We start from the raw sequence: 48,534 nt of genomic DNA, 5'->3' as shown, positions 1-48,534 counted from the left end.
TGCCGCCGCCGCCCGGCGTCGGAACCGGGGTCGGGGTCGGGGTCGGCGTCGGAGTGGGCGCAGGTGCGGGCGTCGGCGCCACACTCGCATCGTGAATTGCCTGATCCAGGGCGACCTGTGCCGCAAGCATAGCCGCAATCGAGGAGGAAGGTGCCGTCGCATTCGACACTGCCGCCGCATTGTTCAAGGCCGCCTGCAAGGCTGCCGCGAGCGTCGGGTCGGAGACATTCGGGAGTGCCGCCGTGCCCGTCGCGCGACTCGCATCGAGTGCCGCGCGCGCCGCCGTCCAGGCCGGATCCACCTCATAGTACGCGTAAACTGTCAAATCCGTGTTGACCGCATCCGTCGCCGGATCAAAGGCCGTATAACTGCCCGCCGTCTTCGAGAGACCTACGAAGCGGTACTTGCCGTTGTCGAGGTTCTGCGTGAAGTCGAGCGGCAGCGCCGTATAGGCTGTATTCGCCGCGGGCGCCGAACCCTTCCGGAGCAACACGGTCACATTGTTGCTCGCCGTTCTGCCGTCGATGATGCGGAACTTCACCGCCTTATGATAGGTCAGGACGAGCTTGTCGCCGATTTCCGCCGGGAGCTCGTAAATCGCCCCCGGGTTGGTCGCAAAGTCCGCCGGAAGCTGCGAGCTCAAATCCACTGCCGTCAGGGCACCGCTCGCATCTTTTCGGACGGCATAGAGCGCGTAGTCGGTCTTACCGATTGCCGCCGTGTTCAGGGCTGTCGTAATTGTAAAGTCCGCAATCCGCGCCACCGCATCTTCCGGTACCGGGCGGTTTAAGACCGCGCCGTCGGCCGTTCTGGTCAGGCTGCGGAACAGTTTCACGTCGAGCATCCAGCCGAAGCGGAACGAAGCCTCGCCGCTGTTTCCGTCGGCCTGCGAAACCGCCTGTCTGACATCCGCACTCGGCGCACCCTTCTGGAGCTTGATGGTGTAAGTCGCGTTGCTGTTGGTCGCCCAGACATTGTCCTCCGGAAGCTGCGGGCTGTTGAGTGCATCCTGCTTTGTCCGGCGGATGTTCTCCGCGACGCCGAAACCGTTGTCGCTCGACGAAACCTGCAGTTCCACCTGATTCGCGCCGATTACACTCTGATAAATCGGCTCGAAGACCGCGTTGCCGCTCACCGTGACACTCTGACTGCGCAGCGCCGGATTAAAGCCGAGCACACTGCCGCCAAGGAGCTGCCAGCGCACAAAAGCCGCACCGGTGCTGTCGGTCGCATCGGCCGAGAGCATCACAATGTCGCCGCTCTTGGCATCGTCGATTTCTTTCTCATCCGAGACCTGGAGCGTTGCGCTGTCTCTCGTGTGCAGGAGCAGGCGGCCGCTGTTTGCCGGGTCGTTATGGACCTTAACCGTGAAGGTGTCGTTTGCGACCGCAGCGCTCTGTGTCGCCGCCGGAACGGTCGTGCCGTATCCCGCCGCCGCATTTGCCACCGGGTTCTGTGCGCTGCCGTTCGGCTGTGCGACAACCGTATAACTTCTCGTCGGGTCAAGCCCCGTGAAGACCACGCCGCCGGCGCCCGGACTCACAAAGCCCGGTGCGACCGCATTGCCCGCATCGTCAACGAGCGCATACTGGCTGTTTGCATCCGCCGGGTTGACTGTGATCGAAGCTGTGTTGTTCGAGGGATCCGGCACTGCCGTGAGGTTCGGCTGTGTTGCCGGAATCACCGCGAGCGCCTCCGGTCCCTTCTTATTGGCCGGAACCGCGGAAATATTGGTTCCGGCCGCCGGGTTCTGGTCGGATGCGAGCTCATAGATATGATAGGGCTGCCCCGGACGGAGGCCTGTAAAGCTGCCTGTCGAGAGCGCAAGTCCCGTCATTGTCGCGACCACATTGCCGTTCAGATCCGTGACCGTATAGACGCGCGAGATATTCGGCGTGTTGACTCGAAGCTGTCCCGTGCCGTCCGCGCCGCTGACACTTGCGTCCACATTCGGCACCGCAAAAACCGTGTCGCTGAGCGCTGCGATCAGGACAAAGTGCGCGGTATAGCTCGCATTGCCCTGCACCGTCAGACTGCCGAAGTTCTGATCCGTCGACACGAGATTCCCGGCGTTGTCATACCAGCCCTCGAACTGATATCCGGTGTTCGCCGTGACCGTCGGTGCCAGGCTGCTGAGCGCCGTATTCTTTAACACCGATTGCACCGCCGTGCCGCTGATGCTGCCGTTCGCCCCGCTGAAGAAGCGCACCGTGCCCCAGTCGGCCGGGTTCTTTTTGAACACATAGATGTACTTATTCGGCCCCGCAGCCGTAACCGAAAGCGAGTCTGTTCCGCTCAGCTTCGGTCCGTCCGGCGCAGTCCCGCTGGCGTTTGCCTTGTACCAGCCGTCGCCGAGATAGCCGGTGGCCGGTGTCGCCGAAATCCCGTGCAGCGTGAGCAGTTCGTCGAGCGTGTAGGTCTTCGGCATCGTCATCTGCTGTACGAGTACGCCGCTGAGCGAGCCGCCGGTGCCGCCGCCCTCCGTCTTCGCGGTGTAATAGACCTTCGCAAAGGCGCTCGGATTCGGCTGATAGCGCACCACAATGGTCGCCGGATCGGTCGTCGACTCGTACTGGAAACTGCCGCTCGTCGTTGCGGTCGGCTGTGTGAGGTTATGCGGCTGCTGGGTCAGTGCCGCGGAATCCAGCGCGATTGCGCTGACCACCGTGTAGTTCGGCACATAGGGGATGCTGACGGTCGTCAGACTGCCCGGTGCCGTCGGCTTCTCGATAATCGGCCGCGGCACATTGTTGTCCACGAAACCGCTTGCGTCTTCGTCACGCGAACTCTTCAGGACAATGCTGACCATGTTCGTGTAGTCCGGATTCAGTTTGTAAATGTACTTGACCTTGACGTCCTGGTTCGGCATCCACTTGAAGCTGACCGGCGTCGGCGACGTCGCGTTATCCGCCGGCATCTGCAGATCGAAGAGGCTCTCCTCGAGACCCCGCTGTCTCACAAAGGTCTCTGCCGTGCCACCGGCCACGACGGTCTTCGAGAGCGTCTTCTTTTCCTTGCCGCTCATGATTTCCGCCTTGTAGAACACATACTTCGGATGATGCGCCGCTGTATTGTCCTTCGGATTATTTGCATCCGGAAGCAGCGCCGCCGTGAAGCGCGTCGTGCCGTTTTGCACGCCCGCGCCGTCACTCTCCGCGGCATAGAGTTTTGCCGAGCCGAGTATGCCGCCCGCGCCGTCCGGCACCGTCAAGCTGTTCTCAACACTCGAGGAATCCAGATAGACATAGCTCGTCGAGAACTTGAACTTCTGGTTTGTGTCCGGCTCGTAGTCAAACTGCATCGAGACGTTCTGGTTCGGCATGTTGCTGTTCAGAAGCAGCGGACTCGTAATTGTCGGCGGCACCGGGAAGCGCTCGTCTCCGGAAATTGCCGCGCCGTCCGGCCCGAGGCCGGAGGCGCCGGTGACCGCGAAGTCCGCGGCTGCGGTCTTTGTTGCATCCGTGGAGCCTGTGCTCTTCACCGTGACCCCGGTGATTTTATAACCCGGCAGATCCACACTGCCCTTGCTCACAGCGCTCTCAACCACAATGTCGTCATCGCTCCGGTCAAAGGTCCAGGGCGCAAATTCACTTGCCGCATCCGCTTTTCTGCCGTGTGTCGTGAAGAGCTTGTAGTTCGCGCTGCCCATCCAGTTTGCCCGATAGATTGTCTTTTTATTGTACGGGATTACCGGATCCATGCCGCGCGTCAGCTTGACCTCTTCCTCCGACGCAAGGGTCTGGCTCTGCGGAATCAGCTTCGTCCAGCCGGCAAAACTATAGCCTGTCCAGCTCGGCGCTGCCGTTGTCCCCTGCCCCCAGGGCAATGCGGGCTTTCCGCCCGGCAGAGAAGTAGGCCAATCACCGAATGCCGCGATGCCCGTATTGAACGGCGCAATCTCGTTCAACGGCTTTCCGACCTGCCCGCGAATGACATAAAAGCGATTTGTCTGGCTGACGCCGTGCCAGCCGGCGAGGGGAGAAGCCGTGACATGCGGTCCGTTACCAGTATCAAAGATGACCTCCGCATCTCCCGCGGTATAACTTCCCGACGGTCCGGAGTAGCCGTGTTCTCCGGCGTTTTCATACACCGAGTAGTCCGTCGCGCCTGCCGCCTGTGCCGTCAGCAGCTGGGTCGAGAACAGACTCAGCGCGAGGAGCGCGGTCAATGCCCTCTTTCTCAGTTTGTGTCGTTTCATTCTGTTCTCCTATCTATCGGGGCACCGAAGCGGTGCCCCGATATATTCAACGCTGCCATGCGCCGTTTGCATCGACGCGATAGCCGTCCGGCGTGGTCTCATTGACATACATGGAGCCGTGCGGGCGAACCGTGTTCCCCGCCTTGTAGAACCACTTCTCGTTGACCGCATCGTACTCGTAGGTGTACGCGGTCGTCTCCGGGGTGAAGTAGTACCACTTGCCGTTGATCTCCTGCCAGCCTGTCAGCATCACGCCTGTCGTCGAATCCAGATAATACCAGTGTTTGTCCACTTCGTCAAAATGCCAGCCATACTGCATCTTGCCGAGCCAGCCGTCGTGCTCGGTGTTGCAGTAGTACCAGTCACCCTTCTCATCCTTGAACCAGCCGAAATCCATGATGCCGTGGGAGTTGAAGTGATACCAGCCGTTCTTCGTCCGGTCGCCGTTTGCGTAGTCCAGCTTTGCCCAGCGTCCCACCAGACGGATGCCGCCGTTCAGCGTAAAGATCCACTCCGCGTGCTCCGGGTTCACAAGCTGCCAGTTCCCGTTCGTGCCGACGGTATAGCTCGGCTCATAGTCCGCAACAAAGGCCTCCCGACCGATCAGGTTCGGACCGCCCGCCGTGCTGAGGCTGCCGCCGCTCACGGTTCTGCCGCGACCGGCACCGCCGCCGTTTCCGTTGCCGCGGCCGCCGCCACCGCCGGTGCCGCCGGAGAGGCGATTGTTCTGAATCGCACCGTAGTTCGCGTACCGCGGATTCAACTTTGCCTCAAAGATTGCAATCGTGTGCTCGAGCTCCGCAATCTTTGCCGCAATCTCGGCCGCCGTAGGTCTCGGGTTGGTCCGCTCCGCAAACGCGATCACTTCGTTTAAGCCGGTGAACTGTCCCGGCACACCGCGCAGCAAATCCGCTGTCTCGCGGCGCTTCAGGAAGAAGTCGTCCGCAAGACGCTGTGCCCGCCGAATCACATCGTCGAGATCCGTTCTCGCCTGATCGAGCACGGCCTTATTGTTCTCCCAGTAGCCGTAGATGATGGTGCGCTTCCGGATCGGCGCGGACGGATCGAAGACATCGACGGGCTTCCGCCGGTCTGCCCGACGACTCCAGCCCTTCCAGTCGTATTCGACGCCGGTCGCCGTGTCCACCTGGTGCACATCCGCTCCGCTCGGCGTGTCATTTTCCACCGTGTTATAGAAAGTCGTATAGTCGGCATCCTCCGGGGCCTCGCCGCGCCGCACAAGGAAGCTGTAGTGCGGCCAGGGAGCCAGCGCATTCCGCTCGTTCATGAAGGTCAGCTTGAAGGCCTTCGAGTAGACGAGGTAATACTTCACGCCTTCGGTTGCCGTGAATTGAAACAGACCGCCGCTCGCATAGGGATCCGCCGGATTCAGCGGCATCGGCACGAAGCTGCCGGTCGAAGCGTCGTAGTAGACCAGCTGGTAGTCGAGATTGTTCACATCCTCGCGCGAGAGCTGCACATAGGTCGGGAACGTTCTCGGGGTCGCATTGGACGGCGTATTCACGAGACGGCCGTTCACATAGCGCTCCACATTGGTCTGCACTTCAAAGGCCGCGGTAAAGGCTGCCGGGTGATTTGCCGCGTCGATATTCGCCGTGTCGTTCTTCAGCGCATTCGAGGTCGAAGCCGGGACCTTGCGCTTGTTGTAGACAATCTTGTAGCGCACATCCGCGTGGTTCACCTGCATGAGCACCTGATCATCCGGGGTCGTCAGCGCGCTCTCAAGTCCCGGAAGCGCATTCGGATCCAGCGCCATCTCGCCCGGGTTGCCGCCGCGCACTTCGTCCTCGACCGGCGCATTGCCGTTCAGATTGCGCTCATAGTAGGCGGTCATCACGAGGTTCGTGTCCGGCATCGTGAAGTTCAGCGTCGCATTGCTAAGCTGACTGTTGATGCCCGGAATCTGTCCGGTCGTGACGCGCCAGGTCTTAAACGGCTCGCCTGCGCTGTTGACCCCCGGTGCGGTGAGCACGACTGCCTCGCCCGCGTGCGCCTCATCAAAGTAAGCCGCGCCGATTGCGGCGCCGTTCACACTGTCAATCCGGCTCTCGCCGTCCGTCGTCGTGATGCTGAACTTCGGAATTTCGATTTCACCGGCCGGTGCCATGAGAAGCTGTGTGCCATCCGGCAGTCTGCTCAGTACCGTAATATCGTTTCTGCCGTGCGGTCTCGCGACCACCGTATAGGTTTCGTTCGCGCGGAGACCCGAGAAATGAATCGCGCCCGGCGTTCCGGCCTGCCAGCCGTCCGCCTGCGTCTCCGGCGTCGTCACGACATTGCCGCTCGCATCAATCAACGCATAGTCGGCATCGCGGTCTGCCGGATCGATGGTGAGCACCACGCTGCCCTCGGTCTCATCGGTCGGGTCGTAGGTCACCTGATAATTAGTCTCGACAACCGGAATCAGAACTTCGGTCGGATCGCCGATTCTGGAATTCGGCGCTGCCGGGTTTGCGGCAATCACATTGGTGATGTCGTCGCCCGGATTGACCGCGACATCACCGGTCGCCTCGTAGACTTTGTAGCGCGTGCCCGGTGTCTTGTTGTCAAAGTATGTTCTGCCGGTCGTGCCATTCTGCACATCGACCACATGGCCGTCGAGATCGGTCAGAATGTACTTGTAGCCCGGCTTTGTGTCATACGCCGTGACTCTGCCCTTGCCTTGGCTGTCAATGCTGCCCGCAGCGTCCAGACTGCGCGCCGGGAGACCGAAGACCAGCGGATCCGGCACATATTTCGCGCGGTAAATGCCGCCGTTTTCGAGCGTATCGGTAAGCGCCATCTTGTGTCCCGCGAGATCGTACCAGCCGTCAAAGACATAGTTCACAATGCCGTGGAACGCGAGCGAAGCGGTCGGAAGCGCATCACCCCAGATCTTATCCTTCTTTAAGTGCGCGGTCAGCAGCGCACCCGGATTCTGGATGGTATTGCTGTCGTAAGGCGCAAACAGGATGTCGATCCAGTAAGCCGGATCTTCCTCGTAGCAGGCTGTGAGCGTCGTGTCGGCCGGGAACTGCTCGTTGTCCGCGACCAGATGCTCGCCGCTGTCCAGAACGCCGTTGCCGTTGTCGTTGACAATGAAGCCCTTGAAGCGGTAGTACGGCGCATCCGCCGCCGTGACCGTCGGCACCAGACGCTTGGTTTTGACTTCCGCAAAGCTATAGCCCTCCGCGGCGCTCGCGCCCTGCTTCGTGACATCGACTTCGTAGCTGCCGCTTGCGCTGCCCGCGTGCACATCCGGGGATACCTTGGCCGGATCTGCGCCGAGCGTGCCGCCGTTACCCGGGAGGTAGGTGAGCTTGACCCACTTCGACGGATCTCTGTGGTAGGTGAGCAGGAGATCCAGCTCGCCGGACGGCATCGTATAGTTGTAGCTGTAAGGCGCCATCGCATACTGGAAGCTGCCCGTGACACCCGTTGTCGGCGTCACCGCGCCGGCCGGCTCGTTGCTACCGTAGTAGTAACCGTAAATTTCCGGCAGTTCCTCGCTGTCGGCACCTGCAATCGGCTTGGTCTCAATCTTCTGCGGACGGAGCACCTGCAATGCCGTGTCCAGACTGCCTGCGTCTCTGTAGTCCACGACCAGCGGAACACCCGTGCCGTTCGGCATGCAGTAAATCCGAATCTTGACATTCTGGTTCGGCATAATCGCCGTGAACTGGTTGCCGTTCAGATCCGCATCGCGAATCGCGTTCACGAGGTTATCCGGCGTGGTCGGTGTGCTCGCGACATTGCCGTCGATGACCTCGAAGTCCGCGACATCATAGCCGAGCGGCGGCGTCACCGTATAGGCGATGGCCGTCTCGGGGAAGTAACGCACCGGCGCATCGGTCTTTAAGAGAGCGCCCGGCGCTGCCGCCGTGCCGCTGTAATACTCGACCGCAAAATCTGACTTGTCGGACTCCGCAGTGCCGAGCACATAGTGGAGATCCACCGTCGTATCCTGCCCCGGCATGTGATAAATCTTAAACTGCCGCGGCGTTCCCGTGAGTTCCCACGCCGCCTCGGGCGAAGTGCCGCTCGTGCTGAGCTGCGGGGTAATCACGCTGAGCGTTTGACTCGGATCCGGCTGGTAGCCGTGAATGTGCTTGATACCGACCGCCGTCGTGCTGCCGATCGGCGTCGTGACCGGCGAAAGCGTCTGGAAGTTGATGCTGCCGTCCGCATTCGAGTACATCGCATTCAGATCGAAGGTGATGCTTGTATCGTACTCCCACTGCGCATAGTAGGTCTTTTCGCCGCTCTCAAAGGTGAACACCGCCTGGCCGGTCGTCGGGTTTACCGTCAGCACATTGCTCGGATTCGTTCCCGCCTGATCCAGCGTCCACTTGGTAATCTTATAGCCGTAGCGCGACACCACCGGTGTGGTACCCGTAGTGCTGCCGCTGCCGCTCAGCGTGATCGGCGAAGGCGTGCCGCCGTTGCCGTCAAACTTGACTTTACCGATGTTCTTTTTGTAGCGGTAGTAAATCTTTAAGCCGTCCTCCGGTACCTCGGCGTCGGTAACGGCACCCGTCGTCGCATCCGTCTGCGCTGCGGTGATTTTATTCGACGGATCGGTGACAATCGAGTCAAACAGCCACTCTGTGCCGTTCGCCGTAAACTTGGGTCTCTGATCCGTGCCGCCCGTCTGATAGTGGCCCGGCACGGTCGAAGCCGCATAACTGAAGGTAGCACCTATGGTCAGATCCTCCGGGTTGGTGCCGCCGAAGGCCGGCGCATGGGCAATCGGATTGCCGTCCAAATCGACTACGACGCGCTCCACCTTCTGTGCTCTCGCCTCAAGACCCACGCCGATAATCTGCCCGGAAGCATCTTTTTTGAGCCATTTCAGAACGCCTACGGAGGGCTCATCCTTCGTGAAGCAGGTCGCATTGCCGGGCTGCCCGGTAATCTGAATCGTTTCGATCTGCTGGTTCGGATCCGGCAGCTTTTCGGTCGTAAAGCCGACCGTCGAGCCGCTCCGGAGCGGCGCCGTCGCATCGACATGGAGGCCGTCCTTCACATAGAGGTTCTTCGGCTCCTGAATGTTCGGCGCGCCGGCAACCGGTGACGGTTTTTCCATTGTGTTCCCGCTGATATTGACGGCGCCCGCGAGTTTTAAGCTGCCGCCCTGGAACGAGACCGCACCGCGCTTCTTCTGCTCCGCCGCGCCGCCACCGGGCGGTGTCACCGTCTCCAGATACCCCTTGTTTCCGGTAATCGTGACCGGCATACTGCTCTCAGCGTCGCTGGTTGCCGTTGTAGAGACTGTGCCGCCCTTAATATCCAGCGCGCCGTTTCCGGCGCCGGTGACCGTGAGCTTTGCGCCGAGGTTCAGCACACCCGCGGAAGCCGTATTCTTCAGCAGCGGCTCTGTTTCGCTGCCGTTACCCTGAAATGTCAGGTCGTCAATCGTGACCGGCCGCGCGCTCTGGTTGTTCTCAAAGAGCGCCGCGGTGCTGCCGCTCGGCGACTGAATGGTTTGCGTCCCCGCGCCGAAGCCGATGGAGGTCCCGCCGCTGGTGATATCCGCACTCGTGATGGTAAGGGTACCGGAACCTGCACCTGAGCCGATTACCATAGGGCCGCTATCCGTGACATTATAGTCCTCGATAAAAATGGTCGCATTTTTATTCTGAGAAAGCTGCAGTGCCCGCGCAAAGGTCTTGACCGGTGCATCGAAGTTTCCGTTGTTTGTGTCTGCACCGTGTGCGGAGGAAATATAGATTGCCGCCTCGGCATAGGTGTAGGCGACGCGCTTATGAAGCGTCTCACCGGGGTGCAAGCGGATTTTCCACGAGTAAGAGATGGAATAATCGGCATTGCTTAACTTCTTTCCGGTAATTTGGGCCATTGTCATTGATGTGCCCTCAACTCCGGTGGTCAACGATCTTTGAATTCTTGAATTAAAACCGCCAATCCACTTGGAGTCAGAGGCCGTCACGCCAAGGTTATCATCCTTCAGAATAACGTTTACCGTGGCATTTTCTCCATGCTTTCTCGCATAAAAGCCTCGGTCGGTCACCACCATGTCCTTTTGTAATGAATTGTTGACCTGAAAATCATAGGCCATCGAAACATAAAAGTCCTGCCCGGCAGCCGGAATATCCTCTCGGCCGTAGAAGTAGTAGTCCGCAATCATGTACTTGCCGTTCGCGGTAGTCTTGACCAGAGACTCCACGGTGCGATGATCGGAAGCCCCTCCGAAGCGCGTGGTTTCCACCGCGCCGTTTTTCGCGATTAGCGGGTTCATATTCTGGTTCTGCCCCGCCGGCAAAGCGTTCCCGGCGCTGAGCTCCGCCTGTCTCTGCCCGAGCTTTGCAATGTAAAACTGATTTCCGCCGGTTGTAACCAGTGAGGTCGGATTGTAGCCCCCCGACTGCTGTAATATCAGGAAGTTCGAATTCACATTCGCTGCCGGCATGACTAGATAAAGAGGTATGCCGTATTCTTGGTAGGTGATGGATTGTCTGGTATTGTCGCGATTAATACCAGACATATTATAGCGATAGGAAGTCACACCTCCTTCACCAAAGTCTCCGCTCACCTTCCAGCTCGATTCCATATTGTCCGTCGACTCGGTTGCCGGAAGTGTCTCCGGCTGCAACTCCGTCGCCGCCTGCGCGGTCAGCAATCCTCCGCCGCCCGGTGCGAGCAGTGTCAGCGCTGTGGTCAGCGAGAGCAGTCCGGCGAGAAACCGCCGCCCGAGCCCCTTTCGCCGCTTGCCTGTTGCTTTTTTCATTCTCTCACTCCTTTCTCAATCTGCCTCAAAGACAGAAAGCTCATCCGGCACCTTGTCCTTGGTCATCGGTGTGCGCATATCCTCGACCACACCGCCCGCGTAGTGGTTTTGCCGGTTGCTTCTGTCATAGTGATAAAAGGCGTCGTTCTTCCAGCGCGGCGCGTCCTCGTCGCCGCAGTATCCCACATACTGACCGTTCGCAACCAGCAGATAGCCGTCACCCGCGCGGAGCACACGTCTGCCGCCAACAATCCTGCCGTTCCGGTCGACCACATAGAAGCGGTACTGCGGTGCGTCAAGTGTCCCGATGTTCTGCGAGACCACGCCGTAACCCTGCTCTTCCGGTGCATCGAGGCGCAGGCCGTTGATATAAAACTTGTTGTCCTTCTTCTGGAGGCAGTTCCGGTTGCCGTAGGCCTTGCCGCTCGGCGCGAAGGCAAAGGTCCGCGGGCCGTCCGCAAGCTCAATCGTAATTTCCTTCCCCACCTGCATGGAACCGTCGTTTAACTCGTCCGGCGAGAAGAGGTACAGATCCGCCTTCTCAATGCCGTAGATATCGCCGTTGATAAAGTGCGCGGCGTCCCAGGCGTCCACATCGTACTGCGCGACAAATTCGTGCCGCCCGTCGAAGAGCACAAAACCCGTCTTCATGCGGCCGATGCCGTCAAACGCGTACTCTCTCTCGCCGACCTGCAGAATCTTGTTGCGGTACACGCGCCCCTTCGAGTCGGTTCTCCACCAAGAGCACTCGAGATCTCGGTTCTCGTTCGCATCCAGATTCTCGGACGGGTACATCCAGAGCCACCGGTTTTTCAGGGTCGGACCGCCGTCGTAGCCGTTATAGTAGCGCACGCGCACATCGCTCGTCGGATTGGAGCGCACCGCGTCCGAAACGGTCGCGACCTTATTCCACCAGTCGACCATAACGCCGTTCTCATCAAAGCCGTAGGTCTGACCGTCAATGTCCCGCCGGAACGGTGCCTCTCCCTCACGGCTCCGGTACTTCTTCGAGTCCGCTCCGAAGTAGAACCACATCTTCTCGTAGTCCTCATAGCTCCTGCCGCTCACTTCACTCGTGAGATGCGACCCCCAGTCGTAGTAGAGCCAGCGGTTTGTGTAGAGCGCGCCGTCCGCGTCCGCATAATAGCGCGCGTTCACAAACGGATTTTCGTCCTCGAGCACCGCGCCCTCGTCGCTGATCCAGCCGGTCAGCATTCTGCCGTTCTCGTCAAAGGCGTAGGCCTGCCCGTCGATTTCCTTCCGAAAGCCTTTACCTTTTGCGCGGAGTCCCTTGCCGTCTGCGCCGAAGTAGTGCCAGGCGCTGTCCCCGTAATTGTCGTCCGGATCCTTCTCGCTGTCAATGAAGATCCAGGCGTTTCGCACCATGCGGCCGTCCTGATCCACATAGAAGTCATCGCCGCCGAATGAAAAGATGCGGTTCTTTAATAAGAAGCCCCTCTCATCCAGATAGAACCAGTCGTCCTTCGACTTTTTGAAGGCGCTGGTCACCGGCTGATCTTCCCGATTCAAATACTGCCACTCATCCCCCTCTCTGTTCCAACCCTCAATGGCGTAGGCTGTCACAGTCGGAACAAGACAAGCGACAGCGGCTGCGAGCAGCACGGCCCACAGCCCCCTGTTTTGTTTTACGTCTCATTCGCTTGTAATCTCCTTCCAATCGCAAACACTTGATGCACCCTTGAAGCTTGTTGTGCTCTGCCTAACCTCCCCTTCCTTTCCGCCCGGCAGCCAGCATGAAATTCATAAAAATTTAATTAATTATAAGAATATTCGTCGCCGTTTGCAATATTATCGATATAGCAAGCGTAAATATAGTGAAATCTCACAAATCGCCGCACTTTTTCCCGCATATAAAAGCCTTTCTTTGTCGCTTATCACAAAACAAAGTTTCTGTCTCCGCCGTATCGCGACAGTTGTTTTGTATCGGACAAAGACAAAAACAGGCAGGGCGGTGAATGTTCTCTTCACCGCCCTGCCTGCTGAATACGATGCGTCTTCGCTTTCGTTTTCTTCCGTCGTGTGCCGCAACTTCAGCTGCCGGAACCGTTCAAAATCTCGATCGGATGCGCCTCATAGAGAAACAGCATCGCGTCGTAATAGGTCGCCGGTGCGCCTTGCAGCCGATAGCTGCGATCCGGCAAGAGTCGCATCAAAAAGGTATAGCCTTCGCCGAGCTGCATCATCCGCATGGGTGTCCGCACCAGCGCGGCAATCCGGCTCTCCTCATCCGAAAGCGCCGAAAAATAAAGGACATATTGCTGTCCCGCCGCAAAACGCGCCTGTGCCGCCAACGGGTCACAGGAGACAAAGGTCTGCGTGCTCCGCTTTGCTTCGCCCATGCACTTCATATTATCCCGCACCTTCCAGACATCGGTGCCGATTGCGTAATAATTATTTCCGATATCCTGCGAAAGAAGAACGCCCATAGAAGTGTAAATCGGGTTCTCCCGCTCAATGTGCCCGTCGTGTGCGGAAATCACAAGCTTCCCCGAGCCGATCTCCGCTTCGATTTTCCGAATGGCCTCTACATTTTCCGCCATATCCCGGTCTCTCAGCGTGTTGGACTCCTCGGTCGAAGTCCGGGATTCCATTGCCTGCCGGACGGTCGTGAGCTCCATTTGAAAATCCCGCGCATCCGCATCCCGCATATCCGCCGTACCGGCCTTCTCCTTCAGCCGGTTCAGAAACGCAACCGCCTGTCCCGCACTTTCCGGACTCAGGGAGTAGGGCGGCGTCAGAATATTTTCAAGCACCGCATCAAATTCCGCCTCCGTTGCAAGTCCGTGCGCGAGGCTGTACTGCTTTAAAAAGGCATAACCGGTCTCCGGGTTCTGCATATCAAAGCCGTAAAAGCGAACCTTTTTCTCTTCCAGCGCTGTCCGGTTCCAGTCCTGTATCCAGCCAAGCAGTTCCGCCATCTCTTTGGTGTGATAAATCGGGAACGAGAACTTTTGCACCAACTCTTCCGGCTTTCCCTCGCCGCTCTGCAAATAGCGGTTGATGTCGGCACACTCGCTGTAATCGGCCTCGAGCGCAAAGGCCGTATAGCCCTGCTTCTCGACCATCTCCCGCAAGACAGAGAGTTTCAGCTCCTGAAATTCACGGCTGCCGTGGACTGCCTCTCCGATGGCCAGGACGGAAACATTAGCCGGGATATGATCCGCGGATAGAGACTGCATTTCTGCTCTGAGTTCGGGAATTTCCCGGTGCGCCTGTACCTCCTCTATCTTCTGCTTTCCGAAACAGAAAAGTACGATCCCGAGCAGGAGCAGAATGAGCCCTAGGAGCAGTCGAACGCAGAGCTTCAGTATTTTTTTCAGTATATTCAGCATGATACCATTCCTCCTTAGAACGACAATTCCTTCTTCCGAAAGCCCGGCAGCGCAAGGAGCAGCGGAAGCAGCATATACATTCCGATTGCGAGCACAAACATGCCGACAAACGGCTTTCCGGTCAGTATGTCGGTCTGCACGCTGCGAAGCATCGAAGTGTAAAGAAAGGGCTGAAGGCGTCCCACATTGTTTTTGAGCGGTCCCGTCAGAAGGGTCATGGTGATCAAAATAAACATTGCGTTTGATGAGAGTAACGCAAAGGCAATCGCGCCCTGTAAACTGTTCTCTGTGAGAAAGCAGAGTGTCGCCGCAAGCTGCATAAACCCAAGCGTCCGGAGATATACCTGTGCGACGGTCAGGGCGACCGCCTCCGCCTCCGCGCCTGTGTAGAACAGGTGGCGTACACCCGGCAACAGAAAGCAGAGCGCCGCGGTCGGCACGAGCGTGAACAGCAGAAGCAGCGCGCATTCTCCGAATTTTGCGAGGACTATATTTGTCGCTCCTCTGCCGTCTCTTTTCGGTTCGCGCTGCGGTCTTATGCAGAATCCGCAACTACCGTCGGCTCTTCCGATTGCCTTTTGTTTGTTCGCAATAGTGAACTAACTACATAATACACCAACCCTCTATTGACTGCAAGCACATTTGTTGCCGCAGTGCTGCAGCGGTCTTCGCGGCACCCGGATGATACGGATTGCCTTCGGCAAGATTGCGGCGACACTGTACGAGCTGGGCACAAAAAAAGAGAGAATGCTCTCGCACTCTCTCTTGTTCCATCTCAGTTAAAATCCTGCTGTCGTTTCGTTTGCCCCCGTATGGGATAAGCTTACTGAACAGCCGTTACGTTGACTGCCTGCGGTCCTCTGTTGCCGTCAGCCACTTCGAACGTGACCTTCTGGCCGTCCTCGAGCGTCTTGTAGCCCTCGGAGTTGATACCGGAGAAGTGAACGAAAATCTCGCTCTTGTCCGCATCGTCCGTGATGAAACCATAACCCTTCGTCGCATTGAACCACTTAACTGTTCCGTTGTGCATTGTCGTGCCTCCATGAATAAAATAATCCGTAATCCCCCGGGGCAACAAAGTGCGTGTCAGATCGACCATGGATGGAACCTCATGGTCTTTGCTGTCGCGCGAATCCGTGTCCACTCAAATCACAATGTAACTATAGCAAGTATTACGGTGAGTGTCAATGCGTATTTCGGTTTTTTCTGTATTATTTTCACATTTTTATGAATGTCGTTTATTAAAAATTGTGCAAACTTACAGCGAGTATTCTGTCAAATCGCTGTCGCAAAGCAGCAGTTCCACGGCGAGCTGCTCGCCCATGCGACCGGATTTATAGGCTGTTTCCAAGGCCGCGGCGCGCCGTTCGGCGGCCGCAAGGCCGCTGAGCGAAAGTTGCCGCCCCATTTGCAAAAGTTTCCGTACCAGCCATTGGGGCTGCCCGGCAAGCTCCGCGATTTCTTTTTCCCGCTTTTCCTCGGCCGCAAAGGCCTTGACAAGGCGAAGCTGACGGTACTGACGGCTTAGCATCGCCAGAATGCGCCCGGGCTTTTCCTTGAGGGCAAGCAAGTCGCCGTAGAGCGAGAGCGCCCGGTCTGTCTTCCGCTCACAGCTCGCCGCAATCATATCAAAGATGCGATTTTCAACCGAGACCGAAATAATCGCCGCCAGGTCTTCCCGCGTGACCACGTCCCGCGCGCCGAGGTAGGCAATCAGCTTTTCAAGCTCGCCGCCGAGCATCTCCATGTCCCCGCCGACTGCCGCGAGCAGCTGCTCGAGCACACTCTCCTGAATTTTTTTGCCGCTCCGCAGCAGGTAGCGCGCTGCCCAGAGCTTCAAATCCTGCTCCGCCGGGTGCGCGCACTCCACAATCCCGCCGAGCTTTGCAACTGCCTTGTAGAGGCGCGTCCGCTTGTCGACACTCTCCTCCGAAAAGACCAGAAGAGTGCTTTCCGGCAGTGCGGGCAGGTAATCGGCAAGCTTGTCGGCGCTCTTTTGGAAGAGCCCGCTCTCCTCGACGAAAACAAGGCGACGCTCCGCAAAAAAAGGCAGCGTGTCCGCCGCCGCGATGATATTGTCCTCGTTCGCCGCCTCTTCTCGCAACAGCGTGACATTCATGCTGTCGCCCGCAAACAACGAAAAAAAGCGGGCCTTATAATTCCTGCGGAGATAGCTTTCCTCTCCGCAAAGAAGATAGGCCCGCGAGAGCACACCGCTTTTCAGTGCGCTCTCAAGTTCCGCTGTACTCACTTTTTCTTGTGGAAGGAACCGTAGTTGTGGCCGGGCTCCATCTTGACGCCGCGCGCCGCCGCGAGCTCACTGACCGTGACGAGCTGATAGCCTCTTCTGGTCAGCTCCGGAATAATGCGCTCTGCCGCCGCCGCACTCTGTGCATAGATGCTGTGCATGAGGACAATATCGCCGTCCTTCACCTGGCTCAGAACGACATTCACCGTATTGTCCGCGTTCTTGGTCTTCCAGTCCAGGGTATCAATGTCCCAGAGCGTCGCCGAATAGCCCATTGCCGCGAGCGTGGGACGCGCCTTGCCGCCGAGCGAACCGTAGGGCGGGCGCACCAGCGTTGCGCTCTGACCGGTTGCCTCGCGGATTGCGCGGTTGGTCTTCTGAATCGATTCCTGCACGGCCGGGCCGCTGAGTTTTGCGAGATTCTCGTGTGCCCAGCTGTGATTGCCGAGCTCCATGCCGTCCGCCGCCATGCGCTGCACGGTCTTCTGGTGACGCGCCACGAGATTGCCAACCATAAAGAAAGTCGCGCGGCCGCCGTTTGCCTCGAGCGCCGAGAGAATCTGTGCGTCGTACTTGCTCGGGCCGTCGTCAAAGCTCAGCGCCACCATCGGGCGGTTCGGATCCACCTTTCGCACTGACGCTGCCGCGACCTCTGCCGGGGTCTCCCCCTTCTTCACGACCGCAATCCGCACGCCGTCAATGTGCGTGCCGACGCCGACTTTACCGGCATCCTGTCCGTTCGTGACCCAGTCGAGCCACTGTCCGTTCACCTGTGCCTTCGTGTATACATCAAAAGAAGACGCGAGATCGCCGTTCAGCCAGACACGAACGCCTTCGAGCGGCGCCGTTCCGCCTTCCACGCCGGCCACGGCGCCGTTCTCCTTGGTGCCGGTCCAGCCGCTGCCGCTCACATTGACCTGATACTGAATGGTTCCCGTCATGCCTGCCGGCTGCTCTCTGAGCGCCGCACGGAACGCCGTCGGGTAGGTGCCCGTGCGGGTCAGCATGTGGTTGTCCCCGGCCCAGCCGGTCCAGCCTTGTCCCTTATATTCCATCTCGTAGGAAAGGACTACCTTGCCCTCTTCCGCGTGTACGGGCGCCGAGAGATCTCCGGAAAGGTTACTCATACCAAGCGTCATTGCGAGCGAAAGTGCAACCGCCGCGATACGCTGAAAAATCGTCTGTTTTTTCATCGTTTTCTTTACTGCCTCCTCGTTCATGATATTTCCCCCATTTGTTACCTGAGAAGCACAAAGACCGTGCGCCTTTTCTTTCCATAGCTTTTCCGCGCACGATAGCGTCTATTATAACATGTTTTGTACTTATGACTACCCTAAAAGTCCTAAACTTTCCTTTAAAACGCGCACTTGCCCGCATTCCCCGCAAATGTTAGAATGAAAAAAATATAGCTTGTTTGAAAGGAGTCTTATGGCCAACGAGGAGGCGAGAAACCCAAATCAGCCGACGCCGGAGGAAAAGAAGCCGGGCAATGTGTTTCTCTTCTATGTAATCCCCTTTCTTCTCCTGAATCTTCTGATCTTTTTCCTGGTGACCCTGCGTCCCAAGTTTAAGCTTCATATTGAGGAGTCCGTCGATTTCCGCTCGGCTGAAATCGAACTGGAGATGCACCCGCGCCTGCCGCTCGCTGCGTTTGATGTCAAGCTCGACGACACACCGCTGAACCTTGAAAATCTGGGCGGCGGTCACTATAAGACGAGTGTCGACAAGAACGGCACGCTGGAAGTCACAATCCGCTATATCAACGGCATGAGCCGCACCCAGTACGAGCACATCGGCTCGATCGATGATCAGCCCCCGCTGATTTCCGGCGAGGAGCTCGACGGCAACATGCTGACCGTGAGCTTTGACGACGCCCAGTCCGGTGTGGACTATGATTCGATTTACGGAATAGACGCAAACGAGGAGCGCGTGCTCCCGCGCAGCATTGACGATGCCGCCCACACAGCTGTCTTCCAGATTACGACCGACCGCCTCGAAATTCACGCGTCCGATAAACTCGGCCACGAAGCTGTCTGCAATTTCTCCGAGCTCGATGCGATGGGAAACGGCGGCGACAACAGCCATGAGTACCACACTTACGGCGCCGACGAAAAGAAGCAGGGCGGCACCGCTGTCGAGGATGAGACGCTAGAGAGCGAGCGGAAGCGGAACAGCGGCAAGGCAGAGCAGAGCGAGGGTCAGACAAGAGCGACGAAAGAGAGCACGAGCGCCGCAAGAACAAGCACAGCGGCTTCCACCAAGGCAAAAGAAAGCCAGACCGCCGCAAAGACAAGCACCGCCGCTCCCACCAAGGCAAAAGAAAGCCAGACCGCCGCGAAGACAAGCACCGCCGCTCCCACCAAGGCGAAAGAAAGCAGCGCCGCAAAGCAGACAAGCGCCGCCGACACCAAAGCAAAGGAAACTTCCGCCTCTGCGGGTACGAAAGCAAAGGAAAGCTCGACCGCCGCAAAGCAGACGAGCGCCGCGGGCACAAAGGCAAAGGAGAGTTCAACCGCCGCAAAGTCTGGCAATAAGGCAAATGCCGTCAACAACAGCGGCGCGCCCGCCCCGGGTGAGACCGTCTCCGGCGGAAAGAGCGGACCGGAAAAGTCCACCGAGCCGAAGAAAAGCACTTCTTCGATTCAGGTGGTCGAACCGCTGAATCCGTAACTGCAAAAAAGACAAGAAAAAGCCCCGAATCCGAAGGATTCGGGGCTTTTTGATTTACAATCCCGTGCCGCTCAGAACAGACCCTGCCAGAGATTGCCGAGCACTGTGAGCAACAGATTGTTCCGGTAGAGGAAACTGAGCCACCCTGTCGCCTCGATGCACTCCAGAATTCCGCTACCGAGCGGCGTATACTGAAAGAGATTCAAAAGGATAAAGCCGAACCAGAGGAAAAAGAAGCCCTCCGCGAGTCCCAGCACGGCTCCCGCAATCCGGTTGATTCCGTGAATAATCGGGAGTGCGGCAAAGAGATTCAGCACGCGCATCAGAAGGTGAAGCAACATGCGAAACAGTATAAACAGCAGGCTGAAACCGAAGTAGTTTAAAAGCGTTCGCCCGAGGAAATCCGCCGCATACTGCTGAAAACCGGTCGCGCCGAGTGCTTCCCAGGTTGTCGCCGTATTGTTGGTGCGAAGTCCCGCTTTCAGGCTGTCCGGAATGGGCAGATTTTCAATCACGCGGTCCTGCCCCGCCGTGTCATCGATCTGGCGGTCCGTCACGGTGTCAAGGCCTGTCTTCTCGGAAATGTAGCGCTCCGCGGCCGTCTGTAAGCCTGTGTTCTTTGCGAGAAAACTCGCCGTTACCGGCAGAGCCGTCCGCGCAAACAGCGTTGTCAGAATCAGGGCCAGGGCGCTCACCGCGAGGCGAAGAAAGCCTCGCCGGTGACCGTCCAGCATCATGCCGAGAAGAAACAGGGCGACGAGCAGGGCGAACCAGTTCCGATCAAGCCAGGTGCTGAGTTGCGCTGCCATCAGCCGAGGAAATCCTCTTCCTTCAGAATCAGGAGCCCGTCTTTGTTATAGCGCTTGGAGAAGAGCCCGCCGAGTCTTCTGCTGAGCGGCGGCTTCTCCGCGCGATCGGCCGCTTCTTCAATCAGAGTCTCCGCATTTTTCCGCGTGAGCTTTACATTGTCCGCCTGCAGAAGCTCAATCCGCTCGTAGAGGGCATTCATGCTCTTGCCCGTAATCACACAGTCGATATTGCGCGCGTAGACCGCCGCATAGTTCGCAAACGCATCCTTGGTCATCGGCTCGTTCTCATAGAGACGCTTCTTATCGGCCTCGAGTTTTGCGAGTTCCTCTGCATGCGTGCGCGCCTGCCGTGTTACCGCCTGCGCTGTCTCCGTGGCCTGCGCCACTTCCGCGGCCTTCGGTCTCTCTCTGTCCTCTGCCCAGGTCTGCGGTGCGGTGCGCGCCTGCACGGTCTCTTCCTTGACAGCACTCGCTGCCGGTGCGGCGGCGGCACTGACCGCCTGCGCTACATTGTTCTCCCGCGCCCTGATGAGCTTCTCCCGCTCCGCTTCCGCGGCCTTTTTCTCGGCCTCGGCCTTTTCTCTCTCCGCCGCTTCCTTAGCGGCCACTATCTCAAGTGTTTCCTCTTCCCTGCGGCGCGCCTCTTCTTCCTTGCGGCGCGCTTCCTTTGCCTCCAGAGCGCTCTTTGTCACTTCTTCCTGACGACGCGCCTCGGCCTCCCGGTACTTCGCCTCCGCCGCAAAGTATGCCTTCACATCCTCGCGCTTGTCCGCCGTGTGGAAGACCTTTTCCACTTCCGGGTGCGACGCGCGGAGTCTGGTGAGTTGCAACGGGTTGTCAATCAGAAGCACGGTGCGCATGCCGCCGTCCGCGGCAATCAGCTGAATCAGCTCGCTGAGGCTCACATCGCTCAAATCGCCCGCCTCTTCGATGATGAGGTCGCGGCCTGCCGTCTTCTCCGCGGAATTGCGGACGCCGTAGACATTGAGACGCTCTGCCTTCACCTTGGCTGCCGGACGCTTGAAGCCGGTCACAGCCTGCGCCTCCTTGAGGCGTTCCACCGCCCCCTGCAGTCCTTCTTCCGGAGTTCTTCCCTCAATCAGTGCGTTGAACGAGCCCGGCGTCCGGAGCAGTTTCGGCTGCTTCGGTCTATATTCTGCAACCGCTGCCTCTTCCGCAAGCGGCTCTTTCGCGGGGCTCACGGCGCGCTCTGTCGCCGGTGTCGCTGCTTTCTCTTCCGCCGCTGCTGCCGCCGTTTCCGCGGTCTGCTCGTCTGCCTTCTCTGCGACCTGTTCCGCAGGGGCAGCCGCAAGCTCCGCCGCCTTGACGGGCGCCTCTTTGACGGCAGTCGCGGTCTCCGCACTCTCGCTCGCCTTGACAGGCGTCTCTTCATCAACAGCCGCGGTCTCTTCGGTCTTCCCGGTGGGTTTCTGAATCAGCTCTGCCTCTTTATCCTGCTCGAGGCGGCGCAGTTCTGCCTCTTCCCGCGCAAGCTGTTCCCGTCTCTCCTGGCCGGGGAGTTTCGGCAGCACTTTGGTCTCATCGAGCTTCGCCTCGCGGGATCTCAGCTCCTCTTCAATCTCGTCGGCGCGCGCCGCCGCCCGCGCTCTGGCTGCCGCGCTCTCTTCCTCATAGCGGAGTCTGTCCACCATGAGCTGCTCGGTGCCCGGAAATTCGGAATCGGCCGCGCGCTGCTCGGTCGACACCACATACTCGCGCGAAGGGCGGGAACTCTCCTCGCGGTAGCGCTGTTCCACCGTACGCGGATCCGCAAGCGGTGCGCGCTCCGTCACTGCCGCATTCTCTAAGGTCGGCACACTTCCCGCTCCCGCAGCTACCGCTGTCTGCATGCTTTCCGTCGCGACCTGCATAGGCGCCGCGCTCTGCGGCTGTGAAACCGTTGCCGCGGCCCTGCGTCCGAGTTTCTCCTCCTCGAGACGGCGGAGATGCGCGTCGATTTCGGCATCAATATCGTTCTGCGCGGGCGCTTCCTGCGGCTGCACGGCCTCCGTCCACGAAGGCACACCGGTCGTCGCCGCCGTCGCCGTTTGGAAGGTCGGCACATTGCGATAGCGATCCTCCTGCCCTGGCGCATACTGCTCGGTCAGCGCCTGCGTGGGGACCGGGGCCGGATTCGGTGCCGCCGGGGTTTCCGGTACAATCTGTGCCGTCATGGGCTGCGGCGCTATCCCTGCCTCAGCGCCGCTGATATACTGCGGCATTGCGACCGCGGGCTGCGGCACCGCCGCTTCCCGAACTGCCGTATTGCCGTACGGCACACTCTCCGTGTACTGCGGCGCGGCAACCGGCGCTGCGGTGAACGGCGGTACGGTCTCCGGCGCCGCTGTGAACGGCGGTACGGTCTCCGGCGCTGTCATGACAGGCGGCACTGCCTCCTGCGGCTGCAGCGAAAACTCCGGAATCACCGGCACGGACTGCGAAAACGCCGGTGTCACCGGCGCTGTCTCCCGCACGGCATTCTGACGCGGCGAGCTTGCCGGCTGGTAGTAAATTTCTCCGGCAATGCTCTGCTGGTACTCGTTCAGCGGTTCGCCCTCGCCCTCCGCCTTTAAGCGCAGTGCTTTCTGCACCCACTCGCCGGAACCGAAGAGTATGGTAATGCGGTCGCAGAGATCCAGGCAGGCGTCCCGCATTCCCGCCTTATGGTAGAGCTCGGCGAGCTCGTACATCCACTCTTCGGAGATTTCCTCATTCACATACTCTTCGAGCGGCGGAATCAGCTGCTGCGGCTGTGCGCCCTTTGCCTTTAAGATCTGATAGCGAAGCAGCTTCTGACGGGAATCCTGCGGCGCGAGCTTCTGAAACTCCTCGAAGCACTCCTCCGCCTCGTCAATGCTCCCGACCTTCAGGGCGAGCTGCGTCAATTTAAAGAGCAGGCCCCGCCCCATCGGCGTTCTCTCGACCGCGAGGAGCAGAATATCCTTTGCCTCCCGATACTTCTCGTTCTTCTCGTAAATCTCGGAGACCTGCGTCAGAAGACTCACATTCGACACGCGCCTCCAGTCGATTTTATCGGCAATCTTCATTGCCGTCTGATAGTCACCAAGCCCCGCCTGCTTGCGCATCTGCTCCACTTTTACGTTCAGTTCGTGCTTGTCCATCCGCTTCCTTTCCGCCTCTTAGAGCTCCGTTCTTCCTTCCAGGGCACGCAGGAGCGTGACCTCATCGATATATTCCAGATCGCCGCCCACCGGAACCCCGCTCGCAATTCTGGAGACTTTGATGCCTGTCGGTTTCACGAGCTTCGCGATGTACATCGCGGTGGTCTCGCCCTCCAGACTCGGGTTGGTTGCAATGATGACCTCCTCCACATCGCTCTCCAGACGCCGCATCAGTTCTTTGAGCTTGATGTCCGAGGGACCTATGCCGAGCATCGGTGAAATGGCACCGTGCAACACATGGTAGACGCCTTCGTATTTTCCTGTTTTTTCATAGGCGGCGAGATCTCTCGTGTTCTCGACCACCATAATCTGCCGGTGATTGCGCTTTGCGCTCTTGCAAATCGGGCAGAGCTCCTCATCGGTCAGGGTAAAACATTCCTTGCAATAGCGCACGTTCTGCCGCGCGCTGCGAATGGCATCGGTCAGAGACGCGACGCGCTCCGTCGGCATATTGATGATATGAAACGCAAGGCGCTGCGCGGACTTTCTGCCGACACCCGGCAGCGCGGAGAGTTCTTCCATGAGTCTCGTGATTTGTTTGCCGTAATAGTCCATGAAAATCCGTTCTTTTATTTAGAAGGGCAGTCCGCCGGTCAGCTTGCCCATCATCTGCTGGTTCTCGGCCTCCGCCATGTGAAGTGCCTCATTGACCGCCGCCTTGATGAGGTCCTCAAGCATCTCGACATCGTCCGGATCCACGGCGTCCTTGTCCAGTGTAATCTTGCTGACCTCCCGGCCGCCGATCACCGTGACGCGCACCGCGCCGCCGCCGGCCGTCGCCTCAAACTCCTTGCTCTCGAAAGCCTTTGCCTGCTCCTCCATCTGCTTCTGCATCTTCTGGAGCTGTTTCATCATATTGTTTGCGTTGCCGGGCATACCGTTAAATCTTGCCATATTTTTTTCTCCTGTATTTTACTGCCTGCGGCGCACTCATTCTTCCCGCTCCAGCGGAAAATGAATTTGTTCCCGCAGTTCTTCCTCTGTCATGCGATAGTTCCGCGCCGCCGTCTGACCGGTCTTTCGCGCGAGCCCCAGTTGAAACTCCTTGCCGTAGCGCTCCCGCAGACAGTCCCGCAGAGCGTCAAGTCCCCCGTTGCCGAGGACACCTTCTGTCACCTCGTTGGGACAACAGACGGTCAGCTTGCCGCTCTCTTCCGCAATGAGCTCGCAACTGTGGAGTGCCGGGGCGTACATGCCGCCGAGACTCTCCGCGATGCTGCCGAGTTCACTCCGGACTTTCATGAAGTCCTCGTAGGCGGGACGCGACAGAGCAATTTCTTTGACTTCCGCGTATGCTGTATTTTCCTGCACAACTTCCGTCTCCGCGGGCGCGGGCGTTACAGCCGTCGCGACCGGGATACCGTTCTTTGCGACATCCTGCAGGCGCTTCTCAAGGCGCGCAATCCGCGAGAGCAGCGCATCGCCGTCGGTGTCCATCTCCGGTTCCGCGAGCCGTATCAGCGCGAGCTCCGTGAGCGTCCGCTTATCGGACGCATAGCGAAGCTGTTGGGACAGCTCCGCCTGCACGCGGATTGCCCGGAGCAACACGGCCTTATTCGCGAGTTCCGCATCCGCGCGGAGCAGTTGCAAGCGCTCGCCCGCGCTGTCCACAAGTCCTTCGGCGTGTTCCGCCGTCTTTAAGACCAGCAGGTTCCGGAGGTACCAGAGGAAGTCCGCATTGAACTGCCCGAGTTCCCGCCCCTCGAGAAAGGCACGGTTGAGAAGTGCCAGTGCCTCACCGGTCTTGCCGTAGAGCAGGGCGCGAAACAGTTTCGAGAAGACCTCGACATCCACCGCACCGAGTATGTTCAGCACGGCCTCATAGCGGATCTCTCCGTCCGGACAAAAGGCAACACACTCGTCGAGCAGACTCAGCGCATCGCGCATCGCGCCGTCCGCCTGCGCCGCTATGTAGCGCAGTGCGGCCTCTTCCGCCTGAATATGCTCGGCAGATGCGAGTTCCGTAAGCCGCGCCGCAATGGTATCCGTCGTGATGCGCCGGAAATCATAGCGCTGACAGCGGGACAACACCGTGACCGGAATTCTGCTCTGCTCCGTTGTCGCGAGAATAAAAATCACATAGGACGGCGGCTCTTCCAGCGTCTTTAAAAGTGCGTTGAACGCGCCGCTCGAGAGCATGTGCACCTCGTCGATGATAAAGACCCGGTACTTGCCGTCGGTCGGCGGATATTGCACCTGTTCCTTGATATCTCGGATGTTGTCGACACCGTTGTTCGACGCCGCGTCAATCTCCTGCACATTCATCGAGCTCTCCGAGAGAATCGCTCGACAGGATGCGCAGACCCCGCAGGGGTTTCCGTTGACCGGGTTCTCGCAGTTGACGGCGCGCGCCATAATCTTGGCGACACTTGTCTTTCCCGTGCCCCTGGTTCCGCAGAAGAGATAGGCGTGCCCCACACGCCCCGTCTCGATTTGATTCCGGAGTGCCGTGCAGACGGCATCCTGTCCCTTTACCTCGTCAAAGTTTTTCGGTCTCCACTTCCGGTAAAGTGCGACATAGGCCATCTCAGCGGTCTCCGAACGAAAGTCCGAGAAGTCTCGCCTCTTCGACAATCGAAGAGTTCGGATCCACGGTCTTTAACTTGCCCGCCGACTCCTCGAGCGGAATGCTCGTGATCTCATTGTTCCGGATGACCACCATCTCGCCGAAGCGGCCCTCGCTGATCAGCTTTGCCGCGCGTGCGCCGAGACGCGAAGAGAGCACGCGGTCATAGGGATTCGGCGCACCGCCGCGCTGGGTGTGGCCCGGCACGGTCACGCGGACTTCCTGTCCGGTGATGGCCTGAATCTCCGCGCCGATCTCGTAGGCAACCGAGGGATAGCGACGCGACGCGAGCTTGGTCTTTCTCTCCTTCTTGCTGAGCGCCGCCGTCTCCTTCGAGATTGCGCCCTCCGCGACGACAATAATCGAGAAGCGACTGCCTGCCCGCTGGCGTTTCTGCAGTGCTTCGATGATTGCCTTGATATCATAGGGAATTTCCGGAATCAGAATGATGTCCGCGCCGCCCGCAATGCCCGCATAGAGCGTGAGCCAGCCGACTTTATGTCCCATGACTTCGACAATAAAGACTCTGCCGTGGGAAGCCGCTGTCGTGTGAATGCAGTCAATCGCGTTAGAGGCGATTTCAACGGCGCTCTGGAAACCGAAGGTCTCATCCGTGCCGAAGAGATCGTTGTCGATGGTCTTCGGCAGAGAGACAATGTTCAGCCCCTCCTGCCGCAGCAGATTGGCCGTCTTCTGGCTGCCGTTGCCGCCGAGCACGCAGAGACAGTCGAGCCCCAGCTTACGATAAGTCGCTTTCATCAGTTCCACTTTGTTGTTGCCGTTTTCGTCCGGTTGTGTCATCTGCTTGAACGGCTGCCGGCTGGTGCCGAGCAAGGTGCCGCCCTGCGTGAGAATGCCGGAAAAATCATTCTTCAGGAGCAGGCGGTAGTCCTCATACATGAGGCCGCGATAACCGTCCCGAAAACCGACAATGTCCACGCTGTCATACAGATTGTAGAGCGCTTTCGCGATGCCGCGCATCGTCGCATTCAGCGCCTGGCAGTCGCCGCCGCTGGTCAGCATACCGACGCGGATTCGCCCGCCCTTCTTCTCTGCCTTTGCCTTCTCCAACTTCTCTTTTTCTAACTTTTCTCTCTCTGCCATATCCGACTCCTCCAGACGCTTCCGTATGCGCAAGTTCCGACCGCATACCTTTCAAAAGTATACGACAGATCCGCCTATATCACAAGAAAGCCCCACGAAAAAAAGACGGCTCTGCCGTCTCTTCCTCTGTACATCAATCAAAAACAAACCGCACATCCCGCTTTGAACGGGAGCCATGAACGTTACCGCGGCAGCCAGCTCGGCGACGGCGATCCCGCATCGCCCGTACGCATTTGCTTAGTGCTGCTGCATTCCTGCCCTGACACGGTTCGCAAAGGTCCGCCGCGCGGGGGCCCTCGCGTCTACGCCGCTTACCGTGGGCTGCTTCACAGCTCTGCACGCCCGAGGCGGGATATCACCCCTGCTATGGCGGACTGCAGGTGCAGGGAACCGCCGTCTCCCCGGCTGTGCGGACTTTCAGTATACGGGAGGCGGCCGTCCTTTGTCAAGATAGGACCGGATTCAGAAGAACTCCGGATCGTAACACCAGAGCTGATGGTAAAAGAGGTACACCATAAAGACCAGCTCGCCGTTTAACAGTTCGGTGTAGGCAAAGGGCATCGGAATTGCTTGTAAAATTAAAGTTTTCAAGAAAATACAGACCAGTGCCGCGAGGCAGAGCTTCAGCGAAAGACGCAAATCGCCGCGGAGCTGCCCCTTGCGGAAGATGCCGTACAGGCTCAGCGCCAGCATCATATTGTTCAAAAACAGGTTGAACGCCGCAATTTCATGCCTGCTGCCGCTCATATACTGACTCGCGCATTCTGACAGCAACAAAATCTGATAGACAACCGCATATCCGATGCGAAACAAGCGAAAGCATCGTTCTGTGCGCTGCATGGGGATTCTCCTTTTACTATTCTTAATTTAACCAGTATTAAGTATAGTATGCCCCCGGAACTTTTGCAAGTAGTATCGGAATTATTTGTAAATTTAGTGTTAAATTATCTGTAAATTGTTTCTTTATTATCTATAATTCCCGTTTCTCGCTCTGTTCTGCCTTACGCTTTGCGCGGAGCTCCCGAAAGAAGTCCCTCATGAGCGCGGCACAGGTATCTCCGAGCACACCGGCTTCCACACTGACCTGATGGTTAAAGCGCGGCTCGTCGAGCAAATTCAACACCGATCCCGCGCAGCCTGCTTTCGGATTGGAGGCTCCGTAGACCACCCGCGGAATCCGCGCCTGCACAATGGCACCGGCGCACATGGGGCAGGGCTCCAAGGTCACATAGAGCGTACAATCCTCGAGTCGCCAGTCGCCTTCCTTTTTGCAGGCTTTCCGGAGCGCAAAGAGCTCTGCGTGCGCCAGGGTCTGCCGGTCTGTCATGCGCCGGTTATAGCCCCGCGCAATAATTTTTCCTTTTCTCGCAATCACACAGCCAATCGGTGTCTCGCCGAGCGCCCCCGCCTTTTCGGCCTCGCGGATTGCCGCCCGCATTAACTGTTCATCCGTCATTTCGCTTTCCCGCTCTCCTTATGATATACTAGACACAGCGCGGTCTCATGCCGCGCCGGAACTAGAACGTTCATTTTAACACAGCGAGGAAAGCATATGCAGAGAATTCTGGTTTGTGACGATGACCACGAAATCGTCGAGGCAATCAGCATCTACCTCACCGGCGAAGGTTTCAAGGTTCTGCCCGCCTATGACGGTGCGGAGGCGCTGGAAATTATGGAACACACCCCCGTGGATCTTCTGATTGTCGATGTCATGATGCCCGGTCTGGACGGCATTCGCACCACGAGACAGGTTCGAGAGAAGAGCTCCATCCCGATTATCATTCTCTCCGCAAAGTCCGAGGACAACGATAAAATTCTCGGCCTGAACATCGGCGCGGACGACTATCTCACGAAACCCTTCAATCCGCTGGAGCTCGTGGCGCGCGTCAAGAGTCAGCTGCGCCGCTACACGGAGCTCGGCAATGTGGACAGCCGCGACAACATGCATCTCTACACGGTCGGCGATCTCGTGATCAACGACGAGACCAAGGAAGTACAGGTGAGCGGCAACAATGTAAAGCTCACGCCGATTGAGTACAACATTCTCCTCCTGCTCGTCAAAAACGCGGGCAAGGTTTTCTCGATCGATGAGATTTACGAGAAAATCTGGAACGAGGAGGCCATCGGCGCCGACAATACGGTCGCCGTGCACATCCGCCACATCCGCGAGAAAATCGAGATTAATCCGAAGGAACCGCGCTACCTGAAGGTTGTCTGGGGCGTCGGCTATAAGGTGGAAAAGAAGCCATGAAACCGGTCTCACGGGCAGAGAAAGTCTCTTTCTACCAAAAGACTTTTTTGCTCACTCTCCATCTTCTGGCACTGTTACTCTTTCTCTCCGGCATCTGCCTCCTCTACGGGAGCTCCGGCTTCCGGGAGGGCTTAAGCTGGGTGAATCCGGAACACTACGAGGATTCGCCCGCTTTCGAGGCACTGCTCCGCGACCGCGTGCAACAGCTCCTCGGCTATGTCCGCTACCGCGATGTCTTCGAGACCGACGGAAAGTTTGACGCGGACAATGAAGTCTTCTCCTATTCGGACGGCAACGGCGCGGAGAAATTGTTCAGCGTTTCGGATGTCCTGAACTACGCCAAAGAACACGGCTATTCCTTTGACAACGACTACCGCGTGATACACGACGATGCCGCGCCGGGCGGCGACGGTCAGACCTATCCGATCACCTGGCGCGCCTACCGCGAGACCCAGAAGGCGTCCGGCCCCGGCTCCGCCTTTAAGACCCTGGACACCATGACCCGCGAGGTCATGCAGTGCCTCGGCGACTACTATCGCGGCGTCAAGCTCTTTAACACCGGCAACTCCAATCTCTATTATTTCCTGCAGATTGAGGGGCGAAAGGACTACACCAACCGTCCGGGCTTAACCGATGCACAGGCGCGCTCGTTCGGCCGCTATGCGATTTTCAGTTCCGATAATCCGCTGCCGAACAACAATCTGCCCGAGACGCCGAATAAAATCCGCTCGCTGCTGCTCGATGAAATTTCGAGCCGCACGGCAGAATACCACCTGATTCTCGCGGTCGATACCAACTATCCGCTGAAAGATGCCTTTTACCAGGGCGTGCTCGACTATGCCAAGCAGCGCGCACACTACGCCTACGGACTGGCGCTGCTTCTATCGGGCGCGGGACTCATGATTATCAGCTTTCTCCTGCTCTCCTTCCTCTCGGGGCGCAGGGGCAGAGGTTCCCGCGAGGTTTTCCTGTTTCCCTTTGACCGCCACCGCTTCGAGAGCAATTTTCTTCTGCTCTCCCTGCTCTGCGCCGTCGCCAATTTCCTGGCGAATCAGGTCATCGCGCGGCTGCTCCGCCTGATTTTACCCTCCGGCTACTGGGACTTCTCAGAGAAGCTGCTCTTCGCGGCGATTGTCTATCTCTTTTTCCTGATTTTCTACTTCTCGGTGCTCCGCAATTACAAGGCGGGACAGCTCTGGCAGAACAGCTTCCTCCGGGAACTCACGTACAAGCTGAAAAATCGCGCGAAAGATGTGAGCTTTGCCCAGCGCATCACGATCTACTATCTAATTTTCCTGCTCGCAAATCTCGCCGGCGCGACAAGCGTGACGCTTCTGTTGCACGGGAAATCGCTGAATGCACGCCTTGAGGCACTGTCCCTCGCGCTTCTCATCTGCATCCTGGATCTCTGGCTCTACCAGCATCTCTACCAGAAGCAGGCCGAGAACGATGAGATTGCGAGCGCCATCAGCACGCTGGACGCGGAGCCCGACCGCAGTGAGCGGCTCCTGGATCCCGCACATTTCCACGGGCGCGAGGCGAAACTCGCGACCACAATCAACAACATCAGCAACGGTCTGCAGCGCGCACTGAATGACAGTGTCCGCTCCGAGCGCATGAAAGCCGAACTGATCACTAATGTGTCGCACGACATCAAGACGCCGCTCACCTCGATTATCAATTACATCGACCTCATTCGGAGAGCCCACCCCTCCGATCCCGCGGTTCAAAAGTATGTCGACATCCTCGAAAAGAAATCGCAGCATTTAAAGACGCTGACCGAGGATCTCGTGGAGGCAAGCAAGGCCTCGACCGGCAATGTGCAGATCGATCCCGTCAAGATTAACTTTGTGGAGCTGGTCGAGCAGACCAACGGCGAGTTCGAAGAGCGCTTCGAAGAGCGCAGTCTGACGCTTATACCGACGCTCCCGACCGAACCGCTATATATTTTTGCGGACGGTCAACATCTCTGGCGCGTCCTCGAAAACCTCTACAACAACGCCTGCAAGTATGCGGCCGCAAATTCCCGCATCTATGCGGAAGTCTCGGCGGAGGAGGGCTTTGTGAGCTTCACGCTGAAAAACATTTCGGCGAGCGCCCTGAACATAAGTCCCGAAGAGCTGACCGAGCGCTTTGTGCGCGGCGACCGCTCCCGCACGACCGAGGGCAGCGGCCTGGGTCTCTCGATTGCGAAGTCGCTCACGGAACTGCAGGGCGGCACGCTGGACATTCAGATCGACGGCGATTACTTCAAGGCCCGCGTGCGGTTCCGCGAGGTCAACGATTAAACCGATCACACAAAAAAGCATCCGGAAAACCGGATGCTTTTTTGTTCCGCTGCCTCCGAGGACTCACTGTAGGCTTTGCCAGTAGGAGGCACCCTCTTTGATTTCTTCCCGGAGAGCTCCCTGCTCTTCGAGATATTTCAGGCAGGCATAGGTCTTAAACCAGATCTGAATACAGACTTCACGCTCCTTTTCCGTGAGCGGCCTTTGATAGCGTCGGTATGCCATCGCGCCGATATCCCGCAGTAGGAGCGGTTCTTCCGCAGCGCGGACAATGTGATACAGATTTTCACAGTGCCGGTGATAGTAGCGTATGGTCTTCTCGACCGCCGTGCGCGGGTTCCGGAACGGCGCGCCGTGCCCCGGCACAAAGAGATAGTCCGAAAAGCGGGCAGCCGCCTCACCGAGCGAGGCGATGTAGGACGAGAGCGCATTCGGAAACTCTCCGATGTTGCTCACAATCGGCGCGACCTCCTCGAGAATATGGTCGCCGCTGAAAATAAACTTCTGCGCCCGCGCGAAGAAGCCGAGCTCTCCGCGCGTGTGCCCGGGCAGCGCCGTGACTTCGAGGCGGTAGTCGCCGACCTGACGGCAGTCGCCCGGCCGTATCGGCAAATAGGGAAAATCCCAGACCCCTTCATAGCCCTCGCTGAAGCAGTCGGCGGCCTGCCAGAACGCCTCGTAGGTCTCCCGGTCATAGGTCTCGAGGCCGACCAGGCGAAAGAGCTGCCGCCGCCCCGCCTCGTCCATCAGGAGCGTATTCAGAATCGCGCTCTGATCCATGTCCTCGGGGTTCACGAAAATGCGCGCCCCCTCGGCCGCGAGTGCCCGCGCCTGTCCGAGATGATCCTTGTGGCCGTGCGTGATCAGCACATCCAAACCATCCGGGCGGAAGCCGAGCGTCCGCATGACCTCCCGCAGCGCTGTGCCGCAGGACGGATCCGCCTTCTCCGGAAAGCCGCAGTCAATCAGCACACTGCGCTCGCCGACGGCACCGCGGAGAAAACTGTAATTCAGATGGCGGACGCCGACCATTTCGGTCTCGATCTCCGCCACATAGACGCCCGGAAAAATCTCCTGTATCATCCAAGCACCAGCTTTACCGCGCCGTAGATTCCGGCGTCGTTGCCGAGTTCCGCGAGCACCACGCGCCCGCGGTTTTGCGAAATCTTCGTATAGCGGTCGTAGTAGACCTTAATCTTGTCGAGCAGATACGCGCCCGCGCGGGACACCCCGCCGCCGATGATGAAAATTTCGGGATCTATCGTCATGCAGAGCATCGAGATGGTCTCGCCGAGATATTTGGCGACGGTCTCCATGACCTCGTCCGCGAGGCCGTCACCGGCTCTCCCGAGGTCGCAGACATCCTTTGCCGTCAGCTTGTCACCGAGCGCCCGGAGCCCGCTGTCGCGCGTCTTCTCCTGCGCGAGGCGGCGTCTCGCCTCGCGGACAATGCCGGTGGCACTCGCAATCTGTTCGAGGCAGCCGACCGCGCCGCAGTTGCAGGGCTCTGTCTCTCCGTCGCGGACGTGGATATGGCCCACCTCGCCCGCGAGACCGTGCTTTCCGGTCACAATTTCGCCGTTCATAATGACGCCGCCGCCCACACCGGTGCCGAGTGTCAAAAGCACCGCATTGGCCGCGCCCTCACCGCCGCCGCGCCAAGCCTCACCGAGCGCCGCGACATTCGCATCGTTTCCTACCTCGACGCGGACACCGCCGAGCAGATCCGAGAGCTCGCGCGCCGGGTACATTTCCCGCCAGTGCAGATTGACGCCCACCTCAACATAGCCCGTCGGCTGCACGGGACCCGGCACGCCGATTCCCACGCCGATCAGCTCTACCTTACCCTGAAAGGTCTCTTCCATCGTCTTCCGAATGCTCTCGGCGATGTCCGGCAGCACATGCGTGCCGTTCTCACTCGTGTCTGTCGGGAACTCCCACTTTTTCAGAATGGTTCCGTCCGGCTGAAACAAGCCGAGCTTGATACCGGTCCCGCCGACGTCTACACCGATGCCAACTTTCTCCATGGTTCCTTTCCCCCTTTTGGTTTACTTCAACCTGACTTCTTTGATATGCGCCGCGCCGAGCCAGAGATAGCGGTTCTCTCCCGAGAGCCGGGCCGCACGCACCAGCGGAAAATCCACGGCGCCGCTGAACTGCTTCGTGCCGTTTTGCAAAAAGACGGTCAGCGCATCGCTGCCGATCAGAAAAACCGTGCCCCTGTCCACAAAGGATGAGGTATAGTGCTCGCTGAAATTCGCGTGCATGACTTTGTCGCCGCCGTTGTTGTAGAGCTCAACGCGGTAGGGCTTATTGTCCTGCGCCTCCGCCTCGTTTAGGACAATGGCGACATAGTTCCGGTCGAAGCAGAGCGAACGTATCACTTCCTGCTTCTCGGCGAGCTTCCAGCCCTTCTCAATGCCGTTTTTGCCGACCTGGAAAAAACAGAGCCCGCGCGTGGACGCCGCAAAAGCGCGCCCATTCCGGAAGTATCGCACCTCCGAGATCAGATTTTCGCCCTCGTAGGGCGTGATACCGCCCTTCATCTGATCTTCCCGGCCGCTGCCGCCGCTGTCCGAGAAATCGTAAACCACGATTTTCCCGGCGAGCTTACCGCCCTCCAGATAGGCGACGCCCGCAATCACCTGACTGCCGTCATCCGAGAGATCGAGCGCGGTGAAATAGCCGTCGCCCTCGAGCAGTGCCTTGACGGTGATGTCCAGGACAGAGCCGTCCTTCTTATAAAACTGGATATAGCTCGCCGAACTGTCTTCTTCGAGCGTCGCAACAACACCCGACAGCGAAATCGAGGCGCTGTCCAGCGTTCGCTCCGTGCGGCACTCGCCGATTTTTCCGTGCTTCTCGTCAAAAATCTGCAACGTGTTGCCCGAACGGTCCGCAATCACCGCATAGCTCCCGTTCACATCGATCACCGGATCCTTCATCTCAAAACTGGAGGTCCAGTAGGTGTCGTTCTTTTCGCTGATATAGCTCACACCGTCTTTCGAATACTTGAGATAACCCTGCTGAAACGGCTCGTAGCCGACCAGACTGCCCTGACTCACATCCTGCTGGTTGATGACGGCGTAGGCGTGATACTGTTTGCGCCCGTGATACAGACTGAGCAGCACCAGAAAGAGCAGCAGTCCGATGCCGATCCGGACGAGGCCCCGCCAGATTGTGCGCGCAGATTTGGTCTCTTCTGCCATACTTTACGACTCCTGCCGGTCCCGATAACGCGCAATGGCCTCGGCGAGGTTCGTGACCGTCCCGTTCTCCATGATGTCCTTGAGCGCCGCAATCTTTTCCGCCGTCATGAATTCCTTCCCGAGCATGGGCTCGTACCGCTCCGCGAGGCGCAGTGCCGCTGCCTGGCGCTCTTTTCCGACCTCGGTGAGCGCATGTTGCGCCACCTCGTACTGGCTCTTCTTCTGATTAACGCGTGTCGCTGCCTCGCCGCGCAGTTCCTCGGCGATTTTGTCGGCGGTCTCCGCGTCAAAGATCCGGAGCGCCTCGGCCTTTTTCTGCTGCGTCGCCTCGAGGCGCTGCTCGACCGCCGCAATCTCGTTGTCAAAATCCCCGAGGTTATACGGCTCATCGCTCTTATCGCGCTGAATGCTTCGCTTCACGCGCCGGAGTTCCCGTCCTTTTTCCGCGATCTCGTTCCGCATGCGTCTTCCCTCTTTCAGCGTCTCGAGATAGCGAAGCTTCGACTGCGTGCCGATCACGGTGTAGATGCCGCCGATGAGGACGATGTCCGCGATGTAGATCAGTACCAGCGCCGGGATATGCCGCAGCGAATCCGGCAGCGCCAGGAAATAAATGCCGCAGGGCAGTGCCACAAAGAGGAGAGCGACAAAGAGAAGAATCTGTAGCCACTCGCCGAAGTGCTGCGGCCAGTAAAGCGCGTAGTACAGTTTGCTCCGGAAAATCCCCGGAACCTGCTGTTTCCGGAACAGTTCCCGGAGGCGTCTGCCGGTTTCCGCCATCTCCTCTTCGATCGGCGCGGATTCCGCCGCAATGCGCTCCTGTTTGCCGATGTGCTTGGCTCTCTCTTTCTTTGACTGCGCGCGCTTTAAGGCCGCCCGCTCCTCCGCAATCTCATCGTCGAAATTTGCGGCGAGCTCCTTCCGGCGGCTCGTCACGGTGCGGTCAATGCTGTCCTTTAAGCTCTGCTCCTCGGCCGCGAGTTCCTTCTGCCGCTCTTCTGTCTGCGCCTTTAAATCGGTCTCCTGACCGCGCAGTTTTTCTTCGAGGAGCACAGCCTGCTGCGCCTCCTCCAGGAATTTACCGTAATCTTCCAACCAAAACTCCTTTCTCCCTGCCGCATTGCATTTCTCCGGCGCTTCCGCTACCATAGAAAAAAATTCGCAACCGCGGAGGTACTCTTATGTTTCGTCTCTCCGGAAAATGTGTCCGGCACACTAAAATCGTAAGCAGCGCTGTCATTAGCGATGAGAGCACAGAGAAAAGCCGCACCGAGAAAGTGCTCGGCGCCGTGAGAGAGCTCGCAACGGAATTTGACCTGCCGTCCCCTCTCTGGCTCGAAAAAAACATCCGGGACTTCAAACGGCGCGCGCGCACGCGCTTTACCGCCGACAACTTTCTGGAAGCCCTGCCCTTTGACTATCTGGAAATCGAAGTCCTCGAGGAGTAGCTCAGAGCGCTTCGAGCATGCGGAGCGTGAGGGCTAAAAAGTTCCGAATTGCCTGCTCCGTGAACGCCGGGTAATTTTCCACCGCCTTCATGTCCGCCTGGTCGGAGATCGCGCGGATCACGAGGTAGGGCAGGCCGTAGAGATAGGCCGTGTGCGCAATCGCGGCGCCCTCCATCTCACAGCAGCTGCCGTGAAAATCTCGGTACAGCTCTTCCTTCTTTTCCCGGCTCGCAACAAAAAGATCGCCGGATACCACGCGCCCCGTGTGCACCGTGACGCCGGCAGAGAGTTCTTCCTCGCAGGATTTTGCGAGCTCCAGGAGCTTTTGATCCGCCGGAAACGCACTGGTCTTCATTCTCGGAATCACACCCTTCTCATAGCCGAACGCCGTGACATCAAAGTCATGCTCCAGGCAGTCCGTCGAGAGCACAATATCACCGAGCTTCACCTCCGGTGCAATGCCGCCCGCAATCCCCGTGTTCAGAATGCAGGCCGCATGAAAGCGCTCAATCAAGATGCTCGCGGCGACCGCCGCATTGACCTTGCCGATGCCCGAGCAGACCAGTGCAACCTCCTTGCCCGCAATTCTTCCGGTCAGAAAGCGCATACCTGCGCAAACTTCCTCCTGTCTCCCCTCGAGCTTTTCGGCGAGCCCTTCCACTTCTTCTTCCATGGCTCCGATAATACCGATCGTCATATTGCCTCCTTGTCGCCTTGAGATAATGCCCTCCGCAGAGTAAAATACAAGACATAGCTTTCTTCATCTTACCCTGTAAGGAGAGGTTCGTAAATGAAAAAAATCGTTCTGACCGGCGGCGGTACCGCAGGTCATGTCACGCCGAATATTGCTCTGCTCCCTGCCCTTCGCGAGGCGGGCTATGAAGTCCTCTACATCGGCTCCTACGAGGGCATGGAGCGCAAATTAATCGAAGCGACCGGCACCCCCTACTGCGGCATTTCCTCGGGAAAACTGCGCCGCTATTTCGACTGGAAAAATTTCACCGACCCCTTCCGGGTTCTGAAAGGATACGGCGAGGCAAAGGCCATTCTCAGAGACTTTCGGCCGGACCTCATATTTTCGAAGGGCGGCTATGTCGCCGTCCCTGTGGTGCGCGCCGCAAAGCGCCTCGGCATTCCCGCCGTGATTCACGAGTCGGATATGACGCCGGGACTCGCAAACCGTCTCTCCTACAGCGCGGCGACCAAAATCTGCTGTAACTTCCCCGAGACGCTCTCGCTCCTCCCGAAGGACAAGGCGGTGCTGACCGGCTCTCCGATACGCGCCGAGCTCCTATCGGGCAGTCGCGAGGCGGCTTATGAACGAACCGGCTTTACGCCGGAGCGCCCGGTGCTCCTCGTGATCGGCGGCAGTCTCGGTTCCCGTGCGGTCAATGCGTCCGTCCGCGAGGCGCTTCCGGACCTCCTGAAAGAGTTCCAGGTGCTGCACATCGCGGGCAAGAATAACCTGGATCCAACGCTTTCCGAAACCCCGGGCTACCGCCAGTTTGAGTATGTCTCCGAGGAACTGAAAGACTACTTTGCACTCGCCGATATCATGGTGAGCCGCGCCGGTGCCAACGCCATCTGCGAAATTCTCGCGCTCCGGAAGCCCAATGTCCTGATTCCGCTCTCCGCCAAAGCGAGCCGCGGCGACCAGATTCTGAATGCCCGCTCCTACGAAAAACAGGGCTACTCCCGCGTACTCGAGGAAGAAGCCCTGTCGCGCGAGACCTTGCTCGCCGCTGTGCGGGAGACCTATGCGGACCGGGCGCGCTACCTCGCCGCAATGGAAGCGGGCGGCAGCGCGGACGGTGTGGCTCAGGTCATGTCTGTGCTGAACAGCGTGACTGCCGGTCGCCGGTAAAGCACGACCGCGAGCAGAAAACCGACCAGCAGACCGCCCGCATGCGCCGCGTTGTCAACCCCCTCGGTGAAGAAACCGCTCAGTAGCATCATGCCCGAGAAAAAGAGAAGGTTGCGGATGCGGAACTCCTCAAAGCGACCGCTGTTTCTGATGAGTACCCAGATCAGGCCGCCGAGCACGGCGAAAACCGCGCCCGAGGCACCCGCGCTGAGTACCTTCTGCCCCATAGCTACCTCGACCGCGAGGGAAGCGGCCGAGGCGCCGACAGCCGAAAAGAGGTAAAAGATCAGGTATTTCACATGCCCCAGCGCGTGCTCCAGACTGTCGCCGGTCACAAAGAGAACCAGCATATTGTTCCCGAGATGCCGTATGCCGAAGTGCAGAAAAGCTGCCGTGAGCAGTCTCCAGTACTCGTGATTCTCGAAAATATAGGGCGTATAGCTCGCGCCGTAGCGAAGCAGAATGTCATTGTCGCTCATGCCGCCGCGGAGTGCGGTGTAGAGAAACACCAGCACATTGATGAGAATCATCCAATTCGTGACCGGCGCATTTCGACTTCTCCGATATAGCTCCATCGCCGTGCTCAGAGCGCTTTGCGGATGCTCTCGGCAGTTGCCTTCAGTTCCTCCGGTTCTGCCTTGCCCAGGGTCCAGGCAACCATCTCCGGGCCGTTCTCGTAGCGCGGGATAATGTGGATGTGGAAGTGAAACACCGTCTGACCGGCCGCCGTGCCGTTGTTCTGGACAAGGTTAAAACCCGCGGCACCGAGGCCGTGCTGCATCGCCTTGCCGACCTTGCCCGCGAGCGAAAACGCCTCGCCAATTGCCTGTTCCGGCATCTCCGTGATATTGTCGTAATGTTCTTTCGGCAACACCAGAGCATGTCCCTTCGATGCGGGACCTAGGTCCAGAATCACGCGGTAACCCTCGTTCTCACAGATCTCCGTCGACGGAATTTCACCGTTCGCAATCTTGCAAAAAATACAGTCGTCTTTTCTCATCTCAAGCCTCCTCTTCCTGTCTGTAACGCGCAGTGCTGTCTTTACTTTACAGCACCGCGCTTTTTTTGTCCAATTCCGCAGAAGCCCCTCGCACCCCCGCCTATGCGCATTTCCGCCCGCCGATACGATGGCGGTAACCGCTCTCGTTCCGACTCCCACATGCCCCTCTGACCACTCTCCCTTACTCGCCGCCGCACCATTTGCGGCTCCCTTTTTCACCGCACAACTTTCACCCAGAAAACACGTTCACGCGCCGACCCCTGCACCCTTTTTCGCCCGCCGCTACGCCGGGCTCACTCGCTCTCTTATCGACACGCTCACCTGGCAACACCCACGCGCGAGTCTCGTTTTCTCTTCGCACCGCCGCACCGCTTCCCGCTACCTTCCCGGGCGCACAGCTTTCACCCGGAAAACACGCTCGCGCGCCGACCCCTGCGCCCTTTTCCGCCCGCCGCTACGCCAGGCTCACTCGCTCTCTTATCGACACGCTCACCTGGCAACACCCACGCGCCGACTCACGTTTTCTCTTCGCACCGTCGCGCCGATTACAACTACCTTCCCGGACGCACAACTTTCCCCCGCAAAACACGCTCGCGCGCCAATCCCTGCCCGCTTTTCCGCCCACCGCTGCGCCGGGCTCACTCGCTCTCTTATCGACACGCTCACCTGGCAACACCCACGCGCCGACTCTCGGTTTCTCTTCGCACCGCCGCACCGCTTCCCGCTACCTTCCCGGGCGCACAGCTTTCACCCGGAAAACACGCTCGGGCGCCGACCCCTGCACCCTTTTCCGCCCGCTGCTGCGCCGGTTGTAACCCCCCTTTCACCGCTTTCCTGTCGCATCGAAAAAAAGTAAAAATTTTTTTGAAAATCTTCGAACCTTTTTCCTGTTTTGACCGTCCTTATATATGTACGACGAAAGGAGAGCCCATGAAGTCCTTGGAAGTATTCTACGCTTCGCTTCGGGAACAGCTGTCTGAAACGGTTTGCGCCATGCAGGATGCAAGTGATGCCGCGCTCTTCGCAGAGATTGATGCCGCGATTTCACAGCTCCGCACCACACAGTTGCTCTCTGTCAGCGATCAGCTGTATCTCCGCAACTCTCTTTTCAATTCCTTTCGCAGGCTGGACATACTCCAGGAACTCCTCGATCAAAAAGATGTCACGGAAATCATGGTGAACGGCAAGGACCGGATTTTCGTGGAGCGGCGCGGCAAGGTAGAGCGCTGCGACCTGCATTTTTCAAGCGAGGAGCAGTTGGAGGATATGATTCAGCGCATTGTGAGCCGCGTAAACCGCAGCGTCAATGTCTCAACCCCCATTGCGGATGCGCGCCTCCCCGACGGCAGCCGGGTTCATATCGTGCTGCCGCCGATCTCCCTCGGCGGTCCCGCTGTCACCATTCGAAAATTCCCCGAGCCCATCACGATGGAAACACTGATCGGTTTCGGGACACTGACAGCCGAGGCCGCCGCCTTTCTGAAAAAAGCGGTTGCAGCCGGGTATAACATCTTCATCAGCGGCGGTACCAATTCCGGCAAGACGACCTTTTTAAATGCACTCTCCGCTTTTATTCCGAAAACCGAACGCGTCATCACGATTGAGGATTCCGCGGAGCTTCAACTTCTCCACATCGAAAATCTGGTGCGCCTCGAAACCCGCAACCGGAATGCCGAAGGGGAGGGCCAAATCCGCATTGCCGACCTGATTCGCGCCAGTCTCCGCATGAACCCCGACCGCATCATTGTCGGCGAAGTGCGCGGCGCCGAGGCCCTCGATATGCTGCAGGCGATGAATACCGGCCACGACGGCTCCCTCTCGACCGGTCATGCCAATTCGGCCGCCGATATGCTGACACGGCTCGAGACCATGGCACTCGGCGGCGCCAATCTCCCGCTCGCCGCAATTCAGCGACAAATCGCAAGCGCACTGGATCTCATTGTGCATCTCGGCCGACTCCGCGACCGGAGCCGCCGTGTGCTTTCCATCACGGAAATCGGGGGTGTCTCACATGGCGAAATTGCACTGCACGATCTCTTTGCCTTTCAGGAGGAAAAAGAACAGGACGGTTTCCGGGTGCGGGGAGAACTCCGCGCGGTCGGAACCCTCAGGCGCCGCGGAAAGCTCGACGCTGCCGGTCTCGTCCTATGAGCGCTACACGCTCTCCCTTCGGGAGTATCTCCGGCTTCTGTTCCGCGCCCTTCTCATCACAGGCCTCTTTACCTTTGTCTTTTACCGGAACCTCCTCTTTTTTCTCTTCCTGCTCCCCCTCGCTTTTCTCTTTCCCTTCACACAGCGAAAGGCGCTCGCTGCCGCACGACGGCGACAACTCCTGCTTGCCTTCCGCGAAGCGCTCTCTCTGCTCGCCTCCTCGCTGAGCGCGGGCTATTCCCTCGAGAACGCACTTCGCGAGAGCCTCGGTGAACTCAGCGTCCTCTACGGAAACACCTCACTCATCGTCCGCGAATTCTCTTATTTACTGCGGCAAATCGGGATGAACATTCCGCCGGAACAGGCGGTCGATGACTTCGCAAAGCGCAGCGGCCTTGACGATATCAAGACCTTTGCCCGGGTGCTCCGCATTGCGAGAAAGTCCGGCGGCGATCTCGCCGGAATCCTGCGCCGCACCAGCGAGGTGATCGGCGACCGCATCCAGATCAAAGAGGAAATCCTGACTCTCACCGCTGCCCGGCGCTTTGAGCAGCGCGTCATGAACCTCGTACCGCTCTTCATGATTCTCTATGTCGACTTCTCTTCTCCCGGTTTTTTCCGGGTCATGTACGAGACCCTGCTCGGGCGTCTCGTGATGACCCTCTGCCTTGCCACCTATCTCTTCGCGCTCTACTTGTCACAGCGCATCTCTTCCATTTCCCTCTAGGAGCGGTCATGCAAACACGACTTTTCTCCCTGCTGAAACGCTATCGCGCGCCCTGCCTCTGCCTAGCCGCAGGGCTTGCCCTCTACCTCTTTGCCACCTTGCGGCACCCTGCCCAAAACTCGCTCGAAACGGCCGCACGCCTGCCCAGGAATTCCTACGGCGGCGCCGACAGCCGCTATGATCTGATTATCGACGGACTCGGGGACGGCGAGACAGAACTCTGCCTTCCCGTACAGGCGCGTCGCTATACGGACGCCGAATTTGCGGCTGCCGCGGACCGCTGCATGGAAAAGCTGCCGCTTGTCGTCTTAAACGGCAACGCCTCGCTCGCGGAAATCCGCGGCCGCCTCGACTTCCCCGCCCTTTTCCCGGAAGAAGGCCTTTCGGCGAGCTATCTCTCTTCTGATCCCGCGCTGCTCGACAGCTACGGCAATGTGAATAACGCCGCGCTGACCGGACCCGCAGAGCTCACACTGACCGTGACGCTCCGCGATACACCGGCACGCGAGGGACTCTGCTTCCTGTTGCCCCTCACGATACTGCCGCCCGCTACGGATCCGGCAGCACAGCGCACCAAGGACTTTCTCGCCTATCTGCAGGCAGAGGACAGCCGGCAGGCTATAGCGCCTGAACTCTCCCTTCCCCGAGAATACCAAGGACATGCGCTCCGCTACCGCGAAAAGAAACGCAGCGAGGCGCGTCTCTTCCTTTTGCTCGGCGCTGTCGCCGCGCTGCTGTTTCTCCTGAAAGAGCGACAGGACAGGGCGGATGCCGCCGCTTTGCGGCAGCGGCAGCTCCTGCTCGACTACCCCGAGCTCGTGTCCAAGCTCCTCGTGCTGCTCGGCGCAGGAATGAATGCCCGCAACGCCCTGCTCTCGATTGCCGCGGATTACAGCGCCGAACGGCAGAAAAAAGCGGCGCCGCGCGCCGCCTACGAAGAACTCAAAAGAGCACTGCTTCTGCTCCGCGCGGGCGAAAGCGAGAGCCGCATGTACCGCGCCTTCGGGCGCGCCTGCGGTCTCCGGCAATATATGAAGCTCGCCTCGCTGCTCGAACAAAATCAGAGAACCGGCGTCGCTACCCTCCGCACCATCCTTGCGGCCGAGATGACTCTCGCCTGGGATGAGCGAAAAAATCTGGCGCGGCGTCTCGGCGAGGAAGCCGGAACCAGACTTCTGCTCCCGCTCTTTCTCATGCTCCTTGTCGTCATGATTGTCATGGTTGTCCCCGCGTTTTTCAGCTTCTCATAAAACAAATTCAGGAGGTTTGTCATGAAACGGTTTGCGACAGGATTTTTTGATTCAGAAGACGGTTTTTCCACGATTGAGCTCATTCTGATTCTCGTGGTCCTTGTGACCCTGGTGGTGCTCTTCAAGGGGCAGGTCATTGCCCTCCTGAATCGCGCCTTCGGCGAGATTAATAACCAGGCCGGCAAGGTCTACTGATGCGGCTCCGCGGCTCGGTCACACTGTTTCTCGCGCTGGTTCTGACTTCCTGCTGCGCCCTCATCTGTGCGCTGCTCGAAAGCGCGCGAACCGCGGGAACCCGCTACTATGCCGCTCTCGCCGCCAATGCAGCCGTGGATTCCCTGTTCTCCCGCTATGACCGCACGCTCTTTGCGCGCTACCGCATCCTCGCCTACCGCTACCCGGGCGACGAGCGCTGCGCAGCCGAACTGGACCGCGCCGTGCAGGCGTACCGGCAGGATGCCGGGCGCTATCCCTTTTTCGAGGCGACCATACGTCCGCTCGAAACCGGTTTCCTCGGTGACGGCGGCGCGGTCTGGCTGGAGCAGGAAATGCTCGACTACATGAAGACACAGCCGGGAGACACTGCGCCGCTCACGGTGTCACTGCTCACGCAGTATCGTCCCGGTCTTACCTTCGCCGAGCATGTGTCCCCGTCCGTGACCGCGCTGTCTCCCCTCTTTGCAGACGCCGCGGAGAGCGAGGCGCTGTATTTCCGGCTGGAGCAGAGCCTTCTGGACGCCGGACGCGAAAAGGAAGCCGCGGCCGCAGCGCTCGCAGCCGGCAATCTCCCGGACTTCTCCCAACATGCCGCCGCGCTCTCCGCGGCCCTCAGGCAAACAGAGCTTGCTTCCGCCGACTGCCTACAGCTCTCCTCGCAACTTACAGACGGCAGCGCACGGTTCGCCTTTTCGGGACAGGCGGAAGAGGCAGCGCTCCTGCCCCTTTACGAGACCGTCTCCGAGACGGCAGCTGCCTTTCGCGCGCGGCGTCCCGAAATTTCCGCGGCTGGGACGGCTGCTCCCGCTCTCACAGCGACGGTCTCCGCCTACGAGACGGCAGCCGCAGAGCTTGCCGCGCGCATCGCCGAAGAAGCCGAAGAGGATGACGAAGACGACGGCATGGGCATCGATGCCGAAGCCCTCTGGCATTCGCTCGCCGCCGACTTTTCCGCAGCACTCAGTCTGCCGACTCTCAGCGCGGCCTCGGGCCTCAGGCAGGACGCTGCTCCTCTCTCCCTCGCCGCTCTCCTTCGAACCGAGCCCGCGACCCGCGAGGCGCTCTGCCTCCCGGCGAGTGCAGCCGTTCCCGCCGGAAGCCTGTCTCTCACAGAGCTTCCCTCCGCGCAGCTTGCGGCGGCGGAGCCTGGCGCCTCGCGCAGCGACGAAGATGACTGTCTCTTTGCGCACTATGCGGCCTCCTTTTTCCCCTGCTATCTGTCCCAAACGAAAGAGGCGGCGCAGGCAGGTCTCAGCCTCCAGCTGGAATATCTGAGCACCGGCAAGGAGACCGACCGCGAAAACTTTTCAGCAGTCTGCTCCCGCCTCTTTGCGGACCAGCAAAGTCTCCGTCTGCTCGCGCTGCTCTCGGACCCGGCTGCCTGTCAGACCGCGGAACACGCCGCCGACAGCCTCTGTACCGCGGCCGCTTCCCTGCGGCTTCGCGCCCTACTCCGTTTCCTGCTGCTCTATGCGCTTGCAGCCTATGACAGTCTCACAGACCTGTCTCTGCTGCTTGCCGGACAGAAAGCACCGCTCTTTTTGCTTACCCCCGTCCCCCGTATCTCTGCCGAGCGGCTCTTGCAAGGCGGCGGCTTTCAGCCTCCCGCCTCCACCCTTTCGGAGAGCGGAGACGGACTCTCCTACCGGGAAGCCCTGCTCTTTTTCTACCTGCAAACTTCCCGCGCCGAACGGAACTACCGCATGCTCGATCTCATGGAAACAGCGCTCTCGAACGGACAGACGCCCTTCCGGATCACGCACTGCCTGGTTTCGCTCCGCGCGGAGCTCCGCTGCAATGCCTCACATCTTTTCACCGCGCTCTTTTCCCTGCCCGCCGCCGCGCCGAAACAGTTTCAGATTTCCGTGCAGAGTTTCCGGGCCTACTGAGAGGGCGACGGCGCTTCAACCTTGCGTTTCTGTGAACAGAGGAGACGGCCACATGAAAACCACTGTCAATCAAAATCGGAAAACAGCTCTCCAGGCACAATCCCGACTTTCCGTCTCTTTTTCTCTTCACAGGAGCGCAGCGCTGAGGCGCCGCGCCCCGCTCTCTGCCTCGCTCACGGTAGAGGCAGCGCTCGTGCTGCCTCTCTTTTTGTTTGTGCTCCTCCTCTTTTCCGTGCCCTTCCGCATCATGACCGCCGAGCGGCAGATGCAGCGCGCCGCGGAAACCGTCTGTGACCGCGCCGCTGCCCTGGCCGCGCTGTCAACACCGGAGGCCGCGCAATACAGAAATTCGCTGAGTTCCTTGGCACTTGCGGCCGCGCGCGCCGCTGTCTCCGATCCGAATCTCAGCGGGCTCAGTGCCGAGCGCTCGAGCTTCCTCGCGGACGGCGAAACGGTTCGCGTCGTGCTGGACTACAGCTACACACTCCCGATTCCCCTGTTTCGCCTGCCCGCCATCCGCTGCAGCCGCACGGCATGGCGGCGCGCCTGGATCGGGGAAACCGATCCGGAAAACTGCGTCGCGGCAAACCCGGAAGAGGAAATTGTCTATGTCGGCAGGCACTCAACCCGCTACCACAAGACTGCCCGCTGTCACTATCTCTACAACGATCTTCGCGCCGTGTCTCTCTCCGAAGCGACGGCTGCGCGCAATGCCTCCGGCGGTCGCTATCACGCCTGCCCGGTCTGTGCGCGCGGCGCAAGCGGCGGCACTGTCTACCTGATGCCGAGCGGCACCGCCTGGCACCGCGATCCGGCCTGCCGCGCGATTCGCGCCTATGTCCGCGCCGTGCCGAAACGCGAAGTGGAGCAGCTTGGCCCCTGCAGTTATTGCTATCCCTGAAAGGAGTTCCCGATGTTTGCGACCACCCTCTTCGGTTGCTTCAGTCTCACGCTTTTTTCACTTGCCTGCGCGTGCGAGGACTTTCTCTATCAAACCGTACCCCGCCGCTTTTTTGAACTTCTGCTCCTCCTGGAGCTCGGCTTTTATCTGTGGCGCCTCTTCTTTGTCCGCGCGACTGTGCCGACAGAGCTTCTGCTCTCGCTCTGCCTGTCTCTTCCGCTGCTCGCCTTTTCCCTGCTGTCCCGCGAAGCCCTCGGGCTCGGCGACGCACTGTTTCTCCTCTGTTTCGGTCTCGGCGCCGGCTTTCACCGCCTGCTGTTTCTGCTGACAGCCGGTTTTTTGTCCGCGGCACTCCTTTCTCTTTTTCTGCTCTGCCGCCGCTTCGGGCGCCCGAAAAAGGCAGGGACAGAGCGCATTCCGCTGCTCCCCTTTTTTCTGCTCCCCGCCCTTTTTTGTCTCTTTTCTCCGGGCAAGGTTCTGTCATGAGGCGGCCCCTGTCTCTGCGTCTTCGCGCCTCTCTCACCGTGGAAGCACTCTATGTATTCTCGCTTCTCTTTTTATCGCTGACCGCAGCTACCCGCTTCGTCTATCGGGAACAGGCCCGCTGCACTGCCGGCTTTCTGCTCGAAGATCTCGCGGTACAGGCCTCGCGTGCGGATTCCCGCACCGGCGATATCGCCGCTGCCCCGGCCGAACTGAAGTCACACTATCTGCGCCGTCTCTCTTCCCTGCTCCCCGTTGACGACAGTCACTTCACCGTCTGGTGCGGACCGGAGGTCGGCGGTGTCGAGCTCCGCGCGCCCCGTTTCTCTGCGCGCATCGAATACAAACCGCTGCGCCCGGAGACAGCCCTTCGCAGCACCAGTCCGCTTCCGGACAGCACAAAGGAGGTAACCCCATGATGAAACCGGTTCATAGTGCGACACACAGCGCCCTCGAACTTCCTCTCTCCCCCGCCGACGCATCCGGCTTTCCGCGCCGCATGCTCGAGGAAAACCATATCCCCGGTTTTCTGCCGCTCTGCCCTACCTGTGAGGCGCTGCCCGAGACACTCTCCTACGATGTGACCGGCCTGCTCTCTCTCACCGACGCAGCAGCCGAGCAAAAACTTCGCGCCGAAGATCTTCGCCGCCTGTTACTATATCTTCTTCAGGCACTCTCCCGTCTCCCGGCCTATCTCTTGTCTCCGGACGGTCTGGTCCTCAATGCCGACGCGATTTACCTGGACCCGCAGAGCCGCGCCCCCTGCTTTCTCTATCACCCGGGACAACATGCGGACTTCGCGGACAGCCTCTCCGCCTTTTTACATGCGCTCCTCGCGCTGACCGATCAGAATGAAGAGCGACACATGGTGCTCGCCTACCGCCTCTATCAGGAAAGCCTCTCGCATCCGCACTCTCTCGACTATCTGGAGCGCATTCTGACTGCCGCCGAGGCAACGCCGCGCGCGGCGGACCCTGCTGTCGATGCCGCACCGTCGCTTGACCCTCTCGTCAGCGAAATCCGGGAGGTCAGTGCCGAGGAACTTCCGCAAAAAAAGAGCGGCGGATTGCTCCGCCGCCTCTTTCACCGCACAGAAGAACCGAATCACTCTGCGGAAGATGCCGTCTTCTTGGAGGCACTCCGCGAACCCTGAGTCTTCTTCGCCGAGGGTTTCTTACTCGCCGCTTTCTCGCTTGCCGGTTTCTTTGCGCCCGCCGCCTTCTTGGCCGCCGGTTTCTTTGTTCCCGCCGCCTTCTTGGCTGCCGGTTTCTTTGCTACCGCAGTCTTCTTCGCCGCCAGTTTCTTCGTCTCATCGAACTCGAAGATCCGCACTCCGTACGCCGGCAGCGGCGCTTCCAGATAGAACGGTCTCTGGTCGCACTCGCCCGGTTTTGCGCGATAGGAGACCGCGCGCTTCTTCCGAAGCGTATAGAGTCCTTCGGTCTCATCCAGGATCAACCGGTAACTGCCCGCGTGCGGCACGCCGACACGATAGTCCTCGCGCGCAACCGGCGTGAAGTTAATCACAAAGAGCAGCGATTTCTTCCGGCTCTCATCCCGGCGAAGGAAAGAGAAAATCGAACGGTCCGCATCGTTCGCATTGATCCACTCAAAGCCCTGCCAGTCGTTGTCCAGACGGTACAGCGCCGGATGCGAGCGGTAAAGCTGCAGGAGTCCCCGCACAAAGTTCTGCATATCCCGGTGCGGCGCCTCGTTTAACAGCTCCCAGTTCAGCGAAACCTTCTCATCCCACTCGTGCCACTGCGCAAATTCCTGTCCCATGAAGAGCAACTTCTTGCCGGGGTGGCCGATCATATAGCTGTAGCCGCACTTCAGATTTGAGAACTTGTCCTCGTAAATACCCGGCATCTTGTTGATCATCGAGCACTTGAGATGCACCACCTCATCGTGCGAGAGCACGAGCACATAGTTCTCGCTCGTGAAATAGGTGAGGCCGAAGGTCATCTTGTTGTGGTTGTCGC

At 59.0% G+C, this 48,534-nt stretch carries 38 protein-coding genes and 1 other RNA gene (1 of these 39 running past the window's edge); 14 read left to right on the top strand and 25 right to left on the bottom strand.

Translation table 11 applies throughout. The features are described from left to right. The 8 genes from HMPREF9623_RS10630 to HMPREF9623_RS10595 form a co-directional block, all read right to left on the bottom strand. The coding region (locus HMPREF9623_RS10630) for an InlB B-repeat-containing protein (RefSeq protein WP_009533866.1) at positions 1 to 4,198 on the bottom strand (4,198 nt) is incomplete at its 3' end. A gap of 46 nt (positions 4,199 to 4,244) precedes the next feature. Beyond that, entirely contained in the window at positions 4,245 to 10,943 is a 6,699-nt protein-coding gene (locus tag HMPREF9623_RS10625; protein WP_009533865.1) for an N-acetylmuramoyl-L-alanine amidase family protein, read from the bottom strand. A gap of 15 nt (positions 10,944 to 10,958) precedes the next feature. Next, positions 10,959 to 12,566: an N-acetylmuramoyl-L-alanine amidase family protein gene (locus tag HMPREF9623_RS10620; RefSeq protein ID WP_009533864.1), complete on the bottom strand. Its 1,608-nt coding sequence runs from the start codon at positions 12,564 to 12,566 to the stop codon at positions 10,959 to 10,961. Positions 12,567 to 12,994: 428 nt separating this feature from the next. After that, positions 12,995 to 14,296: an erythromycin esterase family protein gene (locus HMPREF9623_RS10615; protein WP_009533863.1), complete on the bottom strand. Its 1,302-nt coding sequence runs from the start codon at positions 14,294 to 14,296 to the stop codon at positions 12,995 to 12,997. A 14-nt stretch (positions 14,297 to 14,310) separates the two neighbouring features. After that, a complete protein-coding gene (locus tag HMPREF9623_RS10610; protein ID WP_009533862.1) occupies positions 14,311 to 14,736 on the bottom strand; it encodes a hypothetical protein in 426 nt (141 codons plus the stop codon). Between the two features lie 383 nt (positions 14,737 to 15,119). Beyond that, a complete protein-coding gene (locus HMPREF9623_RS10605; RefSeq protein WP_009533861.1) occupies positions 15,120 to 15,326 on the bottom strand; it encodes a cold-shock protein in 207 nt (68 codons plus the stop codon). A 228-nt stretch (positions 15,327 to 15,554) separates the two neighbouring features. Next, positions 15,555 to 16,547 carry a DNA polymerase III subunit delta gene (gene holA / locus HMPREF9623_RS10600; RefSeq protein WP_009533860.1) on the bottom strand — a complete coding sequence of 331 codons (993 nt, stop codon included), beginning with the start codon at positions 16,545 to 16,547 and terminating at the stop codon, positions 15,555 to 15,557. Beyond that, the gene (locus HMPREF9623_RS10595) at positions 16,544 to 17,737 is read right to left on the bottom strand and encodes a polysaccharide deacetylase family protein (protein ID WP_242822178.1); all 1,194 of its coding nucleotides are present in this window, start codon (positions 17,735 to 17,737) and stop codon (positions 16,544 to 16,546) included. Before HMPREF9623_RS10595 ends, holA begins: the two co-directional genes overlap by 4 nt. Before the next feature lie 235 nt (positions 17,738 to 17,972). Between HMPREF9623_RS10595 and HMPREF9623_RS11045 the strand changes: the two genes are divergently transcribed. Then, the gene (locus HMPREF9623_RS11045) at positions 17,973 to 19,214 is read left to right on the top strand and encodes a hypothetical protein (RefSeq protein WP_009533858.1); all 1,242 of its coding nucleotides are present in this window, start codon (positions 17,973 to 17,975) and stop codon (positions 19,212 to 19,214) included. A gap of 71 nt (positions 19,215 to 19,285) precedes the next feature. On the opposite strand, the gene HMPREF9623_RS10585 is transcribed toward HMPREF9623_RS11045, so the two are convergent. The 9 genes from HMPREF9623_RS10585 to tadA form a co-directional block, all read right to left on the bottom strand. Next, entirely contained in the window at positions 19,286 to 20,023 is a 738-nt protein-coding gene (locus tag HMPREF9623_RS10585) for a CvpA family protein (RefSeq protein ID WP_009533857.1), read from the bottom strand. Then, on the bottom strand, positions 20,023 to 23,145 hold the full coding sequence (locus HMPREF9623_RS10580) for a hypothetical protein (RefSeq protein ID WP_009533856.1): 3,123 nt from the start codon (positions 23,143 to 23,145) through the stop codon (positions 20,023 to 20,025). Before HMPREF9623_RS10580 ends, HMPREF9623_RS10585 begins: the two co-directional genes overlap by 1 nt. Before the next feature lie 18 nt (positions 23,146 to 23,163). Beyond that, entirely contained in the window at positions 23,164 to 23,760 is a 597-nt protein-coding gene (recR, locus tag HMPREF9623_RS10575; RefSeq protein ID WP_009533855.1) for a recombination mediator RecR, read from the bottom strand. A gap of 18 nt (positions 23,761 to 23,778) precedes the next feature. Further along, positions 23,779 to 24,099, bottom strand: coding sequence for a YbaB/EbfC family nucleoid-associated protein (locus tag HMPREF9623_RS10570; RefSeq protein ID WP_009533854.1), 321 nt, complete (start codon positions 24,097 to 24,099; stop codon positions 23,779 to 23,781). Positions 24,100 to 24,135: 36 nt separating this feature from the next. After that, on the bottom strand, positions 24,136 to 25,731 hold the full coding sequence (gene dnaX / locus HMPREF9623_RS10565) for a DNA polymerase III subunit gamma/tau (RefSeq protein ID WP_009533853.1): 1,596 nt from the start codon (positions 25,729 to 25,731) through the stop codon (positions 24,136 to 24,138). Between the two features lies 1 nt (position 25,732). Further along, a complete protein-coding gene (locus tag HMPREF9623_RS10560; RefSeq protein ID WP_040800564.1) occupies positions 25,733 to 26,794 on the bottom strand; it encodes a 6-phosphofructokinase in 1,062 nt (353 codons plus the stop codon). Positions 26,795 to 27,023: 229 nt separating this feature from the next. After that, an RNA gene (gene ffs, locus HMPREF9623_RS11395) (signal recognition particle sRNA large type) lies at positions 27,024 to 27,288 on the bottom strand. Between the two features lie 49 nt (positions 27,289 to 27,337). Further along, positions 27,338 to 27,715, bottom strand: a complete 378-nt coding sequence (locus HMPREF9623_RS10555; RefSeq protein WP_009533851.1) for a hypothetical protein — start codon at positions 27,713 to 27,715, stop codon at positions 27,338 to 27,340. Between the two features lie 130 nt (positions 27,716 to 27,845). After that, entirely contained in the window at positions 27,846 to 28,331 is a 486-nt protein-coding gene (tadA, locus tag HMPREF9623_RS10550) for a tRNA adenosine(34) deaminase TadA (RefSeq protein WP_009533850.1), read from the bottom strand. A gap of 96 nt (positions 28,332 to 28,427) precedes the next feature. Here tadA and HMPREF9623_RS10545 point away from each other — a divergent pair, with 96 nt between their 5' ends. Further along, positions 28,428 to 29,126 carry a response regulator transcription factor gene (locus HMPREF9623_RS10545; RefSeq protein ID WP_009533849.1) on the top strand — a complete coding sequence of 233 codons (699 nt, stop codon included), beginning with the start codon at positions 28,428 to 28,430 and terminating at the stop codon, positions 29,124 to 29,126. Beyond that, the gene (locus tag HMPREF9623_RS10540; RefSeq protein WP_009533848.1) at positions 29,123 to 31,414 is read left to right on the top strand and encodes a sensor histidine kinase; all 2,292 of its coding nucleotides are present in this window, start codon (positions 29,123 to 29,125) and stop codon (positions 31,412 to 31,414) included. The genes HMPREF9623_RS10545 and HMPREF9623_RS10540 overlap by 4 nt, the downstream gene beginning before the upstream one ends. Positions 31,415 to 31,477: 63 nt before the next feature. Here HMPREF9623_RS10540 and HMPREF9623_RS10535 read toward each other — a convergent pair whose 3' ends face one another. The 4 genes from HMPREF9623_RS10535 to HMPREF9623_RS10520 are packed head-to-tail and all read right to left on the bottom strand — an operon-like array spanning position 31,478 to position 35,718. Next, positions 31,478 to 32,497, bottom strand: coding sequence for an MBL fold metallo-hydrolase (locus HMPREF9623_RS10535; RefSeq protein ID WP_009533847.1), 1,020 nt, complete (start codon positions 32,495 to 32,497; stop codon positions 31,478 to 31,480). Next, a complete protein-coding gene (locus HMPREF9623_RS10530; RefSeq protein ID WP_009533846.1) occupies positions 32,494 to 33,441 on the bottom strand; it encodes an ROK family glucokinase in 948 nt (315 codons plus the stop codon). The genes HMPREF9623_RS10535 and HMPREF9623_RS10530 overlap by 4 nt, the downstream gene beginning before the upstream one ends. 21 nt (positions 33,442 to 33,462) lie before the next feature. Further along, positions 33,463 to 34,623 carry a DUF5711 family protein gene (locus HMPREF9623_RS10525; RefSeq protein ID WP_009533845.1) on the bottom strand — a complete coding sequence of 387 codons (1,161 nt, stop codon included), beginning with the start codon at positions 34,621 to 34,623 and terminating at the stop codon, positions 33,463 to 33,465. 3 nt (positions 34,624 to 34,626) lie between these two features. After that, a complete protein-coding gene (locus tag HMPREF9623_RS10520) occupies positions 34,627 to 35,718 on the bottom strand; it encodes a hypothetical protein (RefSeq protein ID WP_009533844.1) in 1,092 nt (363 codons plus the stop codon). Between the two features lie 86 nt (positions 35,719 to 35,804). Here HMPREF9623_RS10520 and HMPREF9623_RS10515 point away from each other — a divergent pair, with 86 nt between their 5' ends. Next, complete coding sequence (locus HMPREF9623_RS10515) at positions 35,805 to 36,071, top strand: hypothetical protein (RefSeq protein ID WP_009533843.1); 267 nt, start codon at positions 35,805 to 35,807, stop codon at positions 36,069 to 36,071. Between the two features lies 1 nt (position 36,072). Here HMPREF9623_RS10515 and HMPREF9623_RS10510 read toward each other — a convergent pair whose 3' ends face one another. Continuing rightward, entirely contained in the window at positions 36,073 to 36,768 is a 696-nt protein-coding gene (locus HMPREF9623_RS10510; protein WP_009533842.1) for a 5'-methylthioadenosine/adenosylhomocysteine nucleosidase, read from the bottom strand. A gap of 93 nt (positions 36,769 to 36,861) precedes the next feature. On the opposite strand from HMPREF9623_RS10510, the gene HMPREF9623_RS10505 reads away from it, so the two are divergent. Then, complete coding sequence (locus tag HMPREF9623_RS10505) at positions 36,862 to 37,935, top strand: undecaprenyldiphospho-muramoylpentapeptide beta-N-acetylglucosaminyltransferase (protein ID WP_009533841.1); 1,074 nt, start codon at positions 36,862 to 36,864, stop codon at positions 37,933 to 37,935. Here the strand turns inward: HMPREF9623_RS10505 and HMPREF9623_RS10500 are convergent. Both HMPREF9623_RS10500 and HMPREF9623_RS10495 read right to left on the bottom strand, forming a co-directional pair. Further along, positions 37,890 to 38,510: a rhomboid family intramembrane serine protease gene (locus HMPREF9623_RS10500; protein ID WP_009533840.1), complete on the bottom strand. Its 621-nt coding sequence runs from the start codon at positions 38,508 to 38,510 to the stop codon at positions 37,890 to 37,892. The genes HMPREF9623_RS10505 and HMPREF9623_RS10500 overlap by 46 nt on opposite strands. 8 nt (positions 38,511 to 38,518) lie before the next feature. Next, positions 38,519 to 38,935 (bottom strand): HIT family protein, encoded by a 417-nt coding sequence (locus HMPREF9623_RS10495; protein ID WP_009533839.1) that lies wholly within the window; start codon positions 38,933 to 38,935, stop codon positions 38,519 to 38,521. Between the two features lie 930 nt (positions 38,936 to 39,865). On the opposite strand from HMPREF9623_RS10495, the gene HMPREF9623_RS10490 reads away from it, so the two are divergent. From HMPREF9623_RS10490 to HMPREF9623_RS10455, 9 genes are read left to right on the top strand one after another with little or no spacing between them, the layout of a single operon-like run. After that, a complete protein-coding gene (locus HMPREF9623_RS10490) occupies positions 39,866 to 41,086 on the top strand; it encodes a CpaF family protein (protein ID WP_009533838.1) in 1,221 nt (406 codons plus the stop codon). Then, positions 40,974 to 41,813: a type II secretion system F family protein gene (locus HMPREF9623_RS10485; protein ID WP_242822180.1), complete on the top strand. Its 840-nt coding sequence runs from the start codon at positions 40,974 to 40,976 to the stop codon at positions 41,811 to 41,813. The genes HMPREF9623_RS10490 and HMPREF9623_RS10485 overlap by 113 nt, the downstream gene beginning before the upstream one ends. 8 nt (positions 41,814 to 41,821) lie before the next feature. Then, positions 41,822 to 43,063: a hypothetical protein gene (locus HMPREF9623_RS10480; RefSeq protein ID WP_009533836.1), complete on the top strand. Its 1,242-nt coding sequence runs from the start codon at positions 41,822 to 41,824 to the stop codon at positions 43,061 to 43,063. 21 nt (positions 43,064 to 43,084) lie between these two features. Next, complete coding sequence (locus tag HMPREF9623_RS11390) at positions 43,085 to 43,258, top strand: Flp1 family type IVb pilin (RefSeq protein ID WP_009533835.1); 174 nt, start codon at positions 43,085 to 43,087, stop codon at positions 43,256 to 43,258. Next, positions 43,258 to 45,168, top strand: a complete 1,911-nt coding sequence (locus HMPREF9623_RS10475; RefSeq protein WP_009533834.1) for a DUF5702 domain-containing protein — start codon at positions 43,258 to 43,260, stop codon at positions 45,166 to 45,168. The genes HMPREF9623_RS11390 and HMPREF9623_RS10475 overlap by 1 nt, the downstream gene beginning before the upstream one ends. A gap of 52 nt (positions 45,169 to 45,220) precedes the next feature. Further along, complete coding sequence (locus HMPREF9623_RS10470; RefSeq protein WP_009533833.1) at positions 45,221 to 46,069, top strand: hypothetical protein; 849 nt, start codon at positions 45,221 to 45,223, stop codon at positions 46,067 to 46,069. 12 nt (positions 46,070 to 46,081) lie between these two features. After that, positions 46,082 to 46,555 carry a prepilin peptidase gene (locus HMPREF9623_RS10465; RefSeq protein ID WP_009533832.1) on the top strand — a complete coding sequence of 158 codons (474 nt, stop codon included), beginning with the start codon at positions 46,082 to 46,084 and terminating at the stop codon, positions 46,553 to 46,555. Next, complete coding sequence (locus tag HMPREF9623_RS10460; RefSeq protein WP_009533831.1) at positions 46,552 to 46,971, top strand: hypothetical protein; 420 nt, start codon at positions 46,552 to 46,554, stop codon at positions 46,969 to 46,971. The genes HMPREF9623_RS10465 and HMPREF9623_RS10460 overlap by 4 nt, the downstream gene beginning before the upstream one ends. Continuing rightward, positions 46,968 to 47,705, top strand: a complete 738-nt coding sequence (locus HMPREF9623_RS10455; protein WP_009533830.1) for a DUF6382 domain-containing protein — start codon at positions 46,968 to 46,970, stop codon at positions 47,703 to 47,705. Before HMPREF9623_RS10460 ends, HMPREF9623_RS10455 begins: the two co-directional genes overlap by 4 nt. Here HMPREF9623_RS10455 and glgB read toward each other — a convergent pair. After that, on the bottom strand, positions 47,657 to 48,534 hold the final stretch of the coding sequence (glgB, locus tag HMPREF9623_RS10450) for a 1,4-alpha-glucan branching protein GlgB (protein ID WP_009533829.1). Its footprint extends 1,240 nt past the window's final position; only the last 878 of its 2,118 coding nucleotides appear in the window; the start codon falls outside the window, past its right edge; its stop codon occupies positions 47,657 to 47,659. The two genes, HMPREF9623_RS10455 and glgB, sit on opposite strands and share 49 nt — an antisense overlap.

Source organism: Stomatobaculum longum (genome assembly GCA_000242235.1).
GTDB classification, from domain to species: domain Bacteria; phylum Bacillota; class Clostridia; order Lachnospirales; family Lachnospiraceae; genus Moryella; species Moryella longum.
This window is presented reverse-complemented; position numbering and strand designations above follow the sequence as displayed.

Bases quoted from the DNA above. Each gene is read 5' to 3' on its own strand.
- HMPREF9623_RS10625 (WP_009533865.1), bottom strand. From the start codon at position 10,943: ATGAAAAAAGCAACAGGCAAGCGGCGAAAGGGGCTCGGGCGGCGGTTT.
- HMPREF9623_RS10615 (WP_009533863.1), bottom strand. From the start codon at position 14,296: ATGCTGAATATACTGAAAAAAATACTGAAGCTCTGCGTTCGACTGCTC.
- HMPREF9623_RS10605 (WP_009533861.1), bottom strand. From the start codon at position 15,326: ATGCACAACGGAACAGTTAAGTGGTTCAATGCGACGAAGGGTTATGGT.
- HMPREF9623_RS10595 (WP_242822178.1), bottom strand. From the start codon at position 17,737: ATGAAAAAACAGACGATTTTTCAGCGTATCGCGGCGGTTGCACTTTCG.
- HMPREF9623_RS11045 (WP_009533858.1), top strand. From the start codon at position 17,973: ATGGCCAACGAGGAGGCGAGAAACCCAAATCAGCCGACGCCGGAGGAA.
- HMPREF9623_RS10585 (WP_009533857.1), bottom strand. From the start codon at position 20,023: ATGGCAGCGCAACTCAGCACCTGGCTTGATCGGAACTGGTTCGCCCTG.
- HMPREF9623_RS10580 (WP_009533856.1), bottom strand. From the start codon at position 23,145: ATGGACAAGCACGAACTGAACGTAAAAGTGGAGCAGATGCGCAAGCAG.
- recR (WP_009533855.1), bottom strand. From the start codon at position 23,760: ATGGACTATTACGGCAAACAAATCACGAGACTCATGGAAGAACTCTCC.
- HMPREF9623_RS10570 (WP_009533854.1), bottom strand. From the start codon at position 24,099: ATGGCAAGATTTAACGGTATGCCCGGCAACGCAAACAATATGATGAAA.
- dnaX (WP_009533853.1), bottom strand. From the start codon at position 25,731: ATGGCCTATGTCGCACTTTACCGGAAGTGGAGACCGAAAAACTTTGAC.
- HMPREF9623_RS10560 (WP_040800564.1), bottom strand. From the start codon at position 26,794: ATGCTGACCAGCGGCGGCGACTGCCAGGCGCTGAATGCGACGATGCGC.
- HMPREF9623_RS10555 (WP_009533851.1), bottom strand. From the start codon at position 27,715: ATGCAGCGCACAGAACGATGCTTTCGCTTGTTTCGCATCGGATATGCG.
- tadA (WP_009533850.1), bottom strand. From the start codon at position 28,331: ATGACGGATGAACAGTTAATGCGGGCGGCAATCCGCGAGGCCGAAAAG.
- HMPREF9623_RS10545 (WP_009533849.1), top strand. From the start codon at position 28,428: ATGCAGAGAATTCTGGTTTGTGACGATGACCACGAAATCGTCGAGGCA.
- HMPREF9623_RS10540 (WP_009533848.1), top strand. From the start codon at position 29,123: ATGAAACCGGTCTCACGGGCAGAGAAAGTCTCTTTCTACCAAAAGACT.
- HMPREF9623_RS10535 (WP_009533847.1), bottom strand. From the start codon at position 32,497: ATGATACAGGAGATTTTTCCGGGCGTCTATGTGGCGGAGATCGAGACC.
- HMPREF9623_RS10530 (WP_009533846.1), bottom strand. From the start codon at position 33,441: ATGGAGAAAGTTGGCATCGGTGTAGACGTCGGCGGGACCGGTATCAAG.
- HMPREF9623_RS10525 (WP_009533845.1), bottom strand. From the start codon at position 34,623: ATGGCAGAAGAGACCAAATCTGCGCGCACAATCTGGCGGGGCCTCGTC.
- HMPREF9623_RS10515 (WP_009533843.1), top strand. From the start codon at position 35,805: ATGTTTCGTCTCTCCGGAAAATGTGTCCGGCACACTAAAATCGTAAGC.
- HMPREF9623_RS10510 (WP_009533842.1), bottom strand. From the start codon at position 36,768: ATGACGATCGGTATTATCGGAGCCATGGAAGAAGAAGTGGAAGGGCTC.
- HMPREF9623_RS10505 (WP_009533841.1), top strand. From the start codon at position 36,862: ATGAAAAAAATCGTTCTGACCGGCGGCGGTACCGCAGGTCATGTCACG.
- HMPREF9623_RS10500 (WP_009533840.1), bottom strand. From the start codon at position 38,510: ATGGAGCTATATCGGAGAAGTCGAAATGCGCCGGTCACGAATTGGATG.
- HMPREF9623_RS10495 (WP_009533839.1), bottom strand. From the start codon at position 38,935: ATGAGAAAAGACGACTGTATTTTTTGCAAGATTGCGAACGGTGAAATT.
- HMPREF9623_RS10490 (WP_009533838.1), top strand. From the start codon at position 39,866: ATGAAGTCCTTGGAAGTATTCTACGCTTCGCTTCGGGAACAGCTGTCT.
- HMPREF9623_RS10480 (WP_009533836.1), top strand. From the start codon at position 41,822: ATGCAAACACGACTTTTCTCCCTGCTGAAACGCTATCGCGCGCCCTGC.
- HMPREF9623_RS11390 (WP_009533835.1), top strand. From the start codon at position 43,085: ATGAAACGGTTTGCGACAGGATTTTTTGATTCAGAAGACGGTTTTTCC.
- HMPREF9623_RS10475 (WP_009533834.1), top strand. From the start codon at position 43,258: ATGCGGCTCCGCGGCTCGGTCACACTGTTTCTCGCGCTGGTTCTGACT.
- HMPREF9623_RS10470 (WP_009533833.1), top strand. From the start codon at position 45,221: ATGAAAACCACTGTCAATCAAAATCGGAAAACAGCTCTCCAGGCACAA.
- HMPREF9623_RS10465 (WP_009533832.1), top strand. From the start codon at position 46,082: ATGTTTGCGACCACCCTCTTCGGTTGCTTCAGTCTCACGCTTTTTTCA.
- HMPREF9623_RS10460 (WP_009533831.1), top strand. From the start codon at position 46,552: ATGAGGCGGCCCCTGTCTCTGCGTCTTCGCGCCTCTCTCACCGTGGAA.
- HMPREF9623_RS10455 (WP_009533830.1), top strand. From the start codon at position 46,968: ATGATGAAACCGGTTCATAGTGCGACACACAGCGCCCTCGAACTTCCT.